At 69.8% G+C, this 54,238-nt stretch carries 54 protein-coding genes and 1 pseudogene (2 of these 55 only partly in view); 24 read left to right on the forward strand and 31 right to left on the reverse strand.

Annotated features, from left to right (window positions below):
• Window positions 1-2,748, reverse strand: partial view of a fused MFS/spermidine synthase gene (locus tag I7X39_RS16345; protein ID WP_198112233.1) — the 5' portion only. Its footprint begins 312 nt before the window's first position; 2,748 of the gene's 3,060 nt are visible here — the first part of the coding sequence; the start codon lies at window positions 2,746-2,748; its stop codon lies off the left edge, out of view.
• A gap of 28 nt (window positions 2,749-2,776) precedes the next feature.
• Window positions 2,777-3,376 (reverse strand): NnrU family protein, encoded by a 600-nt coding sequence (locus I7X39_RS16350; RefSeq protein ID WP_198112234.1) that lies wholly within the window; start codon window positions 3,374-3,376, stop codon window positions 2,777-2,779.
• Window positions 3,377-3,444: 68 nt separating this feature from the next.
• Between I7X39_RS16350 and I7X39_RS16355 the strand changes: the two genes are divergently transcribed.
• Window positions 3,445-4,311, forward strand: coding sequence for a pirin family protein (locus I7X39_RS16355; RefSeq protein WP_198112235.1), 867 nt, complete (start codon window positions 3,445-3,447; stop codon window positions 4,309-4,311).
• Window positions 4,312-4,325: 14 nt separating this feature from the next.
• Here I7X39_RS16355 and I7X39_RS16360 read toward each other — a convergent pair whose 3' ends face one another.
• On the reverse strand, window positions 4,326-4,781 hold the full coding sequence (locus tag I7X39_RS16360; RefSeq protein ID WP_198112236.1) for an Lrp/AsnC family transcriptional regulator: 456 nt from the start codon (window positions 4,779-4,781) through the stop codon (window positions 4,326-4,328).
• A gap of 166 nt (window positions 4,782-4,947) precedes the next feature.
• On the opposite strand from I7X39_RS16360, the gene I7X39_RS16365 reads away from it, so the two are divergent.
• The 5 genes from I7X39_RS16365 (at window position 4,948) to I7X39_RS16385 (ending at window position 10,261) form a co-directional block, all read left to right on the forward strand.
• On the forward strand, window positions 4,948-6,042 hold the full coding sequence (locus I7X39_RS16365) for a saccharopine dehydrogenase family protein (protein WP_198112302.1): 1,095 nt from the start codon (window positions 4,948-4,950) through the stop codon (window positions 6,040-6,042).
• An 84-nt stretch (window positions 6,043-6,126) separates the two neighbouring features.
• The gene (gene amaB / locus I7X39_RS16370; RefSeq protein ID WP_198112237.1) at window positions 6,127-7,653 is read left to right on the forward strand and encodes an L-piperidine-6-carboxylate dehydrogenase; all 1,527 of its coding nucleotides are present in this window, start codon (window positions 6,127-6,129) and stop codon (window positions 7,651-7,653) included.
• Window positions 7,654-7,792: 139 nt separating this feature from the next.
• On the forward strand, window positions 7,793-8,683 hold the full coding sequence (locus I7X39_RS16375) for a DUF1338 domain-containing protein (RefSeq protein ID WP_232352011.1): 891 nt from the start codon (window positions 7,793-7,795) through the stop codon (window positions 8,681-8,683).
• Window positions 8,683-8,907 carry a hypothetical protein gene (locus I7X39_RS16380; protein WP_198112238.1) on the forward strand — a complete coding sequence of 75 codons (225 nt, stop codon included), beginning with the start codon at window positions 8,683-8,685 and terminating at the stop codon, window positions 8,905-8,907. Before I7X39_RS16375 ends, I7X39_RS16380 begins: the two co-directional genes overlap by 1 nt.
• A complete protein-coding gene (locus tag I7X39_RS16385) occupies window positions 8,897-10,261 on the forward strand; it encodes an FAD-binding oxidoreductase (protein WP_198112239.1) in 1,365 nt (454 codons plus the stop codon). Before I7X39_RS16380 ends, I7X39_RS16385 begins: the two co-directional genes overlap by 11 nt.
• A gap of 68 nt (window positions 10,262-10,329) precedes the next feature.
• Here the strand turns inward: I7X39_RS16385 and I7X39_RS16390 are convergent, their stop codons facing one another.
• The 6 genes from I7X39_RS16390 to I7X39_RS16415 all read right to left on the reverse strand — a co-directional run bounded on the left by I7X39_RS16390 (window position 10,330) and on the right by I7X39_RS16415 (window position 18,192).
• The gene (locus tag I7X39_RS16390) at window positions 10,330-11,589 is read right to left on the reverse strand and encodes a Zn-dependent hydrolase (protein ID WP_198112240.1); all 1,260 of its coding nucleotides are present in this window, start codon (window positions 11,587-11,589) and stop codon (window positions 10,330-10,332) included.
• 14 nt (window positions 11,590-11,603) lie between these two features.
• Window positions 11,604-11,969: a bleomycin resistance protein gene (locus tag I7X39_RS16395; RefSeq protein WP_198112241.1), complete on the reverse strand. Its 366-nt coding sequence runs from the start codon at window positions 11,967-11,969 to the stop codon at window positions 11,604-11,606.
• Window positions 11,966-13,414 carry a dihydropyrimidinase gene (gene hydA, locus I7X39_RS16400; protein ID WP_198112242.1) on the reverse strand — a complete coding sequence of 483 codons (1,449 nt, stop codon included), beginning with the start codon at window positions 13,412-13,414 and terminating at the stop codon, window positions 11,966-11,968. The genes I7X39_RS16395 and hydA overlap by 4 nt, the downstream gene beginning before the upstream one ends.
• Window position 13,415: 1 nt before the next feature.
• On the reverse strand, window positions 13,416-14,831 hold the full coding sequence (locus I7X39_RS16405; protein ID WP_198112243.1) for an NCS1 family nucleobase:cation symporter-1: 1,416 nt from the start codon (window positions 14,829-14,831) through the stop codon (window positions 13,416-13,418).
• A 684-nt stretch (window positions 14,832-15,515) separates the two neighbouring features.
• Entirely contained in the window at window positions 15,516-16,826 is a 1,311-nt protein-coding gene (gene preA / locus I7X39_RS16410; RefSeq protein ID WP_198112244.1) for an NAD-dependent dihydropyrimidine dehydrogenase subunit PreA, read from the reverse strand.
• A 1-nt stretch (window position 16,827) separates the two neighbouring features.
• The gene (locus tag I7X39_RS16415) at window positions 16,828-18,192 is read right to left on the reverse strand and encodes an NAD(P)-dependent oxidoreductase (RefSeq protein WP_198112245.1); all 1,365 of its coding nucleotides are present in this window, start codon (window positions 18,190-18,192) and stop codon (window positions 16,828-16,830) included.
• Window positions 18,193-18,327: 135 nt separating this feature from the next.
• On the opposite strand from I7X39_RS16415, the gene I7X39_RS16420 reads away from it, so the two are divergent.
• The 3 genes from I7X39_RS16420 (at window position 18,328) to I7X39_RS16430 (ending at window position 21,105) form a co-directional block, all read left to right on the forward strand.
• Entirely contained in the window at window positions 18,328-18,996 is a 669-nt protein-coding gene (locus I7X39_RS16420) for a TetR/AcrR family transcriptional regulator (protein ID WP_232352003.1), read from the forward strand.
• 79 nt (window positions 18,997-19,075) lie between these two features.
• A complete protein-coding gene (locus I7X39_RS16425) occupies window positions 19,076-20,713 on the forward strand; it encodes a calcium-binding protein (RefSeq protein ID WP_198112246.1) in 1,638 nt (545 codons plus the stop codon).
• Window positions 20,710-21,105: a hypothetical protein gene (locus tag I7X39_RS16430; protein WP_232352004.1), complete on the forward strand. Its 396-nt coding sequence runs from the start codon at window positions 20,710-20,712 to the stop codon at window positions 21,103-21,105. Before I7X39_RS16425 ends, I7X39_RS16430 begins: the two co-directional genes overlap by 4 nt.
• A gap of 144 nt (window positions 21,106-21,249) precedes the next feature.
• On the opposite strand, the gene I7X39_RS16435 is transcribed toward I7X39_RS16430, so the two are convergent.
• Both I7X39_RS16435 and I7X39_RS16440 read right to left on the reverse strand, forming a co-directional pair.
• On the reverse strand, window positions 21,250-22,089 hold the full coding sequence (locus I7X39_RS16435) for an alpha/beta fold hydrolase (RefSeq protein ID WP_198112247.1): 840 nt from the start codon (window positions 22,087-22,089) through the stop codon (window positions 21,250-21,252).
• Between the two features lie 2 nt (window positions 22,090-22,091).
• The gene (locus I7X39_RS16440) at window positions 22,092-23,084 is read right to left on the reverse strand and encodes an acrylyl-CoA reductase family protein (RefSeq protein WP_198112248.1); all 993 of its coding nucleotides are present in this window, start codon (window positions 23,082-23,084) and stop codon (window positions 22,092-22,094) included.
• Between the two features lie 140 nt (window positions 23,085-23,224).
• Between I7X39_RS16440 and I7X39_RS16445 the strand changes: the two genes are divergently transcribed.
• The 3 genes from I7X39_RS16445 (at window position 23,225) to I7X39_RS16455 (ending at window position 25,580) form a co-directional block, all read left to right on the forward strand.
• Complete coding sequence (locus I7X39_RS16445) at window positions 23,225-24,412, forward strand: carbohydrate porin (protein WP_198112249.1); 1,188 nt, start codon at window positions 23,225-23,227, stop codon at window positions 24,410-24,412.
• 65 nt (window positions 24,413-24,477) lie between these two features.
• Window positions 24,478-25,113: a uridine kinase family protein gene (locus I7X39_RS16450; RefSeq protein WP_198112250.1), complete on the forward strand. Its 636-nt coding sequence runs from the start codon at window positions 24,478-24,480 to the stop codon at window positions 25,111-25,113.
• A 56-nt stretch (window positions 25,114-25,169) separates the two neighbouring features.
• Window positions 25,170-25,580, forward strand: coding sequence for a VOC family protein (locus I7X39_RS16455; RefSeq protein ID WP_198112251.1), 411 nt, complete (start codon window positions 25,170-25,172; stop codon window positions 25,578-25,580).
• 38 nt (window positions 25,581-25,618) lie between these two features.
• Here I7X39_RS16455 and I7X39_RS16460 read toward each other — a convergent pair whose 3' ends face one another.
• The gene (locus I7X39_RS16460; RefSeq protein WP_198112252.1) at window positions 25,619-26,548 is read right to left on the reverse strand and encodes a LysR family transcriptional regulator; all 930 of its coding nucleotides are present in this window, start codon (window positions 26,546-26,548) and stop codon (window positions 25,619-25,621) included.
• A gap of 85 nt (window positions 26,549-26,633) precedes the next feature.
• On the opposite strand from I7X39_RS16460, the gene aptA reads away from it, so the two are divergent.
• Both aptA and I7X39_RS16470 read left to right on the forward strand, forming a co-directional pair.
• The gene (gene aptA / locus I7X39_RS16465; RefSeq protein ID WP_198112253.1) at window positions 26,634-28,004 is read left to right on the forward strand and encodes an omega-aminotransferase AptA; all 1,371 of its coding nucleotides are present in this window, start codon (window positions 26,634-26,636) and stop codon (window positions 28,002-28,004) included.
• Between the two features lies 1 nt (window position 28,005).
• A complete protein-coding gene (locus I7X39_RS16470) occupies window positions 28,006-29,502 on the forward strand; it encodes a CoA-acylating methylmalonate-semialdehyde dehydrogenase (RefSeq protein WP_198112254.1) in 1,497 nt (498 codons plus the stop codon).
• A gap of 21 nt (window positions 29,503-29,523) precedes the next feature.
• On the opposite strand, the gene I7X39_RS16475 is transcribed toward I7X39_RS16470, so the two are convergent.
• The gene (locus I7X39_RS16475) at window positions 29,524-30,240 is read right to left on the reverse strand and encodes an SDR family NAD(P)-dependent oxidoreductase (RefSeq protein WP_198112255.1); all 717 of its coding nucleotides are present in this window, start codon (window positions 30,238-30,240) and stop codon (window positions 29,524-29,526) included.
• Window positions 30,240-30,461 (reverse strand): TIGR02450 family Trp-rich protein, encoded by a 222-nt coding sequence (locus I7X39_RS16480; RefSeq protein ID WP_198112256.1) that lies wholly within the window; start codon window positions 30,459-30,461, stop codon window positions 30,240-30,242. Before I7X39_RS16480 ends, I7X39_RS16475 begins: the two co-directional genes overlap by 1 nt.
• 191 nt (window positions 30,462-30,652) lie before the next feature.
• On the opposite strand from I7X39_RS16480, the gene I7X39_RS16485 reads away from it, so the two are divergent.
• Window positions 30,653-31,456, forward strand: coding sequence for a head GIN domain-containing protein (locus tag I7X39_RS16485; protein WP_198112257.1), 804 nt, complete (start codon window positions 30,653-30,655; stop codon window positions 31,454-31,456).
• A gap of 9 nt (window positions 31,457-31,465) precedes the next feature.
• Here the strand turns inward: I7X39_RS16485 and I7X39_RS16490 are convergent, their stop codons facing one another.
• The 7 genes from I7X39_RS16490 to I7X39_RS16520 all read right to left on the reverse strand — a co-directional run bounded on the left by I7X39_RS16490 (window position 31,466) and on the right by I7X39_RS16520 (window position 38,353).
• Window positions 31,466-32,029, reverse strand: a complete 564-nt coding sequence (locus tag I7X39_RS16490) for a hypothetical protein (RefSeq protein WP_198112258.1) — start codon at window positions 32,027-32,029, stop codon at window positions 31,466-31,468.
• Window positions 32,030-32,097: 68 nt separating this feature from the next.
• Complete coding sequence (locus I7X39_RS16495) at window positions 32,098-33,186, reverse strand: alpha-hydroxy acid oxidase (protein ID WP_198112259.1); 1,089 nt, start codon at window positions 33,184-33,186, stop codon at window positions 32,098-32,100.
• A gap of 10 nt (window positions 33,187-33,196) precedes the next feature.
• Entirely contained in the window at window positions 33,197-33,520 is a 324-nt protein-coding gene (locus I7X39_RS16500) for a hypothetical protein (RefSeq protein ID WP_198112260.1), read from the reverse strand.
• Between the two features lie 17 nt (window positions 33,521-33,537).
• A complete protein-coding gene (locus I7X39_RS16505) occupies window positions 33,538-34,572 on the reverse strand; it encodes an NADP-dependent oxidoreductase (protein WP_198112261.1) in 1,035 nt (344 codons plus the stop codon).
• A 21-nt stretch (window positions 34,573-34,593) separates the two neighbouring features.
• Entirely contained in the window at window positions 34,594-35,271 is a 678-nt protein-coding gene (locus I7X39_RS16510; RefSeq protein ID WP_198112262.1) for a Fe2+-dependent dioxygenase, read from the reverse strand.
• A 2-nt stretch (window positions 35,272-35,273) separates the two neighbouring features.
• Entirely contained in the window at window positions 35,274-37,496 is a 2,223-nt protein-coding gene (locus I7X39_RS16515) for a TonB-dependent receptor (RefSeq protein WP_198112263.1), read from the reverse strand.
• A gap of 98 nt (window positions 37,497-37,594) precedes the next feature.
• Window positions 37,595-38,353 (reverse strand): energy transducer TonB, encoded by a 759-nt coding sequence (locus I7X39_RS16520; RefSeq protein ID WP_198112264.1) that lies wholly within the window; start codon window positions 38,351-38,353, stop codon window positions 37,595-37,597.
• Window positions 38,354-38,516: 163 nt separating this feature from the next.
• Here I7X39_RS16520 and I7X39_RS16525 point away from each other — a divergent pair, with 163 nt between their 5' ends.
• On the forward strand, window positions 38,517-39,086 hold the full coding sequence (locus I7X39_RS16525; RefSeq protein WP_198112265.1) for a thymidine kinase: 570 nt from the start codon (window positions 38,517-38,519) through the stop codon (window positions 39,084-39,086).
• Window positions 39,074-39,466 (forward strand): DUF5329 family protein, encoded by a 393-nt coding sequence (locus tag I7X39_RS16530; protein WP_198112266.1) that lies wholly within the window; start codon window positions 39,074-39,076, stop codon window positions 39,464-39,466. The genes I7X39_RS16525 and I7X39_RS16530 overlap by 13 nt, the downstream gene beginning before the upstream one ends.
• A gap of 11 nt (window positions 39,467-39,477) precedes the next feature.
• Here the strand turns inward: I7X39_RS16530 and I7X39_RS23285 are convergent, their stop codons facing one another.
• On the reverse strand, window positions 39,478-39,729 hold the full coding sequence (locus tag I7X39_RS23285; RefSeq protein ID WP_232352005.1) for a MerR family transcriptional regulator: 252 nt from the start codon (window positions 39,727-39,729) through the stop codon (window positions 39,478-39,480).
• Complete coding sequence (locus tag I7X39_RS16540) at window positions 39,726-40,715, reverse strand: DnaJ C-terminal domain-containing protein (RefSeq protein ID WP_198112267.1); 990 nt, start codon at window positions 40,713-40,715, stop codon at window positions 39,726-39,728. Before I7X39_RS16540 ends, I7X39_RS23285 begins: the two co-directional genes overlap by 4 nt.
• Before the next feature lie 157 nt (window positions 40,716-40,872).
• On the opposite strand from I7X39_RS16540, the gene I7X39_RS16545 reads away from it, so the two are divergent.
• The 3 genes and pseudogenes from I7X39_RS16545 (at window position 40,873) to I7X39_RS16555 (ending at window position 43,509) form a co-directional block, all read left to right on the forward strand.
• Window positions 40,873-41,313, forward strand: coding sequence for an Hsp20/alpha crystallin family protein (locus I7X39_RS16545; RefSeq protein WP_198112268.1), 441 nt, complete (start codon window positions 40,873-40,875; stop codon window positions 41,311-41,313).
• Between the two features lie 14 nt (window positions 41,314-41,327).
• On the forward strand, window positions 41,328-41,720 hold the full coding sequence (locus I7X39_RS16550) for an Hsp20/alpha crystallin family protein (protein WP_198112269.1): 393 nt from the start codon (window positions 41,328-41,330) through the stop codon (window positions 41,718-41,720).
• A gap of 233 nt (window positions 41,721-41,953) precedes the next feature.
• A pseudogene (locus I7X39_RS16555) lies at window positions 41,954-43,509 on the forward strand (methyl-accepting chemotaxis protein).
• 22 nt (window positions 43,510-43,531) lie between these two features.
• On the opposite strand, the gene fusA reads toward I7X39_RS16555, so the two are convergent.
• The gene (gene fusA / locus I7X39_RS16560; RefSeq protein ID WP_375140801.1) at window positions 43,532-45,574 is read right to left on the reverse strand and encodes an elongation factor G; all 2,043 of its coding nucleotides are present in this window, start codon (window positions 45,572-45,574) and stop codon (window positions 43,532-43,534) included.
• 140 nt (window positions 45,575-45,714) lie between these two features.
• On the opposite strand from fusA, the gene I7X39_RS16565 reads away from it, so the two are divergent.
• From I7X39_RS16565 to I7X39_RS16575, 3 genes are read left to right on the forward strand one after another with little or no spacing between them, the layout of a single operon-like run.
• The gene (locus I7X39_RS16565) at window positions 45,715-45,861 is read left to right on the forward strand and encodes a hypothetical protein (protein WP_198112271.1); all 147 of its coding nucleotides are present in this window, start codon (window positions 45,715-45,717) and stop codon (window positions 45,859-45,861) included.
• An 8-nt stretch (window positions 45,862-45,869) separates the two neighbouring features.
• Window positions 45,870-47,075, forward strand: coding sequence for a PQQ-dependent sugar dehydrogenase (locus I7X39_RS16570; protein WP_198112272.1), 1,206 nt, complete (start codon window positions 45,870-45,872; stop codon window positions 47,073-47,075).
• Window positions 47,072-47,704, forward strand: a complete 633-nt coding sequence (locus I7X39_RS16575; protein WP_198112273.1) for a glutathione S-transferase family protein — start codon at window positions 47,072-47,074, stop codon at window positions 47,702-47,704. Before I7X39_RS16570 ends, I7X39_RS16575 begins: the two co-directional genes overlap by 4 nt.
• Before the next feature lie 9 nt (window positions 47,705-47,713).
• Here the strand turns inward: I7X39_RS16575 and I7X39_RS16580 are convergent, their stop codons facing one another.
• From I7X39_RS16580 to I7X39_RS16595, 4 genes are all read right to left on the reverse strand, one after another.
• Window positions 47,714-48,490: a GNAT family N-acetyltransferase gene (locus I7X39_RS16580; protein ID WP_232352006.1), complete on the reverse strand. Its 777-nt coding sequence runs from the start codon at window positions 48,488-48,490 to the stop codon at window positions 47,714-47,716.
• Window positions 48,491-48,562: 72 nt separating this feature from the next.
• A complete protein-coding gene (yidD, locus tag I7X39_RS16585) occupies window positions 48,563-48,967 on the reverse strand; it encodes a membrane protein insertion efficiency factor YidD (RefSeq protein ID WP_198112274.1) in 405 nt (134 codons plus the stop codon).
• A gap of 50 nt (window positions 48,968-49,017) precedes the next feature.
• The gene (locus I7X39_RS16590; RefSeq protein ID WP_310739938.1) at window positions 49,018-50,049 is read right to left on the reverse strand and encodes an ABC transporter permease subunit; all 1,032 of its coding nucleotides are present in this window, start codon (window positions 50,047-50,049) and stop codon (window positions 49,018-49,020) included.
• A gap of 158 nt (window positions 50,050-50,207) precedes the next feature.
• Window positions 50,208-50,744, reverse strand: coding sequence for a hypothetical protein (locus I7X39_RS16595; RefSeq protein WP_198112276.1), 537 nt, complete (start codon window positions 50,742-50,744; stop codon window positions 50,208-50,210).
• Between the two features lie 287 nt (window positions 50,745-51,031).
• Between I7X39_RS16595 and I7X39_RS16600 the strand changes: the two genes are divergently transcribed.
• Window positions 51,032-51,940, forward strand: a complete 909-nt coding sequence (locus tag I7X39_RS16600) for a LysR substrate-binding domain-containing protein (RefSeq protein ID WP_198112277.1) — start codon at window positions 51,032-51,034, stop codon at window positions 51,938-51,940.
• Window positions 51,941-51,965: 25 nt separating this feature from the next.
• Here I7X39_RS16600 and I7X39_RS16605 read toward each other — a convergent pair whose 3' ends face one another.
• The 3 genes from I7X39_RS16605 to I7X39_RS16615 all read right to left on the reverse strand — a co-directional run.
• Window positions 51,966-52,445 (reverse strand): papain-like cysteine protease family protein, encoded by a 480-nt coding sequence (locus I7X39_RS16605; RefSeq protein ID WP_198112278.1) that lies wholly within the window; start codon window positions 52,443-52,445, stop codon window positions 51,966-51,968.
• Window positions 52,446-52,543: 98 nt separating this feature from the next.
• Window positions 52,544-53,833, reverse strand: coding sequence for a guanine deaminase (gene guaD / locus I7X39_RS16610; protein WP_198112279.1), 1,290 nt, complete (start codon window positions 53,831-53,833; stop codon window positions 52,544-52,546).
• Window positions 53,830-54,238, reverse strand: the end of a protein-coding gene (locus tag I7X39_RS16615; RefSeq protein ID WP_198112280.1) for an acyl-CoA dehydrogenase family protein. Its footprint extends 1,199 nt past the window's final position; only the last 409 of its 1,608 coding nucleotides appear in the window; its start codon lies beyond the right edge, outside the window — the gene reads right to left on this strand; it ends in the stop codon at window positions 53,830-53,832. Before I7X39_RS16615 ends, guaD begins: the two co-directional genes overlap by 4 nt.

Here is a 54,238-nt window from a genome sequence, read left to right on the forward strand (position 1 = left end):
GGTTCCTCGCCCCCAGAACGCTTCATTCCACAGCTCCTGCAGGCCGGGCCGATCCAACTGCCCGAACGTGGCGAGAGCCAAGGTGTTCAGCTGCGCCTGCGCCTGTCGGGCATCGAAGCGCACCAGGCCACTGCGTTGCGCCAGCAGGGCATCGATGTCGGTGGCCAGGCTGGGGTTGAGCTCCGGGAGCTGCGCATCGCGTTCACGTGACAGCAAAGCCCGCCGCGCCAGTCTGGCCTGACGGTACGCGATGCCCACACTGTCCGCGCCGCTGACTTGGAGTACGGGCTCCGCTTCTGCGAGCGGTTCCCGGCAATCGAGCACCCGCAATAGGGGTGCGCCTGCAAGCGCAGCGCGACCCATGGTCAAGGCAGTCTGACGCTTGAAGCGCTCGGCGGGAGCCTGTAGCGCCACGGTGGGCCAGAAGTCGCTATGGATGGGCGCGTTGAACTGCCGGACGAAAGTGCGCAGCAGCGCCGGGCCGCCCAGGCGGCGAGCCTCTAGGTCGTTCCTGGAACCCAGTCCGACGCGTTGCAACTCGGAGGCCAGCTCCGGTTCTTCCCAGGGGTGCGCATTCAAGCCATGCCGACGGCCTTTGTGAGCCAGTACCACCAAGTCACCTGCGTTCGCTTGATACACCTCGCTATTCGGAAACTGCTGGATCAGGGCGGCGAGCATCTGTGCCAGCAGGGCATCCGACATCTCATAGGTGTGAATCCACTGCACCAGCACGCCATCGGTGCTGAGCTGCCGCCGGACCAAGCGATAGAACTCCTGGGTGAACAGGCTGGAGACGCCGCTGACCCAGGGGTTCGAGGGCTCCGACACGATCACGTCGTAAGCCTCGCCCTGGACTGCCAGGAACTTGCGCGCATCCTCGATGCGGATGTGTGAGCGCGGGTCCTTGTAAGCACGCACATTGCGCGGATGAAAGCTGCGCGCTCCCTCGATCATGGCGGGCTCGATTTCGATGGTGTCGACCCGCTCGGGTCGGCGCGAGCCAAGCACCGTATGGGTGCTTAGGCCCGAGCCCCAGCCAATCAGGGCGATCTTGCGCGGTGCAGGGTGAGCAGCCAGGGGCAGGCTGCCCAGCATCAGCATCGTGATCTCATCTGGACTGGGCGCCTTGTGGAGCGGGTTCATGCCCGCATCTGGCTTGCCATTGGTGGCGATATTGAGCCCATCGCCCTGAGCGCGCACCGATATGGTTGCCGTTGATCCGTCCTTGAAATAGACCAGCTCGCCCAGCCTGGCAGGGTTCAGACCGCTGCGGAACACACCTGCCGCCTGATGCAAGGGGTTGGGCAATCCGGCGACCAGAACCAGTGTGAGGACACCCAGCGAACCGAGAGCCGCCAAGCCGCTGCCGAAGGTCCACTCCGGCGGGCCGAAGCGGCGCAGCAGCACCAGGCCGATCAGCACGTCCACCGTGGCCGCCACCAGCAGGCTGAGCACCACCCCGATCTGGGGCACCAGCAGGTGCACCGCCAGTACCACCCCGGCAATGGCACCCAGGGTATTGGCGGCGTAGACCTGGCCCACGGCGCGCTCACTGCCACCCTCGCGCAACAGCGCGGCCGTGAAGAGGGGCAAGGTCATGCCGGCGAAGAAGGCCGCCGGCAACATCACCACCATGGCCGTGAACGCCGTGGCCAGGCTGTAAAGCGTGTAGCCCCCATCGCTGGGTGTGAGGCTGCCGACCAGCCAGCCGGCCCAGGCGTAGCTGCCTGCCAGCACGGGCACCGAGAGCAGCGCGGCCACGCCCATCGCCACCTGGACGTAGCCCGCATAGCGCACCGGATCACCGATGCGCGGACCGCGCCGCTGCACCCAGAGCCCGCCGAGCGCCAGGCCGGCGATGAAGGAAGCGAGCATCAGCTCGAAGCCGTGCAGCGTGGTGCCCAGGGCCTGGTTCAGCAGCCGCACCCAGCCGATTTCATAGCCGAAGGAAGCCGCACTGGAGCCGAAAGTGGCCCAAAGCAGCGCGCGACGCAGGCGCGGCAACTCGGCACTGGGGGCGATGGAGGGTTCGTTCGCGTCGGCGGCGCCCGGCAAGGGCTGTGAGCCCTCGCGCAGTGCGCCACTCGTCCAGGCCGTGGCGGCAGCCAGCAGCAGGTTCATCACCCCTGCCACCTGCAAGGCGCCCTGCATGCCCACCGCCGGCAGCAGCAGGAAGGTGGCTGCCAATGCTCCGAGCGCGGCGCCGATGCCGTTCGTGAAGTACAGGCCGCCCAATTGGGCGCTGGTGCCGGCACCCGGGAAGGCGCGCAGCACGCCGGCGGCGATCAGCGGGAAGGTCGCGCCCAGCAGCACGGTTTGCGGGGCAATCAGCGCAGCGGCGCTGGCCCATTGCCAAGTGGCCGCCAGCCCCGGGCTGCCGATTGCTGGCAGAGCCTGCTCCAGGTTCCAGTTCGCCACGGCGTTGAAGAGTGGGTGAAAGATCAGCCCCAGCAGGCCGATCGCGGCCTCCACCGCCGCGTAGCAGCCCACCAGGCGGCGGATCTGCAAGGTGTGCCGGCTGACCCACCAGCTGCCCAGGGCCATGCCGCCCATGAACATGATCAGCACCAGGGTCTGTGCATAGGCGGCGTGGCCCAGCATCAGGCCCAGGTAGTGGGTCCAGATGGATTGGTAGATCAGCGCCGAGAAGCCGGAGAGGACGAAGAGCGTCAGCAAGAGCAGACGCAATGCGTCACTCTGCAGACGGATCGCGGGCTGGGGCAGTGCTTCAGCCGTGCTGGCATGCATGGTGGGGTTCCTATGACTTGGGCTTGGGTCAGCCTTGCAAGAACGGGGCCACCCCGATCCAGCGCACGTGCAGCACCATGGCGAACACCGCATAGGCCCCGGTGCCCAGCACCAGCACCGCCAGCGTGCCCGGCCAACTTCCCGGAGCGACGGCAGGGGCCGGGCGGCGGCGGGCGTTGCGGAACAGCAGCACCGACCAGACCAGCAAGCCGCCGAACAGCAGCAGGTCCGCCGCCGTGTGATTGACCAGCAGATGCGCCAGCGCCCAGAGCTTGACGCTCAGCGTCATCGGGTGCTTCAGCGCCGCCTTGAGGTGGTTGCGCGGCACGTAGGCGGCCACCATCAGCCAGAAGGCCGGCAGTACCAGCAGGGCCACCAAGTGGCGCAGGCCGCGCGCGGCGCCCTCCGGCAGCAGGAACAGTGGCGCCAGCTGCGTGTGCAGCTGCCCATAGCCCCAGACCAGCAGGCCGAAGCCGGCGATCGACACCAGGCTGTACAGGCCCTTCCAGGTCTTGTCGCCCAAGCGCTGGAGCTGGCGTTCGCGCCAGGCCGGCGCGCACAGGCGCAGCGAATGGCTGCCCAGAAACAGCAGCAAGCCGGCTACAAAGAGGATCCAGGCCCGTTCCATTGCGTCTCCTTCACCAAGCGGTGGCGCAATGTAGGGGCAGCGCGCGTTCGGCCACAGGAGGGAAAACCGTGCAACTCATCCCCGGTCATCGCACCGATCTGGCCGGCGGCCTGCAGGTGCGCCGGCTGCTGCCGGCCGCGCAGGCCCGCGCGGTCGGGCCCTTTGTCTTTCTCGACCATTTCGGTCCGGTCGAGCTGGCGGCCGAGGTCGACAGCGATGTCGGCCCCCACCCGCATATCGGGCTGGCCACCGTCAGCTACCTGTTCGAAGGTCGGCTGACGCACCGCGACAGCCTGGGCACGGTGCAGGACATCGCGCCGGGAGACTTGAACTGGATGCAGGCCGGCCACGGCATCGTGCACAGCGAGCGCACGCCGTTCGATCTGCGCGGCCAGCCGCGCCGGCTGCACGGGCTGCAGCTCTGGGCCGCCCTGCCGCCCGGGCAGACCGAACTGGAGCCGGCCTTCTGGCACCTGCCCGCCGCGGCCTTGCCTGAGCTGCCGCTGCCTGGGGGCCGCCTGCGTGTGCTGGTGGGCAGCGCGATGGGCGCCAGCAGCCCGTTGCCCACGGTCTGGCCCACGCTTTACGTGGATCTGGAGCTGGAGCCCGACGCGGTGCTGGAGCTGCCGCCGCCGGCGGATCAATCGGCGCTCTACCTGCCTTGGGGTGGCCTGCAGCTGGACGGCCAGCCGCTGCCGCCCGAGCAGCTGGCGCTGCTGCCGCCGCAGCCCCTGCGCCTGCAGGCCGGGCCGACCGGCGCGCGGGCCGTGATCCTGGGCGGAGCGGCGCTGCCGCAAACACCGCGCATGTGGTGGAACTTCGTGGCTTTTGAGCGCGAAACCCTGGGCCGGGCGGCGGCGCGCTGGGCAGCCGGGGAATTTCCGGCCATCCCTGGGGAGACGGGCCGGATCGAGGCGCCCCCTTGGCGCGCTTGAGGGCAGCTCGGCGCTCACGCCACCCGGTCCACCTTCATCGCCAACAGCACCGAGGTCGTGGTGCGCAGCACGCCGTCGATCTCGCCGATCTCGTCGAGCAGGGCATCCAGCCGCTGGGTTGAGGGCGCGCGCAGCACGGCGAGGTAGTCGAACTCGCCGCTGACGGCGGCGAGCTGGCGCAGCTCCGGCATCAGTGAGAGGCGCTCAATGACCGCGCGCGCCACCTTGGGGCTGACGCTCAGGTTCACGAAGGCCTGCACGCCCTGGCCGCCCTCGGTGGCGGCCAGGCGCGCGGTGTAGCCCACGATGACGCCGCTGCTCTCCAGCCGGGCCAGGCGCGCCACCACGGTGGTGCGGGCCACGCCGAGCTGGCGTGCCAGATCGGCCGTGGGCGCGCGTGCGTTGGCCTGCAGCAGGGCGATCAGGCGGCGGTCCAGTGCATCCAGGGCGGTGCCTGCGATGGAACTCATGGTTTTCCCTATTTGATTCGTTTCGGCGGATTTTGCTGACGAAACGTCGTGAGCAGCAGATTTTCTGACGAACTCACGCTTTCTTTCGTCGTGCTCCATTTCTACAGTCACGCCCATCGCTGCGGTGCTGCCGCGGCCCACGACAACCCCTCGGAGACTCCCCATGATGAAGATCGCACTGCTCGGCGCCGGCCACATCGGCCAGACCATTGCCCGCCTGCTGCACGCCACCGGCGACTACCAGGTCACCGTGCTGGACAAGAGCGCCAAGTACCTGGCGGTGCTGGCCGCCGAGGGCATCGCCACCAAGGAAGTCGACAGCGAGAACAAGGCCGCCCTGATGGCCGGCGTGCGCGGCAATGACGCCGTCGTCAACGCGCTGCCCTACCACCTGGCCATCACCGCCGCCGAAGCCGCGCTGGAGTGCGGCTGCCACTACTTCGACCTGACCGAAGACGTGGCGGCCACCAAGGCCATCATGGAAATGGCCAAGAGCGCCAAGACCGCCTTCATGCCCCAGTGTGGCCTGGCCCCGGGCTTCATCGGCATCGTGGCCCACCACCTGGCCAAGCAGTTCGACGAAGTGCGTGATGTGCAGATGCGCGTCGGCGCGCTGCCCGCCTTCCCCACGAACAAGCTCAAGTACAACCTGACCTGGTCGGTGGACGGCCTGATCAACGAGTACTGCCACCCCTGCGAAGCCATCCACGGTGGTGAGTTCATCCAGGCCCTGCCGCTGGAAGGCCTGGAGCACTTCAGCCTGGACGGCGTCGAGTACGAGGCCTTCAACACCTCGGGCGGCCTGGGCACCCTGTGCGAGACCTGGAAGGGCAAGGTCCAGAACCTGGACTACAAGACCGTGCGCTACCCCGGCCACCGCGACCTGATGAAGTTCCTGCTGGAAGACCTGGCCCTGGCCGGCGACCAGGAGAAGCTCAAGGACATCATGCGCAAGAGCATGCCCGCCACCATGCAGGACGTGGTGCTGGTGTTCGTCACCGTCTCCGGCATGAAGAACGGCGTGCTGCTGCAGGAAGTCTTCGCCCGCAAGATCTTTGCCGACCGTGACGTGAAGGCCCCGCTGTCGGCCATCCAGATCACCACCGCCGCCGGCATCTGCACCGCCGTGGACCTGTTCCGCGAAGGCAAGCTGCCGCAGAAGGGCTTCGTGCGTCAGGAAGACGTGGCGCTGCCTGACTTCCTGGCCAACCGCTTCGGCAAGGCCTACGAGCAGCTGCGCCAAGTCCAGTCGATTGCTTAAGCTGCCGACTACGCGCTAGAACCCCTATGCGCCGCCGCACTGTTTGATTCAGCGCGGCGGCGTTTCCGCTTCCAGGAGAACCGCATGACCACCATTTCCACCCAAGCCCATGACCTGCTGGCCCGCATGGGCGTGGCCAAGAGCCTGTACACCGAAGGCACGCTGACCGCCCGCTCGCCGGTGGACGGCGCCGTCACCGGCAAGGTCGTCGAAAGCACGGCTGCCGAGATGCAAGCCGCCATCGGCAAGGCCCACGCCGCCTTCCTGGAGTGGCGCGTCATCCCCGCCCCGAAGCGTGGCGAGCTGGTGCGCAAGTTCGGCGAGGTGCTGCGCACCCACAAGACCGATCTGGCCGCCCTGGTTTCCTTGGAAGCCGGCAAGATCGCCAGCGAAGGCCTGGGCGAAGTGCAGGAAATGATCGACATCTGCGACTTCGCTGTCGGTCTGAGCCGCCAGCTGCACGGCCTGACGATCGCCAGCGAGCGTCCCGGCCACCGCATGATGGAACAGTGGCTGCCGCTGGGTGTGGTCGGCATCATCTCGGCCTTCAACTTCCCCGTCGCCGTGTGGGCCTGGAACTCGGCCCTGGCGCTCGTCGCCGGTGACACCTGCGTCTGGAAGCCCAGCGAGAAGACCCCGCTCACCGCCCTGGCCACGCAAGCCCTGTTCGAGAAGGCCGTCGCCGCCTACAAGGCCGATGGCCATGTGGCGCCCGAAGGCCTGAGCCTGGTGCTGAACGGCGGCGCCGCCGTAGGCGAGGCCCTGGTGACCGACACCCGCGTGCCGCTGATCAGCGCCACCGGCTCCACCCGCATGGGCCGCATCGTCGGTCCCAAGGTCGCTGCCCGTTTCGGCCGCTGCCTGCTGGAGCTGGGCGGCAACAACGCCCTGATCGTCAGCGACAAGGCCGACCTGGACCTGGCCGTGCGCGCCATCGCCTTCGGTGCCTGGGGCACCGCCGGCCAGCGCTGCACCACCACCCGCCGCGTCATCGCCCACAAGGCCGTGCACGACCAACTGGTGGAGCGCCTGGAAAAGGTGCGCGTGCAGCTGAAGATCGGCAACCCGCTGGCCGACGGCACCCTGGTGGGCCCGCTGGTGGACAAGCAAGCCTTTGACGCCATGCAGGCTGCCCTGGCCCAGGCCAAGGCCCAGGGCGGCACCGTGCGTGGCGGTGAGCGCGCGCTGGCTGCTGAGCACCCCGAAGCCTTCTACGCCGCCCCGGCCCTGGTGACCATGCCGGCCCAGACCGAGGTGGTCTGCCACGAGACCTTCGCGCCCATCCTCTACGTGCTGAAGTACGAGAAGCTGGACGAGGCCATCGCCCTGCAGAACGGCGTGCCGCAGGGTCTGTCCAGCGCCATCTTCACCACCGACATCCGCGAGGCCGAGGCCTTCATGAGCGCCGCCGGCAGCGACTGCGGCATTGCCAACGTCAACATCGGCACCTCGGGCGCCGAAATCGGTGGCGCCTTCGGTGGCGAGAAGGAAACCGGCGGCGGCCGCGAGTCGGGTTCGGACGCCTGGCGCCAATACATGCGCCGTGTCACCAACACGGTGAACTACAGCAACAGCCTGCCGCTGGCCCAGGGGGTGAAGTTCGATGTTTGACCTGCGCCCCTCAGAGACCGGCGTCTACCGTCTGGTCAAGGGCATGCTCGGCGCCTCGGCGGCCGACGCGCTCTTCACCCAGCTGGAGATCGACCCGCGCATCCTCAGGCCCATCTCGGCGGCTGTCAGCCGCGCCGAGATGGCGCAGGCCCTGAACATGGTGCTGTTCTACGACCTGCACGAGCGCGTGCCCGAGGGCCACGACTATGTGCAGGACGTGATGGCGGCCGGCCAGAAGATCACCTTCGACCACGGCGCCCTGCGCACCGTGGCCTGGCCCAGCGGCGCGCTGCCGCCGGGCGAGGCCGCCATCAGCCGCGTGCTGCGCCCGCTGGGCTTCGCCGTGGCTGACACCTACCCGCTGCCGCGCCTGAAGATGACCGGCCGCGCCTGGGCCCACACCGACTTCCCCGAGACCATCGCGCAGTTCTTCGTCTCCGAGCTGCACCCCGAGCAGTTCAGCGTCGAGTTCCAGGCCGCGGTCACCCGTGTGTTGGCCGATTCCGTGGACCCGCTGGGCCCGCAGGACGTGGGCCGCCTGGAGCGCCTGGGCCGTGACGGCTCGCTGCCCTGGCCCGACGCCCTGGCTCTGATGCCGAAGGTGGTGGCCTGCTTCGGCCGCCAGCACGGCGGCTTCGCCTTGGCCGACTACGAGACCCTGCTGGCCGAATCCGCCGAGATGGCCTGGATCAGCACCGAGGGCAATGCCTTCAACCACGCTACCGACCGCGTCGAAGACCTGGAGTCCCTGAGTGCGCAGCAGAAGAAGCTGGGCCGCTCGATCAAGGACGCCATCGAGGTCAGCAAGAGCGGCCGCGTGATGCAGACCGCCTTCAAGGCGGCGCAGGTGGAGCGCGAGTTCCTGGACGAGGACGGCGACTGGGTGACGCGCAGCGTGCCCGGCAGCTTCTACGAGTTCATCCAGCGCGAGCGCTTGCAGTGCGGCCGCCTGGATCTCGCCTTCGACGCCGGCAATGCGACCGCCATCTTCAAGATGACGACGCACGAGGCGCTGGAAATCCTGAGCTGATGCGCTGGCTCTTCGGGCTGGCCGCGCTGGCCGCCACCGCCTTGCTGTTCTGGCTGGCGGTGAGCCTGGTCGGCCTGGTGTTCGGCCCGAAGACCACTGGCGGCGGCCTTAACCTCTGGGGTCTGGTGGCTCCGCTGGCGCTGGCCCTGGTGTTCCTGCTGGGCCTGCGCCTGCGCATGGCGCGCAACAAGCGCCGCAAACAACACGAACACGATGTCCGTTGAAGCCTTCCTGACGGCGGCCGGCCCGCTGGCCAGCGCTGACGTGGAGCCGCGCTACCTGAGCGGCGCGCGCTACGGTGCCGGTGCGGCCACGGCCCTGCTCAAGCCCGCCACCGTGGCGCAGGCGGCCGAGCTGCTGGCGCTCGCCTCCAGCCACCAGGTGCCCCTGGTGCTGCAGGGTGCCCACACCGGCCTGGTCAAGGCGGCCACGCCGCAGGGTCAGGTGCTGATGAGCACCGAGCGCCTGCGCGAGGTCTTCGAGCTGGACCCGCTGGACCGCACGCTGCGCGTCTCGGCCGGTTTCAAGCTCAGCGAGGTCAATCAGCGCCTGGCTGAGCACGGCCTGCAGTTCCCTATCGACCTATCCGCTGACCCCAGCATCGGCGGCATGCTGGCGCACAACACCGGTGGCACGCGCATGCTGCGCTACGGCGATGTGCGGGCCAACACCCTGGGCCTGGAGGTGGCGCTGGCCGATGGCCAACTCGTCCGCCTGGGCCACGGCCTGGCCAAGGACAACTCGGCCCTGGCCCTGCAACAGCTCTTCATCGGCGCCTCGGGCGGCCTGGGCCTGATCACCGAAGCCACGCTCAGGCTCGCGCCGATCCCCAAGCAAGCGGCCGTGGCCCTGGTGGCGCCGGCCTCGCTGGAAGCGGTGTGGCCGCTGTACCAGCGTTGGATGGCCGAGTTTGGCGTGCTGGTCTCGGCCTTCGAAGGCCTGAGCGCGAACGCGCTGGAGGCGGCCATCCATGTGCAGGGTGGCGCTTCGCCCTTTGCGGCCGAGTTGCCGCCCTACAGCCTGTTGCTCGAACTGTCTTCCGAGCTGCCCGCTGCGCAGCTGAACCTGCGCGAGCTGCTGCACACGGCACTCGAAGCCGCGTTCGAATCGGGCGAGGTGGTGGACGCCGCGCTCGACAACGACGAAGGCCTCTGGGGCCTGCGCCATGCGGTGAGCGAGGGCCTGCGCGAGCAGGGCGCGGTGATCGGCTTCGACATCAGCCTGCCGCGCCGCGCGGTCTGGGCCTTCCGTGAACAGGCCACGGCCTGGCTGGCCGAGCATTTCGCGCCGGCCAAGGTCTGCGACTTCGGCCACCTCGGCGATGGCGGACAGCACTTCAATCTGGTCTGGCCCAAGTCGGCGGCAGCCTTGTCGGCGGAAGAGGGCGCGCGGCTGCGGGCGGGCATCTATGCGCTGGTGATGGCGCATGGGGGCTCCTTCAGCGCCGAGCACGGGCTGGGGCCGCTGCTGCAGTCCACCTACGACGCGCACACCGCGGAGGGCGTCAAGGCGCTGTCGGCTGCGGTGGCGGGGCTCTTGAATCCGCAAGGTCTGCTGGGGCAGTTCCGCTTCGGTTGATGCGGGTCGGGGGGCAGGGGTTGAGGGCCCCTGCGGGTTCTCGCACCAAGCTCACAGCAGGCCGCGAGTCAAACCACCCCAGCCCGTTCGAGCATCGCGTGCAACAACACATTGCACCCCGCCGTGATGTGCTCGGGCTGCGCGTCCTCGATTTCGTTGTGGCTGATGCCGTCCTTGCAGGGTATGAAGATCATCCCGGCCGGGGCCAGGCGGGCCATGTAGACGGCGTCGTGCCCGGCGCCGGAGACCGCCGGCATGTTGCTGTAGCCGAGCTGGTCGGCCGCGCGCTGCACGGCGGCGATGCAGTCCGGGTGGAAGGGTTGGGCGGGGTAGTTGGAGACCTGCTCGATCTGGATCGACAAGCCGGTTTCCGCTGACAGGCGCGCGGCCACGCCGCGGATGTCGGCGTCCATGGCCTCGCACAGCGCATCGCTGGCATTGCGCAGGTCGATGCTGAACTTCACGCGGCCGGGGATGACGTTGCGGCTGTTCGGGTGCACCTGCACCATGCCGACGGTGCCGCGCCCATGCGGCGGGTGGCGGTGCGCGCAGGCCACCACTTCCTGCATCAGGCGTGTGGCCACCTGCAGCGCGTCCTTGCGCAGGGCCATGGGCGTGGGGCCGGCGTGGGCCTCCATGCCGGTGACCGTGCAGTCGTACCAGCGGATGCCGAGCACGCCGGTCACCACGCCGATGGTCTTGCCATGGTCCTCCAGCACCGGGCCCTGTTCGATATGGGTCTCGAAGTAGGCGCCAATCGGGTGATCGCCCGGCACCTGATCGCCGATGTAGCCGATGCGCTCCAGCTCGCCCTTGACCGTCTTGCCCTCGGTGTCTGTCGCGGCGTAGGCGTGCTCCAGCGTGAAGGCCTTGGCGAACACGCCCGAGCCCATCATCACGGGCACGAAGCGCGAGCCTTCCTCGTTGGTCCAGAAGGCCACCTCGATCGGGGCCTCGGTCTCGATGCCATGGTCATTGAGCGTGCGCACCACCTCGATGCCGGCCAGCACGCCGTAGTTGCCGTCGAACTTGCCGCCGGTGGGCTGGGTGTCGATGTGGCTGCCGGTCATGATGGGCGGCAGGCTGTTGTTGCGGCCGGGGCGGCGCATGAAGGCGTTGCCGATTTGGTCGATGGTCACGCTCATGCCGGCCTCGCGCGCCCAGCGCAGCACCAGGTCGCGGCCCTGCTTGTCCAGGTCGGTCAGCGTCAGGCGGCAGACGCCACCCTTGGCTGTGGCGCCGATCTGCGCCAACTCCATCAGCGAATCCCACAGGCGCTGGCCGTTGATGCGCAAGGCGTCGATGCGCGAAGGGGTGGCGGTGTCCATGGGAACTCCTCGTCTTAAATCAGGGTGCCGAAGCGCAGGCGGTTGCCGTCGGGGTCGTGGATCAGGAACTCGCGCACACCGTAGTCGGTGTCGCCAATCGGCTTGACGGGCCGCACGCCGCGGGCGGTGAAGGCGGTGTAGCAGGCATCCACATCGGGCACCCAGAAGTACACCGCGCCGCCGACCTCGCAGTCGCCCGCGTGGCCGGTCAGGAACAGGGTCTGGCCGGCGCGGGTGATCTGCAGGAACAGCGGCAGGCCGGGCTCGAACTGGTGCTCCCAGTCGACGCTGAAACCAAGCTGCTCCACGTAGAAGGCGCGGCTGCGTGCGGCGTTCGTCATGCGCAGCTGCGGCACGACGGTTTGCTTGGGCGGGCTCATCGCTGAACGGCGCTGGGCGCCAGCTCCTGGCTGCGCTTGGCCACGGCTTGGAAGTTGGGCCCGAAAGCCGGGCGCTTCAGGTAGCGGCCCCGGCCGGCCTCGGCGCGCAAATCGCCGTTGGCAAAGACCACCCGGCCCTGGCTGACGGTGTGGCTGGGAATGCCCTTGACCGTGCGGCCCTCAAAGATGTTGAAGTCGCCCTTGCTGTGCTGGGTCTTGGCCGAGATCGTTTTCGTCCCGGTCGGGTCCCACAGCACCAGGTCGGCATCGGCGCCTTCGGTGATGACGCCCTTCCTCGGGTAGAGGTTGAAGAGCTTGGCGGTGTTGGCGCTCGTGATGGCGACGAACTCGCTCGGCGTCAGGCGGCCTGTGTTGACGCCGGCGTCCCAGATCACCGCCAGGCGCTCCTCGATGCCGCCGCAGCCGTTGGGGATCTTGGCGAAGTGGTCGATGCCGGCGGCCTTCTGCTGCGCGCAGAAGGTGCAGTGGTCGGTGGCGGTGGTGTGCAGCTGCCCGGCCTGCAGGCCGCGCCACAGGAAGTCCTGGTGGATCTTGGGCCGGAAGGGCGGGCTCATCACGTGTGCGGCGGCGCGCGCGAAGTCCTTGTCGCGGTACACCGAGTCGTCGATCAGCAGATGCCCGGCCAGCACCTCGCCGTAGACACGCTGGCCGCGCGCGCGGGCGCGGGCAATGGCCTCGGCGGCTTCGATGCAGCTCACGTGGACGATGTAGATCGGCACGCCCAGCACGTCGGCAATGGCGATGGCGCGGTTGGCGGCCTCGCCTTCCACCATCGGCGGGCGGCTCAAGGGGTGCCCCTCGGGCCCGGTGATGCCCATCTTGGCCACTTCCTGCTGCAGCAGGTAGACGAGCTCGCCGTTCTCGGCGTGCACGGTCGGCATGGCGCCCAGTTCCAGCGCGCGGCGGAAGCTGTTCACCAGCGTTTCGTCGTCGCACATGATGGCGTTCTTGTAGGCCATGAAGTGCTTGAAGCTGTTCACGCCTTCTTCCTGCACCAGCGTGCCCATGTCGCGGCGCACCGATTCGTCCCACCATGTCACCGCCACATGGAAGCCGTAGTCGGCCGCGCTCTTCTCGGCCCAGCCGCGCCAGGTGCGGTAGGCCTCCATCAGCGGCTGCTGCGGGTTGGGGATGACGAAGTCGATGATGGACGTGGTGCCCCCCGCCAGGCCCGCGGCCGTGCCGGTGAAGAAGTCGTCCATCGTCACCGTGCCCATGAAGGGCAGCTGCATGTGCGTGTGCGGGTCGATGCCGCCGGGCAGCAGGTACTGGCCGCTGCCGTTCAGCGTCTGGCAGCCGGCCGGGGCCTCGCGCGCGGCGCGCTCGCCCACGGCGGCGATGACGCCATCGATACACAGCACATCGGCGGCGAACTCGCGGTCGGCATTGACGACGGTGGCACCACGGATCAGCAAGGCAGTCATGTCAGTTCTCCCGCTTGGCGGTCAAGTAGTACACGGCCCCGGCCACGGCCAGGCTGAAGAACCAGCCGAAGTCGAACAGGCCGAGCAGCAGCGGCGGGATGCTGTCTTTCGCAATCACGCCCGACACCGCCAGGTACCCCGGCAGGCAAGGCAGCACGCCGAGCGCAAAGGCCATCACGGCCTTCCAGTTCCAGCCGTTCGAATACTCGAACGCGCCGCCGCGGCGGTACAGGTCGTCGACCTTCAGTTCGGCCTTGCGCAGCAGGTAGTAGTCCACCAGCAGGATGCCGGCGATGGCGCCGAGCAAGGTGCCGTAGCCGCCCAGCCAGGTGAACAGATAGCCGCCCGAGCTGGCCAGCAGCTTCCAGGGCATGAAGAGCAGGCCGATGCCCGCGGCGATCAGACCGCCCATGCGGAAGCTGATCTTGTCCGGCGCCAGCAGCGAGAAGTCGTAGCTGGGCGAGACGAGGTTGGCGGCGACGTTCGTCGTCAGGTTTGCCAGCAGGATCACCACCAGGCCGATGCCCGCGGCCAGCGGGCCCATCTGGGTCAGCAGGCCATCGGGGAAGAGCTGGGCCTTGCCGTAGAGGATCTGGCTGACCGAAAAGCCGATCACGCCGACCAGCGAGAACAGCGCCATGGGCAGCGGCAGGCCGATGGCCTGGCCGGTGATCTGCTCGCGCTGGCTCTTGGCAAAGCGGGTGAAGTCGGGGATGTTGAGTGCCAGCGTGGCCCAGAAGCCCACCAGGCCGGTGAGTGCCGCCCAGGTCTTCGGCCCCCCTTCGACCACCTTGGCCGGCAGGCTGAAGATCTGCGCGGGCGAGACGTTCATCAAGGCCCAGATGACGAGCCCGATGGAGGCCAGGATCATCAGCGGCGCGGCCACCACCTCGAGCAGGCGGATCGACTCGAGCCCGCGCCAGATGAACACCAGGTGCAGCGCCCAAAAGGCCATGAAGCAGGCGAACTGCGAGGTGGAGATGGTCTCGCCCACTGCCGGCCCGGCCAGGCCTGCACCGAGGGTGTTGAGCAGGCCGTGCAGCGCCAGGCCCCCGAAGTAGCAGTTGATGGAGAACCAGCCGCAGGCCACCAGGCCGCGCAGCACGGCGGGCAGGTTGGCGCCCTTGACGCCGAAGGAGGCTCTGGCCAGGACGGGGAAGGGGATGCCGTACTTGGCGCCGGCGTGGCCGATCAGGAGCATGGGCGCCAGCACGATGCAGTTGGCGAGGAACACCAACCAGATCGCCTGCTGCCAGCTGAAGCCCTGGTCCAGCATGGAGCTGGCCATGGTGTAGGTGGGCACGCAGATGACCATGCCGACCCACAGCGCCGCGTAGTCCTTGGCGGACCAGTGGCGTTGGGCGGGGGTGGTGGGGAGGAGGTCCTCGTTGGCGAGGTCGTTCGTCGCTGTGTTCATCAAGGGTGGTCCTGGCGGTTAGAAAGACCCCGCCGGGATTTCGCCCCGGCAGGCGACTCCCCTTCTTGCTCGTGCAAGAAAGGAAGCAAAGAACACGGCCCCTTGGCGCAGCCCCTTGGCTGCGCCAAGGGGTTCCCTGCGCTGCTCGCTTGCCTGGGCCGGCCCGAAACTCGCTGCACTCACTGCGTTCGCTCCGCTCAGACTGTCGGGCCGAGCATGAAGGGAACGCGTGCTGGCACACGCTGCCCAGGCCAGCTGCGCTGCTCGGCAGCGCATAGGGGCAGCGGCCGGAACAGCCAGACAGCCAACAGCCGGGAAACGGCGCGATGAAGTTAGTCGGGGCTGTTTGGTATTCGGCTGTTGGCTGTTGGAGTTCCCCCTATGCCAAGCCGAGGAGCACAGAAGAGCGGGCCCGCGCGCGCAGCGCGCTTCGTGAACTGACTTGGCGCAACTGACTGAACGAAGTGAGCGAAGCGAGCGCAGTGAGTTTTGCGCCTGGGCCCGTTCTTCGAGCACCGCAGGGCACCCCTGGCGCAGCCAGGGGCGCAGGCATCGGGGTCGCCTTTCTTTTGGTTCCTTTGCTTTGGCGACGCAAAGAAAAGGAACTCGGGTGCAGGGGTGAAGCCCCTGCGGGCTGTGCCGAACCATCAAGCCCTCCCAGGCAGACGCGGAGCCTTCAGTTCATCACGATCCACACCCGCTTCTCATCGGGTTATTCGCGTGGGTCGTCCAGTTCGCGTACTCCGCCGGCACCTTCTGCCCCGTGCGCAGATCGACCTCACCCGGCGCCACCCGCCGCATCGTGATCGTGTTGGGCACCGGGCAGATCGACACACACAAGTTGCAGCCCACGCACTCGGCCTCGTTGACCTCGAAGTGCCGCTGGCCATCCTTCATCGCAAAGATCGCCTGGTGCGAGGTGTCCTCGCAGACGATGTGGCAGCGCCCGCACTGGATGCAAGAGTCCTGGTTGATGACCGCCTTCTCGACGTAATTGAGATTGAGCTGGTTCCAGTTCTTCACGCTCGGCACCGCACGACCCTTGAAGTCGTCCAGGGTCTTGTAGCCCTGCTCGTCCATGAAGTTCGAGAGGCCATCGCACAGGTCCTGCACGATCTTGAAGCCGTAGACCATGGCCGCGGTGCAGACCTGCACCGTGCCGCAACCCATGGCGATGAACTCGGCGGCGTCGCGCCAGGTGGTGATGCCGCCGATGCCCGAGATCGGCATCCCCGCGGTCGCCGCATCGCGGGCGATCTCGGCCACCATGTTGAGAGCGATGGGCTTGACCGCCGGGCCGCAGTAGCCGCCGTGGGAGCCCCAGCCATCGGTGGCGGGCGTCATCACCATGCGCTCCAGGTCCACGCCCATCACCGAGTTGATGGTGTTGATCAGGCTCACCGCGTCCGCCCCGCCGGCCTTGGCCGCGCGCGCCGGGTAGCGCACATCGGTGATGTTGGGCGTGAGCTTGACGATCACCGGCAGTTTCGTGTGCGTCTTGCACCAGCCGGCAATGCGCTCGATGTACTCGGGCACCTGGCCCACGGCCGAGCCCATGCCGCGCTCGCTCATGCCATGCGGGCAGCCGAAGTTCAGCTCCACGCCGTCGGCGCCGGTGTCTTCCACCTGGCGCAGGATGCGCTTCCAGGCCTGTTCGTCCAGCGGCACCATCAGCGACACCACCATGGCCCGATCCGGCCAGGCGCGCTTGACGCGGCGGATCTCGTCCAGATTGACCTGCAGCGGCCGGTCGCTGATCAGCTCGATGTTGTTCAGGCCGATGACGCGCCGGTCCGTGCCCAAGAGCGTGGAATAGCGCGGGCCGTTGACGTTGACCACCGGCGGGTCCTCGCCCAGGGTCTTCCAGACCACGCCGCCCCAGCCGGCCTCGAAGGCGCGCACGACATTGACTTCCTTGTCGGTGGGCGGCGCGCTGGCCAGCCAGAAGGGGTTGGGGCTCTTGATGCCGAGGAAATTGCTGCTGATGTCCGCCATCTCAGGCTCCCTGGGTCAGTTCGGCGTGGATGGAGCGCGCGGCCTGCTTGCCCTGCTCGACCGCTTCCACGGTGAGGTCGCGGCCACCGAAGCGGCAGTCGCCACCGGCCCAGACCTTGGCGCGGCTGGTGCGGCCGGCCTCATCGGTCTGGATGCGGCCGCCCTGCAGCGCGATGCCGGCGGGTGCGCCTTCCAGGGTCTGACCGATCGCGCGCAGCACCATGTCGGCGGCCAGCTCGAAGTGCTCGCCGGTCTCCACCAGCTTGCCGCCCTCCACGGCGGTGTACGCAAAGCGCATGCCGGTGACGGCGCCACCCTGGGCCAACACCGCCTTCGGTGCCGCCCAGTGGCGGATCGTCACGCCATGCTGCAGCGCCCAGCGCTGCTCCACCTCGGAGGCCGATATCGATCCCGCGCCGCGCCGGTAGACGATCGTGACCTCCTCGGCGCCCAGCAGCTTGCTCTGCACCGCGGCGTCCACGGCCGTCATGCCGCCGCCGATGACGACGACGCGCCGGCCCACCGCCACGTCCTTGGGGTTTGATTGGCGCAGCTCGGCGATGAAATCCACCGCGTCGCGCAGGCCGGTCAGCTCGGGCTCGTTCAGGCCCAGGGCATTGACGCCGCCCAGCCCCAGGCCGAGGAACACTGCGTCGTGCCGCGCCAGCAGGGCATCGAGCGTGAAATCGCGCCCGAGCTGCTGGCCGCAGCGCAGCTCGATGCCGCCAATCGACAGCAGCCAGTCCAACTCCTGCTGGGCAAAGCCGCCGGCGGTCTTGTAAGTGGCCAGGCCGTATTCGTTCAGGCCGCCGCCCTTGGCGCGCGCTTCATAGATCACCACCTCATGGCCCTGGCGTGCCAGGCCGTGCGCGCAGGCCAGGCCGGCCGGGCCGGAGCCCACCACGCCGATGGTCTTGCCGGTGGCCAGTGCGCGCGTGAACAGCGGTGCGCCGGGCTTGGCGAACAGGGCGTCGGTGGCATGGCGCTGCAGCGCGCCAATCTCGACCGGCTTGTCCTCGCTGGTGTTGCGCACGCAGGCCTGCTCGCACAGCATCTCGGTGGGGCAGACGCGCGCGCACATGCCGCCCAGCGGGTTGGCCTCCAGAATCGTCTTGGCCGCGCCGCGCAGATTGCCCTGCGCGATGCGGGCGATGAACTGCGGCACGTCGATGCCCGTGGGGCAGGCGGTCTGGCAGGGTGCGTCGTGGCAGTACAGGCAGCGCTCGGCTTCGAGTTGCGCCTGCAGCGGGCTCAGGTCCGGGTGGGCGTCGGCAAAGTGGCGCGCATACGCGGCCTCGCTCAGACGACCGGCCTGCAGGCCGCAGGCGCGCGAGGCCGGGGCGGCGGGAAGCTCGGGGGCGGACATGGCCTCTCCTGGACAACGTGAATGCGCGGATCTTTACCGTTTGGTAAAAATACTGCGACCGTACAAACCCGCTCCGCTCTGGCCCGCATGGCGCGCTGCAGTGGCTGTCACAGCGGGCCACCACAATCGCGCCCCATGTCTGTCCTGATGCCGCACGCCAAGCCTGTGTCCGAAGTTGCTTCGCCCGAGCCGCGCGCCCCGCGTGCCGCACGCCTGGCCAAGCAGGAGCAGATCCTGCACGCGGCCGAGCGCCTCTTCGGGCGCTACGGCCTGGAGGGCGTGGCCATCGAGGCCATCGCCAGCGAGCTGGGGCTGAGCAAGCAGAACCTGCTTTATTACTACCCCAGCAAGGAGCAGCTCTACCTGGCCGTGCTGGACGACGTGATGGACTCCTGGCTGGCCGGCATGGCGCGCATCGCCCAGCACGACGACCCCGCCACGGCCATCGCCGAGTACGTCGCCGCCAAGCTGCGCTTCTCGCACGAACGGCCCAGCGGCTCGGCCGTGTTCACGCGCGAGGTGATGGCCGGCGCTCCTCTGTATGCGCAGCACCTGGCCGAGCAGGTGCAGCCGCAACTGCAGGCGGATCTGCGCCAGTTCGAGCGCTGGGCCCAGGCCGGGCTGATCCGGCGCGTAGACTTCACGCACCTGATGTTCCTGATCTGGGCCTGCACCCAGGCCTATGCCGATCTGGCGCCGCAGTTCGCCCTGCTGCTGGGCAAGCCCGCGCTGGAAGCGCGCGACTACGCCACCGCGCAACAACTGATCACCGACATGGTGCTGGGCCAGCTCAAGCCCGTGTGACGAAGTTTGTACCGGCTTGATCCGGCGCGCCCTGCGCCTTACCCTGGCCCGCTCCAGGGTCTGAACCAAGGCGCGCAGCATGAGCTTTCACCTCTACCGCATCACGGAGATCTACTCCAACCCCAGCGGCACGGTGCAGTTCATCGAGCTCAGCGTGGGCAATGCCAACGGCGAGTCGCAATGGTCGGGCGTGCGCCTGCAGAGCATCTCCGGCGCCGAGACGCGCAGCTTCCTCTTCCCCGGCAACCTGCCCAGCAGCAACACCGCCAACACCACGGTGCTGGTGGCCACCCAGGGCTTTGCCAACCTGGGGCTGGTGGTGCCGGATTTCATCCTCCCCGACGGCTTCCTGTTCCTGGGCGGCGGGCGGCTCAATTTCGGTGGCGCCGATGAGGTGAGCTACGGCAGCTTTCCGGCCGGCGGCGAGCAATCGCTGGATCGGAACGGCGCGGCCGCGACTGCCACGCCACGCAACTTCGCCGGCAGTACGGCCAGCCTGCCACTGCCCGTGCTGCAGGGCACGACCGGCAACGACGAGCTGACGGGCACGGCGCTTTCCGAGCGCATCGAAGGCGGCGCCGGCAACGACAGCCTGCGTACCGGCGGCGGCAACGATGTCGTGAACGCCGGCGAAGGCGAGGACGCCGTCTACAGCGGCCTGGGCAATGACACGCTCGATGGAGGCCCCGGCTACGACTATCTCTACTTTGGCGAGGCTACGTCCGGCGTGCAGATCGACATGCGCACCGGCACGGCCACGGGCGGCGCCGGCAGCGATCGCTTCAGCAACTTCGAGCTGCTGTTCGGTACCCCCTTTGCCGACACCTTCGAGGGCCACGACCAGGGCGTGGGTTTCCTGGGCGGCGAGGGCAACGACCACATCACCGGCGGTGCCGGCAACGACCGCCTGGAAGGCAACGGCGGCGACGACTTCATCGACGGCAAGGACGGCGCCGACAGCGTGGCCTACTACAGCGCCTCCGGCCCCGTGGTCGTCAACCTGAGCGCCGGCACCGCCAGTGGCGGGCTGGGCAACGACACCCTGCTCAACATCGAAGGCGTGGTCGGTTCGGTGTTCGGCGACACCCTGACCGGCAGCAGCGCCAACAACCTGCTCGACGGCGCCGATGGCAATGACCGCTTTTTCTCCACCGCGGGCGACGACGTGCTGCTCGGCGGCCTGGGGCTGGACCGCGTGGACTACCCGCTGGCCCGCAGCGCCTACACCCTGCGCGTGACCACCGGCGAATACCCCTTCGCGCTGGAAAAGCCCAACGCCGCCGGTTCCGACAGCCTGCGCGCCGTCGAACGCCTGCACTTCAGCGACCGCGCGCTCGCACTCGACCTGGACGCCGGCGCCGGCCAGGTGGCCAAGCTGCTCGGGGCCGTGTTCGGCCGTACGGCGGTGGGCAATGCGCAGTACGCCGGCATCGGGCTGAAGCTGGTGGACGAGGGCATGGGCTACGAAGCCCTGGCCGCGCTGGCCGTGGCCGCCGCGGGCAAGAGCACACCGGCCGATGTGGTGGCCCTGCTGTGGACGAACGTGGTGGGCAGCGCGCCTAGCACCGAACAGGCCGCGCCCTATGTGGCGATGCTGAACGGCGGCATGAGCATCGGCGCCCTGGCCGTGCTGGCCGCCGACACCGCACTGAACATCGCCAACATCGATCTGGTGGGTCTGGCCCAGACCGGGCTGGAGTTCCTGCCCGCCCCATGATGCAAGCGATGCGCCTGGACCCCTTCGAGGCGGTGGACGGGCTCAGCTTTGCCCTGCTGCCACCCGAGCTGGTGCAGCAACTCGGCTGGCCGCAGCACGAGCGCCGCAATGCCGTGGGTCTGAACGAGTACGACTACGAGGAGCGGATCCTGCGCTTCCAGGACAGCGGCCGGCTCGAAGAAGTGACCGTGCGCGCCTGGGTGCTGCACCTCGGTTCACTGGCGATCCCGTTCGCGCACCTGGAGGCCTTCGTGCGCACGCACGACCCCGAGTGCTTCGAGCGCGCCGGCTTCCTCGTCAGCCCCCGCTATGGCTTTGCCTTCGCGCCGGACTGCCCGCCTTGGATCACGGCGCTGGCGCCGCATGGCGTGGAGGCGTGGCGGAGGCTGTAGTCGCCCCGAAGCGCTTGGCCAGCGCCCGCGGGACGGGCGCAGTCCTTCGGGCGGGGTCGGCCGGTTGCCCGGCCTCGCTCCGCCCTCAGCCTGCGGCCCGGCAGAGCCGGTTCCGCGGTGGCACTTGATCGTGTGCCTGTGCCTTCAGATGAAGGTGCGCAGGACTCGCAACGCCGCTTCGGGGTCATCCCGCCACGGTCCATGCCCCACGCCGGGGAAGCGCTCGAAGCGCACCCACTGCGCCGGCAGCGCCGCCGCAATCTCCTCACCGTCTTCGATCGGCGTCACCGGGTCCTGCTCGCCGGCCATCACCAGCACCGGGCATTGCACGTTCTTCAGGCCGGGGCGCAGGTTCATGGTCTGCTGCTCGCCGCTGGCACTGGTGAACAGGATCTCGGGCCTGAACACCATGCGCCCGGCCCCTTCGGCCGGCTGGCGCGTGGTGTTGTAGTGGGGTCGGCACAGGCGCTCGTAGACCGCCCAGGTCTCGGCGTTCGGCTGGGTCCAGAAGGCGCGCGCGGACTCGGCGGCCTCCGGCCCGCCGAAGCGGCTGAACCAGGCGACCTTGCGTTCCAGCCCGAGGTGGTGCGAGGTGCTGGAAAGGATCACCTTGGCCGGGTGCTGCGGGTGCCGCGCAAGGTAGCGCTGCGCGACGAAGCCGCCAAAGCTCTGGCCCAGCACGATGGGCTTCTCGATGCCGAGCTTGGCGCACAGGCGCACGATGTCGTCGGCAAAGGTGTCGAGCAGCCACTCTTGCGGCGGGCGTGGGTCCGAGCGGCCGTGGCCGCGCTGGTCGAAGTAAACGATCTGGGCCAGGTCGGCCAGCTGCGAGAAGAAGGGCTTGAAGCCGGTGTGGTCGAAACCTGGCCCGCCATGCACCAGGATCAGCGTGGGCTTCTGGCGCAGGCTTGCGCCGTCGGGCACCCACTCGGGGCCTTCGATGTCGACGAACAGGCGCACGCCGGGTTCGATTTCGATGCGCATGCTCAGGCTCCGGTGCGAACCAGGGTACGGCCGGTGACGCGGCCTTGCAGGTAGTCCGCGAAAACTTCGGGCAGCTCGCGCAGGCCCACTTCGCGGTTCGCAATCTGGTTCAGCGCCTTTGGCTTCAGGTCGCTGCCCAGGCGCGCCCACACCTTCTCGCGCAGCGGCACCGGGCAGTAGGTGCTGTTGATGCCGAGCAGGTTCACGCCGCGCAGGATGAAGGGCATCACCGTGGTGTGCAGCTCGTGGCTGCTGGCCAGGCCGATGCTGGCGATCGAACCGAGCGGCTGCGTGGTGGCGCACAGCCAGGCCAGCGTGCTGCCGCCCAGGTTGTCCAGTGCGCCGGCCCACAGGGCCTTTTCCAGCGGGCGCACTTTTTCGGGTAGATCGCTGGCGAGCATCACCTCGGCGGCGCCGAGCGCGCGCAGCCAGTCGGCGGCGGCGGCCTTGGCCGTCAGCGCGGTGACGCGGTAGCCTGCGCCGGCCAGCATGTTCAGCCCCAGGCTGCCCACGCCACCGGTGGCGCCGTTCACCAGCACCGGGCCGTTGGCGGGCGTGAGGCCGTTGTCTTCCAGGCGTTGGATGCCCATGGCGGCGGTGAAGCCCGCGGTGCCGATGGCCATGGCCTCGCGAAGGCTCAGGCCCGCGGGCGGGCGCGCCGCCCAGTCGGCCTGCACCACGGCCTGTTCGGCAAAGCCGCCGTCGCTTTCCTCGCCGATGCCGCAGCCCACCACGATGACTTCCGCGCCGACGGCGAAGCGCGGGTCGGCGCTCTCGATCACCGTGCCGGCCAGGTCGATGCCCACCACCAGCGGGAAGCGCTTCATGATCTTGCCGGCCCCGGTGGCGGCCAGCGCGTCCTTGTAATTGATGCCCGACCACTGCACGGCCACGCGCAGTTGGCCGGCGGCGAGCGGGGCCGCTTCAAGGGTTTCGAGGCGGCTGCTGACGCGGCCGTCTTGCTGGTGGGCGCGGTAGGCGAGGTAAGAGCTCATGGCGGGGCCGGTGCTGCGGAAAGCTTGGCAGCCTACCGTGGCCGCACGGACACACGCACGCGCGGCGCGTGATCCAGCGCAAATGCGAATGAATCGCACGGGCCCAGCATCCAGAACCTGGGTTTGGCCGGATGGGCACGATGACCTTCTCCATTTCCTTCTGTTGTTCCGCCCGCCAGGGGGCGTTCGCCTGGGCCTTGGCGCTGGCCGCGGCGGCGCCTGCGGCCGCGATGGAAGCGCCGGTCGAACTCGAGGCCAGCTTGAGCAGCCTGCTGCAGCACGCGCCCGCCACCCTGGCGGCCAGCGGCACGGCGCAAACCCGACTCAGCAGCCGCGTGGATCTGCAGGCCCGCGCGCCGGCCGGCAGCTGGGGGCCGGTGCAGGTGCAGGCCTTCGGGCATCTGCGCCTGGGCCGGGGCGAGGGCCTGGCCCTGCGGCCGGGCTACAGCAGCACGCCCAATAGCCTGGCCTTCCAGGTTCCAGAGGACCCCCGCGAAGCCACGCTGGCCCAGGCCGGGCTGGAACTGGCGACGCCGCCGACCGAGGCCGGGCCGGCTTGGAGCCTGAGTCTGGGCAAGCTCGACCCGTTTGCCTACTTCGACGCCAACCGCCTCGCTGACGACGAGTCGCGCCAGTTCCTGAACAACGCCCTGGTGCACAACCCCCTGCTTGACTCGGGCGGTGACATCGGCGCCGACCGCTACGGCTTTGCGCCGGGCGCGGTGCTGACTTGGCGCGCCGCGGGCGCGGCGGGCGAAGCGGACGAAGCGGAAGGAGCTGTGCAGGGGCGCAGCGCCTCGCTGGGCTGGTTCAGCCGCACGGCGCTGCGCCGGGCCCTGCTGATCGTGCAGCTGGAGCAGCCGTTGAGCCTGTTGCCGCAGCGTGGCCGCCTGCGAGCCTACGCCTGGCAGCAGGGCCGAGGGGAGGGCTTTGATGGCGTGCAGCGCCGCCATCGCGGCCTGGGGTTCTCGCTGGACCAGGCGCTCACGCCGCACCTTGCGGTGTTCGCGCGCTGGGGCCACCAGACCCAGGGCCGCGTGCGCTTCGGTCGCGCCCTGGTGGCTGGCCTGGAATGGCAGGGGGGCGCCTGGGGCCGCAGTGCGGATGGCCTCGGCCTGGCGCTGGCGCGGCTGCGCACCTCGGCGGGCTTCGCTGCGGCTTCCGACCCCGCGGCGCGCGGCAGCGAGCAGCTGGCCGAGCTGTACTACCGCTGGCAGTGGCTGCCGCAGCTGGAGCTGAGCCCGGATGTGCAGTGGCTGCGCCGCCTCGGGGGGCAGACCGGACCGCAGGGCCGGGTGATGGGCCTGCGGCTGCGGGTGACGCTGTAGCGGCGGCTGTTGAGCCGCAGCAAGAATGCGGCCGATCTGCCAGTAGCCCGAGTAGCCCGCCTCGCATGAATGCCCAGCAACTTGTTGAATCGCTGACCGATGAATTGCTGGCGCGCCCACGCTCCGAACCCGGGCCGCGTCTATTGGCGCTGTGCGGTTGGGCCGACACCGGCAAGACCACGATTGCGCGTCTGTTGATTGCTCACCTGCGCCAGCGCGGACTGCAGGCTGATGGCTTCTCCACCGATTCCTTCTTGCTGGAGCGCGCCGAGCGCCAAGCTCGGGGACTGAGCGGTTATGACCCGCGCAGCCTCAACGCCGCTGGCCTGGTCCAGGCGCTGCTGGCGCTGCGCCAGGGTGACCCTGTGACGATCCGCCCCTACTGCAACCGTCTGGGGCGGCAGTTGGAGGAGGGCAGGCTCGTGCAGACCGGAGACGTGCTGGTGCTTGAGGGAATCCACGCACTGCACGCAAGCCTGTGCCCTGGCCCTGCGTTCAGCCTCTTCCTGGACGCCGACGACGCCGTGCTGTCCTGGCTGCGGGCACAGGCCAACCAGCACAAGCGCGGCATGAGCGCCGATCAGGCCCGTGCGCGCATCCCCGAGGAGTTGCGCGACTACTCGCAGCATGTCCGCCCGCAGCGCCGGCATGCGCACCGCATGGCCCGGGTGGACATGGACTACCACTACCACTTGACTTGAAGCTCACTTCAACTTGCATCGGTGCCACCACTCTCAACCGTTCTACGGGACTCCCGATGCAAGTTCCCGCCAGCTTCCTGGCTATCGACCATCTGCATGTCCCTGTGCGCGACCGAATGGCCGCCACGAGCTGGTACGAACAAGCGCTGGGCTTGCGTATCGTTCCCGAACTGGCGCATGGGGCCCAGGCGCCCAATGGCCCGTTGACCCCGGCAGAGCCCAAGGGTGTGCTGCACATCGCCTTATTCGAGCGCCCGGCGGGTGATCGGCTCTGCGCCGTGGCCCTGCGCGTCGAGGGGGGCGCATCCGGCGCCTGGCGCCAGCACCTCGGCGGCTTGCTGGGCCGCGTTCCAAAGGTATCCGACCATGGGGAGTCGGTCTCCCGCTACTTCAACGACCCCGACGGGCATTCCTTCGAGATCACCAGCTTCGAGCCGGCGGCTCGCGCGGAGCTGGCTGCTGGCTGAGAGGGTGAGAGGGTGAGAAGTTGGCGCCCCCGACGGCGTCATGGCTGCCGATGTGCCTGCAGCAGCGCCTGGCGGAAGGCCTGGGCCGCGCGCGGTGGCTCGGGGGTGCGGCGCTGCACCGCGGAGAACACGCAGTCGTACTTCAGCACACGCGGGTTGACGGCGCGCAGGCGCCCCGCCGCCACGAAGGGGGCGGCGTAGTGGTCGGGCAGGAACCCGACGAAGCAGCCCGAGAGCACCAGCGTGGCCACGGCCTCCTGGTCGGACGCGCTGGCGCTGCGGCGCAGCTGCTTGGCGTGCGCCAGCAGCAGGTTCGGCGAGTGGTAGCCCAGCGCGGCCAGGTCCTGCTGGCGCAGCTCGGCCCAGCCGGGCGCCCTCTTCATGGGTTCAAACCAGGGATGGCCGGGCGCGGCGTAGAGCAGCATGGTCTCGTCGAACAGCTCGTCGTAGGCCAGGCTGTCGCTGCGCTTGTGCTCGGGCACGATGCCGAGCTGGTACTGGCCGTCCATCACGCCGCGTTCGATCGCCACGATCGAGCCCACATGCAGGTGCAGCATCACCTCGGGCGCGCTGGCGCGGAAGGCGGCCACCGCCGCGGCGATGCGGGCGGCGGGGTTGCTGGCGGTCTTCTCGAACACCGCCACATGCAAGTCGCCGCCCAGGCGCTGGTGGATCTCGTGCAGGCGGCCACGGAATTCATCGGTGGCGGCCAGCAGCTGATCGGCGGCCTGCACCAGCTGCTGGCCCTCGGGCGTGAGCGCAAAGCCGCCGCGCCCGCGCCGGCACAGCACCAGGCCCAGGCGCTGCTCCAGGTCTTTCACATGCCGGCTGATGGTGGAGATGGCGATGTTCAGCTCCAGCTCCGCCGCGGCCATGCCGCCGCAGTCGGCCACGGCCTTGAACACGCGCAGCAGGCGCAGGTCCACGTCGCCAAGCTGGCCGATCAGGGCTTTGGACTTTGGTTGCATGGTTCTTCAAGTGAGCTGGGAGATTTCAACATCCTATTCAAGCAAGTTTCGGCGCAAGATCGCTCGATTCCCCGAGGAGGACCGCATGAACCTGGCCGACACCCAATCACTCCAAGCCGCATATGTCGACCCCCGCTTTGCCGACCCTGAGTGGCTGGCCGCGCACTGGATGCCCTTCACCGGCAACCGCCAGTTCAAGGCCGCGCCGCGCCTGTTCACCGGGGCTTCCGGCACCTACTACACGACGGCCGATGGCCGCCAGATCTTCGACGGGCTCTCCGGCCTGTGGTGCTGCGGCCTGGGCCATGGGCGCCAGGAGCTGGTGGACGCGGTGGCGCGCCAGATGGCCACGCTGGACTACTCGCCCGCCTTCCAGTTCGGCCACCCGCTCTCGTTCGAGCTGGCCAACCAGATCGTCGAACGCACGCCCGCCGGCTCGGGCCTGAACCGCGTGTTCTTCACCGCCTCGGGCTCCGAAGCGGCCGACACCGCGCTGAAGATCGCCCGCGCCTACTGGCGCGCCAAGGGCCAGGCCAGCAAGACGCGCCTGATCGGCCGCCTGAAGGGCTATCACGGCGTGAACTTCGGGGGCATTTCCGTGGGTGGCATCGTGGGCAACCGCAAGACCTTCGGCCAGGGCGTGGAAGCCGACCACCTGCCCCACACCCAGCCCGCCAACGGCAGCTTCTACAAGGGCATGCCTCCGACCGGGAAGGAACTGGCGGACGAGCTGCTGAACCTGATCGCCCTGCACGACGCCAGCAACATCGCCGCCGTCATCGTCGAGCCCTTCTCGGGTTCGGCCGGCGTGGTGATCCCGCCCGTGGGCTACCTGCAGCGCCTGCGCGAGATCTGCACCCAGAACAACATCCTCTTGATCTTCGACGAGGTCATCACCGGCTTCGGCCGCGCCGGCGCCTGGACGGGCGCCGAGGCCTTCGGCGTCACGCCCGATCTGCTGAACTTCGCCAAGCAGGTCAGCAACGGCGTGCAGCCGCTGGGGGGCGTGGTGGTCAAGCAGGAGATCTACGACACCTTCCTGCAGGCCGGCGGGCCGGAGTACATGCTGGAGCTGCCGCACGGCTACACCTACAGCGCCCACCCGGTGGCCTGCGCCGCCGGCCTGGCCACGCTGCAGCTGATGGAGCAGGAGCAGGCCCTCGACAAGGTGCGCGCGCTCGCCCCGGTGTTTGAAGAGAAGGTGCACAGCCTCAAGGGCGCGAAGCATGTGGCCGACATCCGCAACTACGGCCTGGCCGCCGGCCTGACCATCAGCCCGGTGCCGGGCGAGCCCGCCAAGCGCCCCTTCGAGATCGCGATGGCGATGTTCCGGAAGGGCTTTTATGTGCGCTACGGCGGCGACACCATCCAGCTCGCGCCGCCCTTCGTCAGCACGCCGGCCCAGCTCGATACCCTGATCAACGCCCTGGGCGAAACCTTGAACGAGACCGCTTGATATGAACCGCATCACCCACCTGATCAACGGCCAGCGTGTCGACGGCGGCAGCCGCCTCGCCGATGTGTTCAACCCGGCCACCGGGCAAGTGAGCAGCCAGCTGCAGCTGGCCGACACGCAGACTGTGCAGCAGGCCATCGCCGCCGCCCAGGCCGCCTTTCCGGCCTGGCGCAACACCCCGCCGCTGAAGCGTGCGCGCGTGATGAGCAAGTTCAAGGAACTGCTCGAAGCCAATGCCGACAAGATCTGCGCGCTCATCACCGCCGAGCATGGCAAGGTGCTGGCCGACGCCCTGGGCGAGCTGCAGCGCGGCATCGAGAACGTCGAGTTCGCCAGCTATGCCCCTGAGCTGCTCAAGGGCGAGCACAGCCGCAATGTCGGCCCGGGCATCGATTCCTGGAGCGAGTTCCAGCCCCTGGGCGTGTGCGCCGGCATCACGCCCTTCAACTTCCCCGTCATGGTGCCGCTGTGGATGTGGCCCATGGCCGTGGCCTGTGGCAACACCTTCGTGCTCAAGCCCTCGGAGCGTGACCCCTCATCCGCCCTGTTCGTGGCCGAGCTGGCGCTCGAAGCCGGCCTGCCGCCGGGCGTGCTGAACGTGGTGAACGGCGACAAGGAGGCGGTCGATGCGCTGCTCGACTCCCCCCACATCAAAGCCGTCAGCTTCGTCGGCTCCACGCCGATTGCTGAATCCATCTATGCCCACGGCTGCGCCAAGGGCAAACGCGTGCAGGCCCTGGGTGGCGCCAAGAACCACGCGGTGCTGATGCCCGACGCCGACCTCGACAACGCCGTGGCCGCCATGATGGGCGCGGCCTTCGGCAGCTGTGGCGAGCGCTGCATGGCCGTGCCGCTGATCGTCGCGGTGGGCAACGAGGTGGCCGACGCCGTGGTGGCCAAGCTGAAGGTCGAGATCGCCAAGATGAAGGTCGGCCCCGGCGACAGCGGCAACCCCGACATGGGCCCGCTGGTGACGAAGGCGCACTTCGAGAAGGTGCGCGGCTATGTGGACCAGGGCGTCAAGGAAGGTGCCGAACTGGTGGTGGACGGCCGCGGCCTGAAGGTGCCGGGCCACGAGAACGGCTACTTCCTCGGCCCCTGCCTGTTCGACCACGTGAAGCGCGGCATGAAGATCTACCAGGAGGAAATCTTCGGCCCGGTGCTGGGCGTGGTGCGCGTGAACAGCTTGGCCGAGGCCATGGAGCTGATCGACAGCCACGAGTACGGCAACGGCACCTGCATCTTCACGCGCGACGGCGAGGCTGCCCGCTTCTTCACCGACCACATCCAGGTCGGCATGGTGGGTGTGAACGTGCCCCTGCCGGTGCCGGTGGCCTACCACTCCTTCGGGGGCTGGAAGCGCAGCCTGTTCGGCGACCTGCACGCCTATGGCCCGGACGCCGTGCGCTTCTATACCAAGCGCAAGACCATCACCCAGCGCTGGCCCAGCGGCGGGGTGCGGGAGACGGCGGTGTTCAGCTTCCCCTCCAACCAGTGAGCGGCGGGCGGCGGCCACGGCCTACCAGGGCAGGGGCTCGCCGCTGTAGCTGAAGAAGCCGCCGCTGTCCTGCGGCGAGAGCCGGTCGAGCGCGCCCAGCAGCTCGGCCGCCGCGGTGCTGGCCGGGCGGCCGATCTCGGCGCCGCGAAAGGGCGCCGACAGGGCCGAGGACACCGTGCCCGGGTGCAGCGCCACCAACAGGGCGCCGGGGTGCGTGCGGCGCAGCTCGATGGCGGCGGTCTTGATCAGCATGTTCAGCGCCGCCTTGGACGCGCGGTAGCTGTACCAGCCGCCCAGGCGGTTGTCGCCGATGCTGCCCACCTTGGCGGAGAGCATCGCCATGCGCCCGCCGCGGCGGTCCAGTAGCGGTGTGAAGTGGTGCAACAGCAGCGCCGGCCCGAAGGTGTTGACCGCGAAGATTTCCTGCAGCGCGGCGAGCCTGAACTCACCGAGCTTGCGCTCGGGGCTCAGCCCCGGCCCGTGCAGCAGGCCGGCTGCGTTGACGATCAGGTGGAAGGGGCCATCCCCCGCCAAGCGGGCCGCGGCGGCGGCTACAGCGGCTTCGTCCCGCAGATCCAGCGCCGGCTCCGAGTCGCGGTGCAGGCCGATGGCCCGGGCGCAGCGGGGGTCACTCTGCAGCTGCGCCAGCAGCGCCGCCCCGATGGCCCCGCGCGCACCGATCACCAGGGCGCGATAGCCCTCGGGCAAGGACAGCAGGGAGGCCAGGCTCGGTCCCATCACACCCAGCCCTGCCGCCATTGCGCCGCGTCGCGCAACTCCCGCCAGCGGATGCGCCGGCTGCGCTTTGAGTGCACGGCCTCAATCTCCACCCATTCCAGTGCCGCGCCGGGCGGCTCGGGCTGCACCAGGGCGCTGACCAGGAAATGCTTCTCGCGGCCTTGCGGCTGCACCGCTGTCCATTTGCTCAGCAGCAGCTTCTTCGGGTGCACGGGGTTCATGGGGAACACCTTAGCGGCGCCGGCTCCGGCCTGCCGCGCCGGCGCGGAAAGCACCCGGCGGCCGGGCGGGCTTCGGCCTGTCGCCCGTTGCTGCAGCCCAAGCCGCCGAAGTGCGCGCCGGTCGCCCGCGGGCTGACAGCCTAGGGGCCACCGGCCAGAGTGCGGACTTTCCTCCTCCGCCCCACTCCGTCATGAACACCACCCGCCTTGCTGCCCTGACCCTCGCTTGCCTGGCCCTGGCGCCCACCGCCTGGGCGACCGACAAGGAGTGGACGCTCAACATCAAGCAGGAAACCAACGGCCTGACTATCCATTTGGGCGGCAACACCACGGTGGGCGACCCCGGGCGCCGCATCAAGGGTTCGGGCCGGGTGGTGGAGCCGCAGCGCTCGCTGGCGCCCTTCAGCCGCGTGCAGGTCAAGGGGCCGGTGGACGTGGTGCTGGTGCAGGGCGAGCGCGAGGAGGCGCGCGTGCGTGCCGACGACAACCTGGAAGCCCTGGTGACGACGCAGGTCGAGGGCGACACCCTGACCGTGGCGCTGAAGCCGGGCGCCAGCTTCAGCACCCGCACCGATCTGCGCGTGACCGTGCAATTCAAGCAGTTGCAGGGCCTGCAGCTGAGCAGCTCGGGCGACGCCAAGCTGGACCGCTTCAAGGGAGAAAAGCTCGCGCTGGAGCTGAACGGCTCGGGCGATTTGCGCATCGGCCAGCTGGAGGTGCGCGAACTCACGGCCCAGCTCAGCGGCTCGGGCGATCTGCAGCTGGCCGGCAGCGCCGAGCGCCAGGACTGGAGCCTGAGCGGCAGCGGTGACGTGGGCGCGCGGTCGCTCTCGGGCCAGAAGGTGCGCGCCCGGCTCTCGGGCAGCGGCGACCTGGACCTGGGTGTGTGCCAGGAGCTGGACGCCGAGCTGAGCGGCAGCGGCGACCTGGCCTACGCCGGCCGTCCGGTGGTGAAGAGCCGCGTCAGCGGCTCGGGCGAACTGATGGGGCGCTGAGCGCCAGGTTCAACGTTTTTTGCCTTTGAGCGGGGCAATGCCCATCGCCACCTGCTGCCAGGCCGAGCTTTCCTGCGCCGGGCTGGGCGCCGGGGCCGTGGCCCGCGGCGGGGTGGGGGCGGCTGGCGTGTTGCTCGGCGTCAGCACTTCGCCCAGCAAGTCCAGCAGGCGGCCGCGCGCACGCTGGGGGTGGCGGCGGTAGTAGGTCAGCACCAGGCCGACGATGAAGCGTTCGTCGTCGTCCTGCGGGGTGCTGGGGCTCAGGTCCACCGCGCTGGGCGCGGGGGCCGGGGCGGGCGTGCCGGCGGGGCCGTGGTCCTGGTCCATCCAGAACGGCGGCTTGTGGCAGAGCTGCTCGAACTGCCGGGCCAGGCGTTCGCCGATCTGGCGCGAGCGGCTCTTGATCTGGCTCCAGTAGCTGGGCTGGATCTGCAAGCGCTCGGCAAAGCGGCGCTCCAGACCTCGGAGTGCAGCGGCATCGGGGTGTTTCAGGGTGGCGGCGACGAACTCGTCGAACAGGCGTAGCGCGTTGTCCAGACGGATCTGCGCCACATCGCGGGGCGCGGTCGGCATGGGGCGCAATGATAAATGGGCCTTGCTCAAGCCCGGCGCGCTTTCCTGGGCAGTCCTGCCCAGTTTGATCAAGCTTTGTGGATCAAACCGGGGTGCAGCTGCGCCGGCGTGGCGCAGCCGCACAGGGCCAGCGCGATCTCGAACTCGTCGCGCAGCAGGCGGATCGCATGGGCCACGCCGCGTGCGCCCTCCACCGCCAGCGCCTGCACGGCCGGGCGGCCGATGAAGGCGGCGCTGGCGCCCAGGGCCAGGGCCTTGAGCACATCGGTGCCGCGGCGGATGCCGCCGTCGACGATCAACGGCCATGCCGGCCCCACCGCCGCGCGGATGGCGGGCAGGGCGGCTGCCGTGGGCAGCACGGTGTCGAGCGTGCGGCCGCCATGGTTGCTGACCCAGCCGGCCGCGGCGCCCAGGTCGCGGGCCTGCATGGCGTCGTCCGGGTGCAGCAGGCCCTTCACGATGACGGGCAGGGGGCTGGCGGCGATCAGGGCTTGCAGCTCGGCCCAGGTGGGCGCGTGGACGAGCAAGCCAGCACAGAGCGGCGGCGCCTCAAAGGCCGGCAGTGGCGGGTGGCTGCCGAGCACGGCGTTGGCCTTGGAGAGCTCGGCCGGGAGCACGAAGCCGGCGCGGCGCTCACGGTCACGCGCTCCATGCACGGGCGCATCGACGGTGAAGACGATGGCCTCCATGCCGGCCTTCGCGGCCTGCTCGAACAGCGCCAGCGTGCGCGTCAGCGAGCCCTGCCAGTACCCCTGCGCCCACAGCGGCCCGCGCCCGGGTTCGTCCTTCACCAGCGCCACCAGCTCGGCCCAGGGCGTGCTGCCCTGGCTGCTGAGCGCACAGGCCGCACCCTGCGCGGCGGCGGCCAGCACGGTGCCGGCTTCGGCCTCGGGGTGGAACAGCCCATGCGCCGCCACCGGCGCCAGGCCGATCGGGTGGGCCCAGGTGCGGCCCAGCAGCTCGACCTGCGTGTGCCCGGGGTGCAGCGGCCGCAGCACGCGCGGCAGCAGCTTCAGCGCGGCCCAGGCGGCGGCGTTGTCGGCGAGCGTGGCTTCATCGCCCGCGCCGCCAGCCAGATAGGCCCAAGCCTCGGGCGCCAGGCGCTCCTGGGCCAAGGCGGCGTAGTCGTGCAGGTTGACCGCATGCAACTGAGTCACGAGAAGCGGCTTACTTCTGCGGTGCCGGCGCTAGCCTTGCGACGAGCTCACTGCAACGCCGAGTCCGGTCGTCTGCAGGCAGGCGCTCTATCAAGTCGGCCTCCATTTGAGCCATACGCTGAACGCTCGCCGGCCCAGCAGAGTTCCAACCTTTCGCAGTGGCCAAGGCATCGCCGCGCGAGATTTCTTGGGCATTGCGCCGCGACCAAGACGCGAAGTCCTGTTCGAACTGCTGGCGAAAACCTTCTACGTGTCGGGCACAAACCTGAGCGACTTCCCTGGCGTTCACGGCTGTGATGTAGGCGTTCAGCGCGACCTCGTCGGCAATTGGCATTCGCAGCTCCTTGAGCTTCAATCCGCCAGTTGCAAGACCAGCTTGCCGAAGTTCTCGCCCCTGAAGAGCTTGAGCAGCGTGGCGGGGAAATCGTCCACCGTGCCGCGCACCACGTCTTCCTTGCTCTTCATGCGGCCGTCCTTCAGGTAGCCCGCCATTTCCACGATGGCTTCAAGGTAGCGCGGCGCGTAGTCGAACACCACCATGCCTTCCATGCGGGCGCGGTTCACCAGCAGGCTCAGGTAGTTCTTCGGGCCGACCATGCCGTCGGTGTTGTTGTACTGGCTGATGGCGCCGCAGATGATGATGCGGGCCTTGCGGTTGATGCGGGCCAGCACGGCGTCCAGGATCTCGCCACCGACGTTGTCGAAGTAGATGTCCACGCCGTTCGGGCAGTGCTGCTTCAGACCGTCCTTCACCGAGCCGCTCTTGTAGTCAATGCAGGCGTCAAAGCCGAGTTCCTGCACCACCCAGTTGCATTTCTCCGGTCCGCCGGCGATGCCCACCACGCGGCAGCCCTTGATCTTGGCGATCTGGCCCACGGTCTGGCCCACCGCGCCGGCCGCGCCGCTCACCACCACGGTCTCGCCGGCCTTGGGTTGGCCGATGTCCATCAGGCCCCAGTAGCCCGTCATGCCCGGCATGCCCAGCACGTTCAGCCATTGGGTGATGGAGCCCATGCGCGGGTCGATCTTCACGAGGCCAGTGCGCTTGACCTGATCGCCCGGCACCAGGCAGTAGTCCTGCACGCCGCTGCCGCCGCTGACGAGATCGCCCACCGCAAAGCCCGGGTTGGCGCTGGCGATGACGCGGCCGATGCCGCCGGCGCGCATCACGGCACCAATCTCCACCGGTGGGATGTAGCTTTTGCCCTCGTTCATCCAGCCGCGCATGGCCGGGTCCAGGCTCAAGGCCAGGTTCTGGAACAGCACACCGCCTTCTTGGGGCGCGCTGACCGGCTCTTCGGTGCGCTGCCAGCACTCGGGGCCGGGCAGGCCCTTGGGGCGTTGGGCCAGGCGAATCTGCCGGTTGACGAGGGTGCTCAGGTCCATGTCGTGCTCCTTGTGAGGGGCCTAAGTGTCTGCCCAGAGCCGCAGCAGGTTGTGGTACGTGCCCATCAGGGCCACGGTCTCGGCGCTTTCGCCATGCTGCTCGCGCAGGCGCATCAGCGCCATGTCCAGATCGAACAGGATGCGGCGCTGCTCCTCGCCGCGCACCAGGCTTTCCACCCAGAAGAAGCCGGCCAGGCGCGCGCCGGCCGTCACCGGCTCCACGCGGTGCACGCTGCTGGCCGGGTAGAGCAGGGCCTGGCCGGCGGCCAGCTTCACGCGTTCCTCGCCAAAGGCGTGGCGCACCACCAGTTCACCGCCTTCGTACTCGTGCGGTTCGGCCAGGAAGACGGTGCAGCTCAGGTCCCCACGCACGCGCTGGCCGCCCAGGCTGCGGATGGCGTTGTCCACATGGTCGCCATAGTGGTTGAGCGCACCGGTGTAGCGGTTGAACTGCGGCGGCACGATCTTCTTGGGCAGGGCGGCAGAGAGGAACAGCGGGTGCCGCTCCAGCGCGCCCAGCAGCAGCTCGCGCAGGGCCTGGGCCTGCGGGCTGGCGAAGGCGAGCTGCTCGTTCTGCTTGGCCTGCACGGCTTGGCGGCCGGCGGTGCGGGCGCCGTCTTCCCAGGGCCCCTGGGCCAGGAGTTCGCGGGCGTGGCGGACCTGGTCCGCGCTCAGGACGTCGGGAAGACGGATCAGCATGCTCAGAAGCGGTAGGTGCCGGTCAGCTGGAACAGGCGCCCGGCGCCCGGTACGTAATGGCCGGGGTAGAGCGTGTCCGCATACAGCTTGTTGGTGACGTTGCTGATGTTGCCCTTGAAGAACAGCTTGTTGGGCATGACCTGGTACTCGGCCATCAGCTCGCCAACCACGAAGCTCGGGGCGGTGAAGCCGGGGTTGCGCAGCGGGGCCACGCTGGAGCGCCAGTTCAGGCCGCCGCCCACGCGCAGGGTGGAGGTGAGCTGGTAGGTCGTCCACAGCGAACCCGAGTGGCGCGGCGTGAGGGACGGCCGAGTGCCCAGTCCCTCGGCGCCCGGGGCGGCCTCGTCGATGCGGGCGATCGGCATCCACACATAGGAGCTGAACACCTCCCACTCGGGCGTCAGGCGGCCGGCCAGGTCCATCTCGAAGCCTGCTACATGGCGCTTGCCCGAGAGCGTGACCAGGTTCACCAGCGGATCGGTGTTGCGCTCGTGCAGCTTGGTGCTGCGGAAGACGGCGAAGCGGGTGCTGAAGCGGCCGTCGGCCGAGTCGATCTTGGCGCCGGCCTCGACGTTGAGGGCCTGCTCGGGCGGGATGCTGGCGTTCTGGGCCGACAGCGAATAGGCATCGCCCGAGGTGTTGAACGAGGTGGCCGCGCCGAGGTGGAAGCTCATGCGCTCGTTGGGCTGGAACAGCACACCGGCGCGCTGGCTCCACTCCGAGATCTTCATGCGGTAGCTGGCCGTGCTCGTCGGGCTGGGCGCGTTGGCCGGGATGCTGAAGGCGTCGTAGTCGCCCACCAGATGGTCGTAGCGCAGGCCCAGCAGCAGCTTCCATTCGGGGTGCAGCTGCACCAGGTCCTGCAGGTAGAGCCCTTGGGCGCGCGACTCGTATTCATTGGCCACGCGGAATTTGCGCAGGCTCTCGTCCACCCAGGCGCCATCGTTCGGCGTGCCCACGCCGGTGCTGGGTTTGGTGGGCACGCTGCCGCCCTGCGCGGCGCTGAGCGCGGCGTACACGGTCTTCTCTTCCTTGGCGAAGTCCACCCCGGCCTGCACGTGATGCTTCAGGCCCAGGGCTTCGAACTTGCCGCTGTAGTCGCTTTGCAGGAACAGGGTGTCCAGGTCCTGCACCTTGAGCTGGGTGCCGCGGCTGAGGACGGTGTTGGGGCCGAAGGTGGCGAGGCTCACCGCGGTCTTGTCGGGCTGCAGGCTGGCGGCGGCGAAGCGCACGGTGCCGGCGCGCTGGTCGCGCTCGAACGTGCCCTTGCTGATCTTGGTGGTGATCTCGTGCTGACGGTCGAAGCGGTGGGTGTGGCTGGCGGTCAGGAAGGTCGCTTCGCCCGCATTGCGGTCGCTGGCCATGCCGTAGTAGCTCTTCGGGTCCACGGGCATCAGCGTGGTCTGGTTCACGGGGGCAGTCAGCGTCGGCTTGATCCAGGGCATGCCGTAGTTCATGCCGTTGTCGTTGTTCAGGTGGTAGAGGCTGACGAGGAATTCGTCGCGCTCGCCAATGCCTGTGCGCCAGGCGGCGGCGATGCCCTGCTTGTCCAGGCGGTTGCCGGAGCCGTCGTTGTCGGCCTTCGTCAGCATGGTGCCGATGCGCAGCGCGCTGCTCTCGCCCATCTTGAGGTTGAAGTCGCCCACGGCGCGCACCAGGGAATGGCTGCCCACGGTCAGTTCCACTTCGTTCTGATCCAGCAGGCGCGGCTTCTTGCGCACCTGGTTGACGGCACCGCCGGTGCTGCCGCGGCCGAACAGCATCGAGGCCGAACCGCGCAGCACCTCCACGCGGTCGTCGAAGAAGGTGTCGCGCTCGTAGAAGGCGGGGTCACGCATGCCGTCCACGAACACATCACCGGTGGCCTGCAGCGGGAAGCCGCGCAGGCGGATGTCCTCCTCGCCGCCTTCGGCCGCCAGGAAGCTGATGCCGGCGGTGTTGCGCAGCACGTCCTTCAGGGTGTCGAGGTTGCGGTCGTCCATCAGTTTTTCGGTGACGACGGTGATGGATTGCGGGATGTCGCGCAGCTCCTGCTTGCCCTTGCCCAGTTCGGTCTGCGTGGCCTGCACGCCGTCCTTGCCCTGCGGCTCCTTGCGGGCCTTGGCCTTGACCGTGGGCAGCTCGCGCTCGGCAGGGGTCGGGGCGGTCTGGGCGGCGGCGGCCAGGCTGAAGCCGGCGGCCAGGGCGCCCAGCGGGATCAGGGTGGACAGCTTGTGGGTGTTCATGGTGGCGATGCGGAAGTGAATGGACAAGACGGGGCCCTGCCCCCCGCGGGGGCGGGTGGAGGGAGCGGGCAGGGGAAGGGGGATGGCCGGGGCGCAGCTCAGTCGAGCTCGTACTCCAGCCAGGCGACGGCCATCACTTCGATGGCGCGGCCGTCCTCGACGATCGGGGCGATGCGCGCAGCCTTCATGGCCTCGACGGCCTGGGCATCCAGGCGCGCGAAGCCCGAGCTGCGCTGCAACTGGATGTCGCGCGGGCGGCCCTGGGGGTCGAACACCACGCGCAGGGCCACGCGGCCATGCTCACCGGCGCGGCGCGAAAGCAGCGGCACCTCGACGGCGGGCTCCACGCGGTAGCGCAGCGCGCTGGCCGCCACGGTCTTGGGCTGCGGTGGCTGCGGGGCGATCTGCGCCGGGGCGGGCTCGGCCGGGGTCGGCGCCTGCACCGCGGCCACGGCGGGCTGCACCACCGCCTGCACGGTGCGCGGGCTGGGCACGGCGGCCTCGAATTCGGGCAGGGGCAGCGCCAGCGCGGGTTGCACGGGCAGGGCCTGCGGCGTGCTGGGCAGGGCTTGGGGCTGGGGCTCGGGCGGTCGCTGGCGCTCCTGCAGCAGGCTGATCTGGATCGGCGCCGGTGCGATGTGGGTCACCACCGCGCGGCCGGCCTGCAGCAGGGCCAGCGCGCCCAGCAGGTGCAGGCCCAGGGTTACCGCTGCGGCGGCACGGCGCGAGCGCGCGGGCTGCCAATCCGGCACCGACAGGGGCGCGGCCATGGCCGGCGTCGGCGCGGCAGGGGCCGGCGCGGGGCTGGGCGCGGTGGAGCGTGAGGGCAGCGGGGAATGCAGGGCCAGCGTGGACATGACGGCAAGGGCAGCGACACCGCCCGGGAACAACCAATGTCCGAACTCTAACGCAAATGCGAACGAATCGCATTTGCATTGCATTGATCAAACGCAAACCCGGCCGCCCGTGGCCCGCCCGCGACAATCCGCGCCCTTTCGAACCCCTCCCGCAGCACAAGCGATGGCAAAGCTCTTCTGGCGCTACGGCGCCATGGCCGCCGGCAAGACCCTGGCCTTGCTGGGCGTGGCCCACAACTACGAGCGCCTGGGGCGCAGCGTCACCATCTACACCGCCCAGCTGGACGATCGCTACGGCGAGGGCGTGGTGGGCACCCGCCTGGGCCTGCAGCGCCCGGCGCGCACCTTTCACCCCGGCCTGCGCTTCAGCGCCGCCGACCTGCCGGCCGACACCGCCTGCGTGCTGATCGACGAGGCCCAGTTCCTCACCACCGCCCAGGTTCGCGAGCTGCACCAGATGGCCGTGCTGCAGGGCGTGCCGGTGATCTGCTACGGCCTGCGCACCGATTTCCAGGGCAATGGCTTCGAGGGCGCCGCCGCGCTGGGCCTGCTGGCGGATCAGATCGAGGAACTGAAGACCGTCTGTGGCTGTGGCCGCAAGGCCAGCTTCAATGTGCGCCTGGACGCCGAAGGCCGCCGCGTGCGCGAGGGCGAGCAGGTCTCCATTGGCGGCGATGCCCAGTACCACGCCGCCTGCCCGCACTCCTTCTATACCGAACGATGCAAAGACTGATCGCCACCCTGGCCCTGCTGCTGGCCCTGCCCGCCGGCGCCGCGCCCGCGGCCCCGGCTGTGCGCGCCGAGATCGACGGCCTGCTGACCGAGCTGCAGCGCCAGCAATGCCGGCTGCAGCGCAACGGCAGCTGGCACAGCGCCGACGAGGCGCGCCAGCACATGCTGCGCAAGTTGGCCTATCTGGAAGACCGCGGCACCGTGGCCAGCGCCGAGCAGTTCATCGAGCAGGCCGCCAGCCAGAGCAGCAGCAGCGGCAAGGCCTATCAGGTGCAGTGCGGGGCCGCGCCCGCCCAGCCGAGCAGGGATTGGCTGCTGGCCGCACTGCGCGCGCAGCGGCAGGCCAAGTCCGCGCCGCCGGCCTCAGCGCCGGGGCGCTGAACGGCTGCGAGTCAGCCGCCGCGCAGGCGCCGCAGCTCCTCTTCCAGGTCCACCACCAGCGCGGCCAGCTCCGGCACGGCGTCGAACTCGCGCTCCAGCCACACCAGGCGGCGCACGCGGGCGAGCAGCCAGGCATCGCTGGCGGCCGGATGCAGCAGGCTGGCGTGGGTGTCCAGCCACGCCAGGTCCACATCGGCCAGCCGGCACAGGGTGTCGAGGTCGAGCTCGCGCTCGGCGAACAGGGCGTGCAGCAGGGCGTTCATGCGTCGGTCTCCTGGCCCAGCGCGGCGGCCTGCTTGCGGGCGTCGAAGTCGGGCAGCACGCGGGCCATTTCCTCGTACAGCTGGCGTGCGCGGGGCTCCAGGCCGCTGGGCAGCAGCACGCGCAGCTTCAGCTCCAGGTCACCCGGCGGGCTGCCGGGCAGGCCCTGGCCGCGCACCGTGAGAAGCTGGCCGCCCTGCGCACCGGCGGGCACGCGCACCTTCACGCTGCGCCCAGCCGGCAGGTCCACCGGCACCACCGCGCCCAGCGCGGCCTCCCAGGGGGCCAGGGGCAGCTCCGCCACCAGGGTGCCACCGTCCAGGCGGAAGCGGGGGTGCGGTGCGAACTGCACCTCCAGCAGCAGATCCCCCGCCGGGGCGCCGCCCAGGCCCGGCCCGCCCTGGCCGGCCAGGCGGATCAGCTGGCCGGGCTTCACGCCCAGCGGAATCTTCACGTCCAGCGTGCGTTCGCGCAGGTGCAGCCGGCCTTGCGCGTCGAGCTCCGGCGCCTTCAGGCTGATGCGCCGGGTGGCGCCCAGCCAGGCGTCGTCCAGTTCCAGCAGCACCTTGGCGTGGTGGTCCTCGCCGCGGGCGCTGCCTTGGGGCCGCTGTGCCCCCGGCCGGCCCGATCGGCCCGATCGGCCCATACGGCCGAACAGTTCGGAAAAGAACTCGCTGTAGTCGCCCGCGCCGGGGTCGAAGCCCGCGCCGTCGCCAAACTCGAAGCCGGCGTCCCAGCCCGGTGGCGGGCGGAACGGCCCGTCCGCGTGCGGCGCACCGCTGCCGAGCTGGTCGTAGGCGGCGCGGCGCTCGGGGTCGGAAAGCACGGCGTAGGCCTCGTTGACCTCGCGCATGCGCGCCTCGGCGTCGGCCTCCTGGCTGACGTCCGGGTGGTACTTGCGCGCCAGCTGGCGGTAGGCCTTCTTGATGGCCTCCTGCGGCGCGTCGCGGGCCACCCCGAGGGCGGCGTAGTAGTCCTTGAACTCCATGCAGAAGCTCCTTCCTGCGCGCAGGAACTGGGGGTGGTGCCGCGCGTCTTCAAGCCCCATGCTCGCGCGGCGCGGGCCTCTTGAACTTGCGCGCGGTCAACCCATCTGCGCAGACATCCGGGGCCGCCAAGGCGCCGCTTTCTGAGGAGGACCGAGCATGTACCGCAGTCTGTTTGCACGCGATTTGTTGTCGGAACTGGAGCGCCTGCAGCGCGACTTCAGCACCGTGTTTGAGCCCTCGCCAAGCATCCGCGGCCTCAGCCGTGGCGGCTACCCGGCGCTCAATGTGGGCAGCAGCCCCGAGGCCGTGGAGGTCTACGCCTTCGCCCCCGGCCTGGAGCCGGCCAGCATCAAGGTGGACCTGGACCGCGGCGTGCTGAGCATTGCCGGCGAGCGCGCCCCCACCCTGCCCGAAAAGAGCGACGAGAAGACCACCCTGCACCAGGGCGAGCGCTTTGCCGGCCGCTTCCGCCGCGTGGTGAGCCTGCCCGACGACATCGACCCCAACGCCGTGAGCGCCAGCTACCGCGACGGCCTGCTGCACATCAGCGTCAAGCGCCGCAGCGCCACGCCGGCGCGCCGCATCGAAATCCAGTGAACCGGGAGCCGACCATGAGTGAACTGACCCAAGCCCAGAACCCCGCCGACCTGCAAGCCCGCAACAGCGAGCCCGAGGCCGCGCTGCTGCCGCCGGTGGATGTGGTGGAGGACGCCACCGGCATCACCCTGTATGCCGACATGCCCGGCGTGCCCAAGGACCGACTGCAACTGCGCGTCGATGGCGACCAGCTCAGCATCGAGGGCGAACTGGTGCTGCCCGCCCCGGCGCAGCTGCAGCCCTCGCATGTGGAAGTGAACCTGCAGCGCTACCGCCGCCGCTTCACGCTCAGCAAGGAGCTGGACGCCAACCAGGTCAGCGCCGAGCTGGCGCAAGGCGTGCTGCGCGTGCGCATCCCCAAGGCCGCGCATGCGCAGCCGCGGCGCATCGAGGTGCAGGTGGCCTGAGCGCGGGCCTACCGCGGCCCCGAAGAACCGCCGAAATGCCCCCTGCGCACCCGCCCACACGGCGGGTGCCGCGGCACCCGGCGCACGCAGAAAGAACCCCGTCCGCACCACGAAAGGGTGCCGCCGGGGTTCTGCATTTTTGTATCTTGTTATGAACTATTGAACTGCGCAGTTCAATAGAAATCGATACGCTTCATCCCCGTCTAGCAAGCCCTGAAGGGGAAGAGATGTCGATGCTGCGCTTCAAGGTTTCCACCCGGCTGTACCTGGGTTTCGGACTGATCCTGCTGATCCTGGCGGCCGTCACCATGGTGGCGATGTGGAAGGTGCGGGTGATCGACGACGCCCTGCGCGCCAATGCCGAGTTGCATGCGCAGATCCAGCGCTACGCCATCAACTTCCGCGGCTCGGCGCACGACCGCGCGATCGCCATCCGCGACGTGGTGCTGGCTGGCAGCCCGGCCGAGCGCGAGGCCGAGGGCCGCACCATCGAGCAACTGGCGCGCTTCTATGCCGAATCGGCCCAGCCGCTGGAGCGCCTGCTGCGCCACCCGGATGCCGCGCCGGAGCTGGACCGCCTGTACCAGGGCATTCAGGCCATCGAGGCGCAAGCGGTGGCCACCTCCCAGAGCATCCAGGCGCACATGGCCAAGGACGAGCGCGAGCCCGCGCTGGCCCTGCTGTGGCAGCAAGCCAAGCCGCAGTACACACAGTGGCTGGCCGCCATCAACAAGCTGATCGACTTTGAAGAGGCGGTCATCCAGGAAAAGACCCAGGTGGCGCGAGCACAGGCCGGTGGCTTCCGCGCCGTCATGCTCACCGCCTTGCTGCTGGCGCTGGCCGTCGGCGCGCTGCTGGCTTGGCGGATCTCGCGCAGCATCGTCGTGCAGCTGGGCGCAGAACCCGCCGAGCTCGGCCTGGCCGCGCAGCGCGTGGCGGCGGGCGACCTCAGCCCCGTGCCCGGCGCCGAGCAGGCGCGCGAGGGCAGCGTGCTGGCCTCGCTGCGCACCATGCAGCAGGGCCTGGCCCAGGTGGTGGGCACGGTGCGCCAGGCGTCCGACTCCATCGCCACGGGTTCGGCGGAAATCGCCAACGGCAACTCGGACCTGAGCCAGCGCACCGAGCAGCAGGCCAGCCATGTGCAGTCCACCACCCAGCTGATGGGCCGCCTGGCGCAGACCGTGCAGACCAATGCCGACACGGCGGCCGAAGCCAACCGCCAGGCCGAAGCCGTCTCCACCGTGGCTGAAGCCAGCGGTCAGCTGGTGGGGCAGGTGGTCACCACGATGGCCGAGATCAGCACCAGCTCCAAGCGCATCGGCGACATCATTGGCGTGATCGACGGCATCGCCTTCCAGACCAACATCCTGGCCCTGAACGCCGCCGTGGAGGCCGCCCGTGCCGGTGAGGCCGGCCGGGGCTTCGCCGTGGTGGCCAGCGAGTGCGCAGCCTGGCGCAGCGTGCGGCCGGTGCGGCGCGCGAGATCAAGGGCCTGATCGGCGCCAGCGTGGACCGCGTGGAACACGGCAGCCGCCTGGTCGACGAGGCCGGCCGCACCATGGAATCCCTGGTGCAGCAGATCCAGCAGGTGGGCTCGCTGATCGGCGAGATCAGCAGCGCTTCGCGGGCCCAGGCGCAGGACATCGGCGAGGTTGGCCGCTCGGTCGACCAGATCGACCACAGCACCCAGCAAAACGCCGCACTGGTGGAGCAGAGCGCCGCCGCGGCCGACAGCCTGCGCCAGCAGGCCGCTCAGCTGGCCGAGACGGTGCGGGTGTTCAAGCTCTGAGGGCTACACCCTCGGCGGGGATCTACTCCGCCTCGTCCTGCACCTTGTAGGCCGCCGCCAGCGCGGCCTGGGTGTTGGGCGGCACGGGGTCGTAATGGCTGAGTGCCAGGGTGTAGCGGGCCTGGCCGCTGGTCATGGCGTTCAGCCGCGTCTGGAAGGCCGCCAGCTCGGCCAGCGGCGCCAAGCCCTGCACCACCAGCTGGCCGGCCACGGCGGCGCGCGTGCCGGTCACCTGGCCGCGGTGGCTGGCCAGGTCCCCCGAGACATCACCCACCGCCGCCTCGGGCGTGAGCACCTCCACCTGCACGATGGGCTCCAGCACCACCGGGCGCGCTTCCTTCACCGCCGCCTGCAGCGCCTTCTTGGCGGCGGTGACGAAGGCGATCTCCTTGCTGTCCACGCTGTGGTGCTTGCCGTCGAACACGGTGACCTTCACATCCACCAGCGGGTAGCCGGCCACCACGCCCAGCGCACAGGCCTCGCGCACGCCCTTTTCCACCGCCGGGATGAAGGCGGTGGGGATGACACCGCCCTTGACCTGATCCACGAACTCGAAGCCCGCGCCGCGTGGCAGCGGCTCGACCTTCAGCCACACCTCGCCGAACTGCCCGGCGCCGCCGCTCTGCTTCTTGTGGCGGTAATGGCCCTCGGCGTAAGCGGAGATGGTCTCGCGGTAGGCGATGCGCGGCGGCTGCGTCTTGACCTCGAACTTGAAGGTCTCCTTCAGGCGCTCCAGCAGCACGCGCAGGTGCAGCTCGCCCAGGCCGTAGACCACCGTCTCATGGGTCTGGCTGGCCTGTTCGATCTTCAGGCAGGGGTCTTCCTCGACCAGGCGGTGCATCACGTCCCACAGGCGCTGCTCGTCGCCATGGCGCGCCGGGGCGATGGCCAGGCCGTGCACCGGCGTGGGCACGGCCAGCGGGGCGAGGTGGATGTGCTCGTCCTCGGCGGCGTCGTGCAGCACGGCGTCGGGGTGCAGCTCGTCCAGCTTGGCCACGGCGCACAGCTCACCCGGGCCGGCCTTGTCCAGCGGCACCTGGGTCTTGCCCTGCAGCGCGAACAGATGGCCCACGCGCACCGGCTTGCGCCCGTGGCCGACGTAAAGCTGCATGTTCTTCTGCAGCGTGCCCTGGTGCACGCGCAGGAAGCCGAGCTTGCCCAGGAAGGGGTCGGCACGCACCTGGAACACATGGGCCAGCACATGGGCGGCCGGGTCCAGCCGCACCTGCACCGGCTTGGCGTCGGCGCCCTCGCCGCTGAGGAACTCGGGCGGGTTGGCCTCCTCGGGGTTGGGCAGCAGCTTGTCGATGACCGTGAGCAACTCGGCCACGCCCACGCCGTTCTTGGCGGCGCAGAACAGCACCGGGATCAGATGGCCCTCGCGCAGCGCCTGTTCCAGCGGCGCGTGCAGCTCGGTGGCCGGCACGTCGCCGTCGTTCAGGTAGCGGTCCACGAAGGCCGCGTCGACTTCCACCACCTGCTCCACCAGGGCGCGGTGCGCGGCCTCCACCGAGCCGAAGTCGCTCGGGCCGCTGCTCTGAAAGAAGCAGTCGGCCACGCCGCCCTGGTGCGGCAGGTTCAGTGGCAGGCATTCCTTGCCGAAGGCGGACTGGATCTGCTCCAGCAGCGCCGGCAGGTTCACGCCCGGGGCATCGATCTTGTTGATGACGATGACGCGGTCGCGCCCGCGCTCTCGTGCCGCATCCAGCATGCGCTGGGCCATCAGCTCGATGCCGCGCTGGGCGTCGATGACGACCACCGCGGTTTCCACCGCCTCCAGCGACGGCAGGGCCTGGCCGGTGAAGTCGGGCGCGCCCGGGGTGTCGATCAGGTGCACGCGCAGGCCGGCGTGCTCGAAATGCAGCAGGCTGCTTTGCAGCGAGTGCTGCATGCGCCGCTCCAGCGCGTCGTGGTCGGAAACGGTATTGCCTTTCTCCACCGCGCCGGCCGCCGGCAGGGCGCCGGCGGCATGCAGCAAGGCCTCGGCCAGGGTGGTCTTGCCGGCCCCGGAGGGCCCCAGCAGGGCCAGGGTGCGGATCGAAGCGATGCGGGCGTCTGCTGCCATGGCGGTCATCCTCCTTGGGGGTAACCCAGGGTAGCCAGGGGGCTGGGCCGGCACAAGCAAGGGGCAACCCGTGCATTGCTGCCGGCCCATTTGCGATTGCTTGCAAACTGTCAGGATTGGAGTGGCTAAATTCAGACGCTATGCCCAGCCCCAACCCCGTGGTTTCCGGTCAGCCCTACCGAAAGCGCCGTCGCCGTGTGCGCCGCCATCTGGTGGTGGCCGTGGTGGGGGTCGGTCTGGCTGGCGTGGCCCTGCTGGTGCTGATCGGGCTCTCCTTCTCCGTCTGAGCACGGCCATGCCCGATCCGCACGCCAAAGGCTGGATCGGGACGGTGCTGCTGCTGCTGACCGGCCTGTGCGCCTGCGGCGGCGGTGGCTCCGGCGCCGCGGCCCCTCCACCCGCACCGGCGCCTGCGCCTGCTCCGCCACCCGCCCCAGCTCCAGCTCCAGCGCCAGCTCCAGCTCCAGCTCCAGCTCCCACCGTCCGCACTCTGCGCAGCGACCTGCAGTCCCCCTGGGCGCTGGCGCGTCTGCCCGGGGGAGATTGGCTGCTGACCGAGAAGGCGGGGCGGCTCTGGCGCCTGAGCGCCGACGCCCGCAGCAAGGCGGCGCTGAGCGGGTTGCCCGCCGTGGATGCCGGCGGCCAGGGCGGCCTGCTGGATGTGGCGGTGGACCCGGATTTCGCCGCCGGCGAGAACTGGATCTATTTCAGCTACGCCGAACCCGGCGCGGGCGGTGCCGGCACGGCGGTGGCGCGGGCCCGGCTGGGCGGAACGGGGCTGAGCGAACTGGCGGTGATCTTTCGACAGCAGCCCAAGGTCGGCGGCAGCGGGCATTACGGCTCGCGCCTGGTGTTCGGGCGCGACAAGACCCTCTTCATCACCCTGGGCGAGCGCCAGCTGGGCAGCCCCGCGCAGGACCTGCGCCAGAACCTGGGCAAGGTGGTGCGCATCCGCCGCGACGGCAGCCTGCCGCCCGACAACCCGGTCTGGCCCGGCCAGGCGTTGCCCGGCATCTGGAGCCTGGGCCACCGCAACCCGCAAGGGGCGGCTCTGCATCCGCAGACGGGTACGCTCTGGCTCAGCGAGCACGGCCCCCAGGGCGGCGACGAAATCAACATCGCCCGCGCCGGTGCCAATTACGGCTGGCCGCTGCGCAGCTACGGCTGCAATTACGGCGACCCCCCCGGGCCGGCCTGCCAGCTGGGCGGCGGCGCGCATACCCCGCAGTTCGTCGAGCCGCTGAGCTTCTGGGTGCCGATCTCCGTGGCGCCTTCGAACATCGTCTTCGTGGACGGCCCGATGTTCCCCGAGTGGCGCGGCGACCTGCTGATGGGCGCGCTGGCCGGCCAGGCCATCTGGCGCCTGCGCTACCAGGGCGAGCGCGAACTGCTGCGCGAGCGCATCCATGAGGGCGAGCGCGTGCGCGATGTCGACCTCGCGCCCGACGGCTCGATCTGGTTCCTGACCGACTCCGGCCGCCTGCTGCAACTGACACGATGACCCGACTGACCCTATACGGCTGCCCCGGCTCCGGCTCCGCCGCCGTGGAATTGGCCCTGCACCAGGCCGGCCTGACCTTCGAGAGCGTGCGCGCCGCCAGCTGGGAACCCGGCCCGGGCCTGGACGCGCTGCGCGCCATCAACCCGCTCGGCCAGATCCCTACCCTGGTGCTGGAGGACGGCTCGGTGCTGAGCGAAAGCGCCGCCATCCTGATGCACCTGGGCCTGCAGCACCCCGCGAGCGGCCTGCTGCCCGCTGAGCCTTCCGCGCGCGCCCAGGCCTTGCGCGGCCTGGTGTTCATCGCCGCCAACTGCTACGCGGCCATCTCGGTGAGCGACTACCCCGAGCGCTGGACCGCCGCCACCAGCAAGTCTGCCCGTGAGGCAGTGCGCCAAGCCGCACGCGCCCAACTGCACCGCGCCTGGGAGCTCTTCGCCGACCAGTTTCCGCCCCAGCCCTTCCTGAGCGGCGCGCAGCCCGGCGCGCTCGACTTCCTGACCGTGGTGGTGTCCAAATGGAGCGGTAGCCGCGCCCACCTGAAGCAGGCGCGGCCGGACTTCTTCGACTTTCTGCTGCGCCTGGAGCAGCACCCGGCGGTGGCGCCGGTGTGCCAAGCGCACTGGCCTTGACTAGGGCGCTCAGCTCAGGAAGCGCCGGCGGTAGCTGCTCGGCAGATCGGCCAGGCGCAGCAGCAGCGGGAAGTCGGCGCAGCGGAACTCGCCGTCCCAGGCCGGGGCACCCAGCAGCTTGGCGTTGGCCTTCAGGTAGCCGCGCAGCAGCGGCGGCGTCTCCACCGCGGCGGCGTGCGCCGGGGCGGGGTGCAGGGGGTCGCGCGGGCGCACCTGCCATTCGATCGGCGCCAGGTGCTGCGGCGCCAGCTGGTTCCACAGCGTCCAGGCGCGGCTGCCGCCGTCGCGGGCGTCCACGCTGGCGCAGCCGATCAGCAGGTCCAGCTTCTGGCGCTGCAGGTAGTCGGCAATCGCGCCCCACATCAGCAGCAGGGCGGGGCCGCGGCGGTAGTCGGGGTGCACGCAGGCGCGGCCCATTTCGGCCATGCGGTGGCGCTCGTGGCGCAGGCGGGTCAGGTCGAACTCGCTGTCGGCGTACAGGCCGCCCAGGCGGCGCGCCGCAGCGGCGCTGAGCAGGCGGTAGCAGGCCACCACCGGGCCGGTGCTGCCGTCGGGGTTCTCGGCGCGCAGCAGCAGGTGTTCGCAGTGGGCGTCAAAGAGGTCGGCATCGTGGCCGGCCGGCGTGCCGGGCGGCGGGCGCAGGCGCGCGCCCAGTTCCTGGGCAAACACCTGGTGGCGCAGGCGCTGGGCCTCGCGCAGTTCGTCCTGGTGCTGCGCCCAGTGCACTTGCAGCTTGCCCGCCGGGGCGGCGGGGCGGAGTTCGGGTTGGGTCTGGATGGCCAGCATCGTCGTCTTTCGGTCTTTGTGTGTGACCGGGATGCTGGGTGCGGCGCATGACAGCGCCATGTCGGGTTTGTGTCAGCGGCGTGACGCCAGGCGGCGCTGGGCGCGGTCTTCGCGGCGCTGGTCCTTCTTCTTGCGGTCGAACAGATCGCAGGCGTCGCAGGCATCGCAGGCGTCACAGGCATCGCAGGGCCCGCAGTCCAGATCCGGGGCGCCGCAGTCGCAATCGCCGCGCGCGTGCACCGGCCGGTAGCGCGGTGCAGCCTGGTGCGCGCGGTGCACGGCCCCGCAGCGCAGCAGGCGCTCGCGCAGCAGCGGCAGGCCGCCGCGCAGGCCCCGGCGTTGGATCAGCCGCGCCCCGGCCTGCGAGCAGCTCGGCCCCCCCAGGCGGGCGCGGTGCGCGCAGACGAAACCCTTGTGCGGGCTGAGCCAGCGCTGGTAGGCGCGGATCAGGGCGAGGGCGAGGCGGCGTGGCCACATGGCACGGGGTCCGGGATCTGCCGGCTTGGCAGCGGGCCAGTCTAGGCGCGCTACCGGCTGCTGCGCTCGGGCCAGAGACCTTCGGAACGCCAAAGCGGCATGACGACCATGGCCAGGGCCACCAGCAGGGGCCGCAGTGCGTGGCGGTCGAAGCCCGCCACGGACTCAGTCCCCATCAGGTCCAGGCCATAGCGCAGCAGCTCGGGCAGGCCGGCGAGCAGCACGGCGCCCAGCACCACCCCGGGCAAATGCCCGGCGCCGCCGAAGATGACCATGGCCACGACCAGGACCGATTCCTGCAGGCTGAAGGACTCCGGCGACACGAAGGCCTGCAGGCTGGCGAACAGCGCCCCGGCCAGGCCGGCGATGGCCGCCCCGATGGCGAAAGCCAGCAGCTTGAGGGCGGGGATGTTCAGCCCCATGGCCTGCGCGGCCATCTCGTCTTCGCGCAGCGCCCGCCAGGCCCGGCCGGTGCGGCTGGTTTCAAGCCGGCGCAGCAGCAGCAGCACGAGGCCGGCCGCCGCGCCGATGAACAGGGCATGCAGCGTGACGGGTGCCAGGCTGCCGCCCTCGCCGCCCGGCGGCGGCCAGGCCTGGTTGAAGTCCACACCCAGCACGTGCAGGCTGGCGATCTGGGTCAGGCCGCGCGCGCCGTCGGTCAGGTTCACCGGGTGATCGAGGTTCACGATCAGCAGCCGGATGATTTCGCCAAAGCCGAGCGTGACGACGGCGAGGTAGTCACCCCGCAGCTTCAGCGTGGGCGCGCCCAGCAGCACGCCGGCCAGGGCGGCGGCCAGCATGGCGGCGGGCAGGACGAGCCACCAGGGCGTGCGCCAGGTTGGGCCGCCCAGGCCCTGCCACAAGGCAAAGTGCTCGGCCAGATGCGGCGAGTTCAGCCAGGCGTACAGATAGGCACCAACCGCGTAGAAGCCGATGTAGCCCAAGTCCAGCAAACCAGCCTGGCCGACGATCAGGTTCAGGCCGACGGCCAGCAGGATGTAGATCTGGCACATGGCCAGCACGCGAACCCAGTGCAGCCCGCCCCACTGCGCCAGCCAGGGCAGCAGCAGGAGGGCGGCCACGCTGGCGAGAGCCGGCAGGTGCTGTCGTATCCGCCCATGAGCGGGCGGATGCGCGTGGGTGAGGGCGATGTTGGCTGCCGGCGTTCGGCTTGGCATTCGGGTTGGTATTCGGGCTTGCATTCGGGCTTGCATTCGGCTTGCGTCTGGAGGGGCGCAGTTCAGCTGGCGAGCAGTTCGCTGCGCGCCGGTGGGGCGCACCCCAGCGGGGCGGCGCGCCTGGGGCTGCAGGGGCTGCGTTCGGCCCAGGCTTTCAGCCCGGACAGCGTGCGATGGCCGCGCCTGTGGAACAGCGGGCGCAGCACCAGCAGGTGCTGGAGCCGCGCGACGAGATGGCGCGGGCGGTAGAGCGTTTGCATCGTGACGAGGCTGCGATCCCTGCCGACGGCATGGATCTCGAAGCGAAAGACCAGCTGTTCCAGCGCTGCGCTGAAGCCCAGGTTGTCGCTCACCACCGCCCAGGTCAGGCGCCGGCACGGGGCCAGCTCCGTGCATTGCTCGATCCAGGTGCCGCGGCGCCCCTCCAGCTCGATGTCGCACTCATGCACATGGCCCAGCCCGAGGCCCTGCCCCATGGCCAAGGTGCAGGGGTCTGGGAGGGGCGGGGCACACGCGGTGGCGGGCTCCGCATGCATCAGCAGGGCCAGTGCGCGCACGGCGCGCTGCGGGTTGGCCGAGAGGGCAAGGACCGCGGGCATCCAGGCGGGGTACTGCAGGTCGTGGACGAGGATTGAAAAGATCGCCGGCGCGGATGCGTGGACGAGTGCTTTCGCCTGCGTCTGGATCGGGGTGTCTGGCGCATCGATTTCCAATGGGCGGCACATCGCAAAGCCTCCGGGGCGGTCGGTGCTGCTGCCCGCAGCGCCACGGGCGGAGGCGGGCAGAGCGGCATGGGTTCAGGCTACCCAGGTGCGGGTTTCGGAAACAGGCGCCAGGAGTCCGGTCATTGCGGACGCACCGGATCGAATGACGGCACAGTTGCGGCATGGAATCACTGCAGGACTGGCTGGCCTTCAGCCGCACGGTCGAGTTGGGCAGCTTTGCGGCGGCCGGCCGCTCCCTGGAGCAGACGGCCTCGGCCGTGGGCAAGCAGGTGGCGCGCCTGGAGAAGTTCCTCGGCGTGCGCCTCTTGCAGCGCAGCACCCGACGAATGACGCTGACGCCGGAAGGCCGGCTGGCCCATCTGCGCTGCCACGAGTTGCTGCTCGGCTTCGGGTCGCTGCGGGCGGAGCTGGCCTGCTCCGTCGGGGCCGTGGCCGGGCCGCTGCGGGTGGGGGCGCCCTGGGTGGCGCAGCACTGGTTGGTGCCCCTGCTGCCCGCCTTTCTGCAGCGTCACCCCGGGGTGCAGGTCGATCTGCACTTCTCCGACGAACAGGGCGACCTGCTCAGTGACGGGCTGGACCTGGCCATTCGCAGCGTCGTGCCGCCGGACGCACCCTGGCAGGCGCGGCCGTTACAGGCTTTCCGGCTCCAGCTCTGGGCGGCCCCCAGCTACCTGGCGCGCAGCGGCCGACCGCAGGGCGTGGCCGATCTGAAGGCCCATCGGGCCCTGCGCTTCCGCCACCCGGACAGCGGCAAGCTCCTGCCCTGGCCCTTCCTTGCCGATGAGGCGCGCGTGCCGCCCACCGCCCTCTCGTCCAACCAGATGGAGGCGATCCGGCAGGCCTGCCTGCAGGGGCTGGGCCTGGCCTGCATGCCCGACTTCCAGGTGCGGGAGGACCTGCAGACCGGCCGGCTGGAACCCGTGCTGGCGCAGGAGCTGGTGCACCTGGGCCGCTACCAGGCGCTGTGGCTTCGCGGCGTGCCGGTGGCGCCGCGGGTGCGGGCCTTCATCGAGCACCTGGCCGCTGCTGCCGGCAAGGGCGGCGGCCGGCCGCCGCCGAAGGCGCGGTAGTGCCCCGCCGGCTCCAGCGCGCTTCTTAGCGGGACACCAGCCAGTGCGGATCCACCAGATTGCGCCCCGAGCCGTAGAACGCCGGCCAGGGGCCGATCCAGCGGCTGCCGTTGGCCCAGGGGTCATCCACGCCGACCTGCAACTGAGCCGGAACGGCGGGGTCGCCCTGCATCAGGCTGATCACCATCACATGCTTGAAGCGGCGGGTCAGCTGGTACCAGCCAAACAGGGCAATCGGGCCGCGGCGCAGTTCCTCAAGGATCAAGTCAGGGCGCAGCGGCTTGATCGGCCGTGCACGCAAGCCCACGGCGGCGGCGGCCAGGTCGGGGCGCAGCAGCGAGCCGTCCTCGGGGCTGCGTGCCGTGGCGGGGACGCGGTCGGCCAGGTCGAGGGCGTCCGACCAGCTGTGCCGCCCCTTGAGCATGGCCAGGGCACAGGCCCAGCAGTAGTTCTCGTCGCGCTGGGTGATGTGATGGACGCGGTGGTTGATCTGCACAGTGGGCATGTTCTGGCGCTCCCGACTTGGAACCCGCAAGCGTAGGTCGCCCTGCCGCCCGGGCGATCACGGCGCAGCCCCGCAACTCGGGGGACTGCGTGCTCGGTCTATATGGGGCGCCCGGCCACCCACACGCCTTCCAGCAGCCGCTCATCTCCCAGCATCAGCCACGCAAACAGCCGCTCGTGCAAGGACCGCGCAATCGACAGCCGATGCGCCAGCACCGAGCCCTCGTCGGCCCAGCGCCAGCAGCAGAGGTCCGCCATCAGCCCGGGCTCCAACCGACCAATCTCGTGGCCGAGGTTCAGCGACTCCGCATTGCCCGCCGTGGCCGCGTGCAGCAGCGTGAAGGCGTCCAGGCGCTGGCCCTGCAGGGCGGCGACCTGGTAGGCGGCGGCGAGGGTGCGCTGCATGGAGAGGCTGACGCCGCCACCCACATCGCTGGCGATCGACAGGCGAACCCCCTCGGCCGCGCGGCCGCGCCAGTCGAACAGGCCGCTGCCCAGGAACAGGTTGCTGGTGGGGCTGTGGGCAATCACGGCGCCGGTACTTCGCAGCGCGGCGCGGTCGTTCTCGTCCAGCCAAATGCCATGGGCCAGGGTGCTGTTCGGGCCCAGCAGGCGGTGCCGTTCGTACACGCCCAGGTAGCTGCGGGCGGATGGGAAGAGCTGGCGCACCCACTCGACCTCGGCGCGGTTCTCGGCCACATGGGTCTGCAAGTAGCTGCCGGGGTGGGCGGCGAGCAGGTCGCCGGCCATGTCCAGCTGCGCCTCGCTGCTGGTGGGGGCGAAGCGCACGGTATGGGCGTAGGCATTGCGCCCCTGGCCGTGCCAGCGCTGGATCAGGTCGATGCTGTCGCGTTCGGCTTCCTGAACGGTGTCGCGCAGGCCGTCGGGGGCGTGGCGGTCCATCAGGCATTTGCCGGTGATCAGGCGCATGCCGCGGGCCTCGGCCGCGCCGAAGAGGGCGTCGACGCTGCACTTGTGCACGGTGGGGAAGACCAGGGCGGCGGTGGTGCCGTGGGCCAGCAGCTGGTCCAGGAAGCGCGTGCTGCCGGCGGCGGCTACGGCTGGGTCGGCCCAGGCCTTCTCGGCCGGGAAGGTGTAGCGGTTCAGCCAGTCCAGCAGCTCGGTGCCGTAGCTGGCGATGACATCCAGCTGCGGCGCGTGCACATGGGTGTCGATGAAGCCGGGCAGGATCAGCCGGCCGGGTCGTTCGTCGCGCGGCCAGCTGGCGTCGGGGGCATCGGGCTGGATGGCTTGGATGCGGCCGTTCTCGATCAGCAGCCAGTGCTTCGGGCGCCAGCGCACCGTGGGCGGCGGGGTGTCGAGATCGGCGTCGGCAGGGCAGGGCGCGGTGACATCCAGCAGGTCACCGAAGACAGCAAGTCGGGTCATTGAAGTTGTACTGCGCGCTCCAGGTGCGCACGCGCATGCGCCAAGGGGCTGGCGCCAAACATCCCGCCTGGCCGGTGCAGGCGGCTGGACAGAAAGTCCGTCGCCATTGTGGCCGGGCTGCGTTCGCGCAGCAGCGCGGCTTGCGCCAGCAGCACCAGCTCCTGGGCCAGGGCGCGAGCGGCGGGTTCGGCATCGGCTGCGAACAGGGCCTTGCGCAGGCTGGCGGCGCGGGTGCGCTCGGGGGCGTCCAGCGTTGGGTCCAGCTGGTCGAACCAGGCCTGCAGCGCGGGCGCCTCGCGCTGGGCGGCGCGCAGCACATCCAGCGCCATCACATTGCCGCTGCCTTCCCAGATGCTATTCACCGGTGCCTCGCGGTACAGGCGCGCCAGCAGGCCGGTTTCCACA

Origin of the sequence: Inhella proteolytica (assembly GCF_016093275.1) — a bacterium.
Classification (GTDB): domain Bacteria; phylum Pseudomonadota; class Gammaproteobacteria; order Burkholderiales; family Burkholderiaceae_C; genus Inhella; species Inhella proteolytica.

Bases quoted from the DNA above. Each gene is read 5' to 3' on its own strand.
- I7X39_RS16395 (WP_198112241.1), bottom strand. From the start codon at position 11,969: ATGAGCCCGCCCAAGCAAACCGTCGTGCCGCAGCTGCGCATGACGAAC.
- I7X39_RS16425 (WP_198112246.1), top strand. From the start codon at position 19,076: ATGAGCTTTCACCTCTACCGCATCACGGAGATCTACTCCAACCCCAGC.
- I7X39_RS16380 (WP_198112238.1), top strand. From the start codon at position 8,683: ATGCGCTGGCTCTTCGGGCTGGCCGCGCTGGCCGCCACCGCCTTGCTG.
- I7X39_RS16430 (WP_232352004.1), top strand. From the start codon at position 20,710: ATGATGCAAGCGATGCGCCTGGACCCCTTCGAGGCGGTGGACGGGCTC.
- I7X39_RS16375 (WP_232352011.1), top strand. From the start codon at position 7,793: ATGGCGCAGGCCCTGAACATGGTGCTGTTCTACGACCTGCACGAGCGC.
- I7X39_RS16405 (WP_198112243.1), bottom strand. From the start codon at position 14,831: ATGAACACAGCGACGAACGACCTCGCCAACGAGGACCTCCTCCCCACC.
- I7X39_RS16570 (WP_198112272.1), top strand. From the start codon at position 45,870: ATGCCCGATCCGCACGCCAAAGGCTGGATCGGGACGGTGCTGCTGCTG.
- I7X39_RS16435 (WP_198112247.1), bottom strand. From the start codon at position 22,089: ATGCGCATCGAAATCGAACCCGGCGTGCGCCTGTTCGTCGACATCGAA.
- fusA (WP_375140801.1), bottom strand. From the start codon at position 45,574: ATGGCAGCAGACGCCCGCATCGCTTCGATCCGCACCCTGGCCCTGCTG.
- I7X39_RS16390 (WP_198112240.1), bottom strand. From the start codon at position 11,589: ATGGACACCGCCACCCCTTCGCGCATCGACGCCTTGCGCATCAACGGC.
- I7X39_RS16565 (WP_198112271.1), top strand. From the start codon at position 45,715: ATGCCCAGCCCCAACCCCGTGGTTTCCGGTCAGCCCTACCGAAAGCGC.
- I7X39_RS16500 (WP_198112260.1), bottom strand. From the start codon at position 33,520: ATGCCAATTGCCGACGAGGTCGCGCTGAACGCCTACATCACAGCCGTG.
- I7X39_RS16505 (WP_198112261.1), bottom strand. From the start codon at position 34,572: ATGGACCTGAGCACCCTCGTCAACCGGCAGATTCGCCTGGCCCAACGC.
- I7X39_RS16350 (WP_198112234.1), bottom strand. From the start codon at position 3,376: ATGGAACGGGCCTGGATCCTCTTTGTAGCCGGCTTGCTGCTGTTTCTG.
- I7X39_RS16445 (WP_198112249.1), top strand. From the start codon at position 23,225: ATGACCTTCTCCATTTCCTTCTGTTGTTCCGCCCGCCAGGGGGCGTTC.
- I7X39_RS16515 (WP_198112263.1), bottom strand. From the start codon at position 37,496: ATGAACACCCACAAGCTGTCCACCCTGATCCCGCTGGGCGCCCTGGCC.
- I7X39_RS16485 (WP_198112257.1), top strand. From the start codon at position 30,653: ATGAACACCACCCGCCTTGCTGCCCTGACCCTCGCTTGCCTGGCCCTG.
- amaB (WP_198112237.1), top strand. From the start codon at position 6,127: ATGACCACCATTTCCACCCAAGCCCATGACCTGCTGGCCCGCATGGGC.
- I7X39_RS23285 (WP_232352005.1), bottom strand. From the start codon at position 39,729: ATGAACGCCCTGCTGCACGCCCTGTTCGCCGAGCGCGAGCTCGACCTC.
- I7X39_RS16605 (WP_198112278.1), bottom strand. From the start codon at position 52,445: ATGCCCACTGTGCAGATCAACCACCGCGTCCATCACATCACCCAGCGC.
- guaD (WP_198112279.1), bottom strand. From the start codon at position 53,833: ATGACCCGACTTGCTGTCTTCGGTGACCTGCTGGATGTCACCGCGCCC.
- I7X39_RS16360 (WP_198112236.1), bottom strand. From the start codon at position 4,781: ATGAGTTCCATCGCAGGCACCGCCCTGGATGCACTGGACCGCCGCCTG.
- I7X39_RS16415 (WP_198112245.1), bottom strand. From the start codon at position 18,192: ATGTCCGCCCCCGAGCTTCCCGCCGCCCCGGCCTCGCGCGCCTGCGGC.
- I7X39_RS16420 (WP_232352003.1), top strand. From the start codon at position 18,328: ATGTCTGTCCTGATGCCGCACGCCAAGCCTGTGTCCGAAGTTGCTTCG.
- yidD (WP_198112274.1), bottom strand. From the start codon at position 48,967: ATGTGGCCACGCCGCCTCGCCCTCGCCCTGATCCGCGCCTACCAGCGC.
- I7X39_RS16525 (WP_198112265.1), top strand. From the start codon at position 38,517: ATGGCAAAGCTCTTCTGGCGCTACGGCGCCATGGCCGCCGGCAAGACC.
- I7X39_RS16600 (WP_198112277.1), top strand. From the start codon at position 51,032: ATGGAATCACTGCAGGACTGGCTGGCCTTCAGCCGCACGGTCGAGTTG.
- I7X39_RS16460 (WP_198112252.1), bottom strand. From the start codon at position 26,548: ATGCAACCAAAGTCCAAAGCCCTGATCGGCCAGCTTGGCGACGTGGAC.
- I7X39_RS16385 (WP_198112239.1), top strand. From the start codon at position 8,897: ATGTCCGTTGAAGCCTTCCTGACGGCGGCCGGCCCGCTGGCCAGCGCT.
- I7X39_RS16490 (WP_198112258.1), bottom strand. From the start codon at position 32,029: ATGCCGACCGCGCCCCGCGATGTGGCGCAGATCCGTCTGGACAACGCG.
- I7X39_RS16575 (WP_198112273.1), top strand. From the start codon at position 47,072: ATGACCCGACTGACCCTATACGGCTGCCCCGGCTCCGGCTCCGCCGCC.
- hydA (WP_198112242.1), bottom strand. From the start codon at position 13,414: ATGACTGCCTTGCTGATCCGTGGTGCCACCGTCGTCAATGCCGACCGC.
- I7X39_RS16470 (WP_198112254.1), top strand. From the start codon at position 28,006: ATGAACCGCATCACCCACCTGATCAACGGCCAGCGTGTCGACGGCGGC.
- I7X39_RS16455 (WP_198112251.1), top strand. From the start codon at position 25,170: ATGCAAGTTCCCGCCAGCTTCCTGGCTATCGACCATCTGCATGTCCCT.
- I7X39_RS16595 (WP_198112276.1), bottom strand. From the start codon at position 50,744: ATGCCCGCGGTCCTTGCCCTCTCGGCCAACCCGCAGCGCGCCGTGCGC.
- aptA (WP_198112253.1), top strand. From the start codon at position 26,634: ATGAACCTGGCCGACACCCAATCACTCCAAGCCGCATATGTCGACCCC.
- I7X39_RS16480 (WP_198112256.1), bottom strand. From the start codon at position 30,461: ATGAACCCCGTGCACCCGAAGAAGCTGCTGCTGAGCAAATGGACAGCG.
- I7X39_RS16540 (WP_198112267.1), bottom strand. From the start codon at position 40,715: ATGGAGTTCAAGGACTACTACGCCGCCCTCGGGGTGGCCCGCGACGCG.
- I7X39_RS16580 (WP_232352006.1), bottom strand. From the start codon at position 48,490: ATGCTGGCCATCCAGACCCAACCCGAACTCCGCCCCGCCGCCCCGGCG.
- I7X39_RS16440 (WP_198112248.1), bottom strand. From the start codon at position 23,084: ATGAGCTCTTACCTCGCCTACCGCGCCCACCAGCAAGACGGCCGCGTC.
- I7X39_RS16475 (WP_198112255.1), bottom strand. From the start codon at position 30,240: ATGGGACCGAGCCTGGCCTCCCTGCTGTCCTTGCCCGAGGGCTATCGC.
- I7X39_RS16545 (WP_198112268.1), top strand. From the start codon at position 40,873: ATGTACCGCAGTCTGTTTGCACGCGATTTGTTGTCGGAACTGGAGCGC.
- I7X39_RS16450 (WP_198112250.1), top strand. From the start codon at position 24,478: ATGAATGCCCAGCAACTTGTTGAATCGCTGACCGATGAATTGCTGGCG.
- I7X39_RS16510 (WP_198112262.1), bottom strand. From the start codon at position 35,271: ATGCTGATCCGTCTTCCCGACGTCCTGAGCGCGGACCAGGTCCGCCAC.
- I7X39_RS16530 (WP_198112266.1), top strand. From the start codon at position 39,074: ATGCAAAGACTGATCGCCACCCTGGCCCTGCTGCTGGCCCTGCCCGCC.
- preA (WP_198112244.1), bottom strand. From the start codon at position 16,826: ATGGCGGACATCAGCAGCAATTTCCTCGGCATCAAGAGCCCCAACCCC.
- I7X39_RS16550 (WP_198112269.1), top strand. From the start codon at position 41,328: ATGAGTGAACTGACCCAAGCCCAGAACCCCGCCGACCTGCAAGCCCGC.
- I7X39_RS16520 (WP_198112264.1), bottom strand. From the start codon at position 38,353: ATGTCCACGCTGGCCCTGCATTCCCCGCTGCCCTCACGCTCCACCGCG.
- I7X39_RS16365 (WP_198112302.1), top strand. From the start codon at position 4,948: ATGAAGATCGCACTGCTCGGCGCCGGCCACATCGGCCAGACCATTGCC.